Source organism: Pseudomonas sp. MF6755, from assembly GCF_016405635.1.
Classification (GTDB): domain Bacteria; phylum Pseudomonadota; class Gammaproteobacteria; order Pseudomonadales; family Pseudomonadaceae; genus Aquipseudomonas; species Aquipseudomonas haemolytica.
This window is the reverse complement of sequence record NZ_JAEKDA010000005.1, coordinates 1-57173: the sequence shown is the minus strand read 5'-3', so window position 1 is coordinate 57173 and position 57173 is coordinate 1. Positions and strand designations below refer to the sequence as shown.

Here is a 57173-nt window from a genome sequence, read left to right as displayed (position 1 = left end):
GACTGGGTACGCGCCTGGGCCCGCAGGCTGCCATCACGATAACCTGCACAGTTCACGCAGTTGCAGTTCCACTGCGGGAAACCACCGCCGGCGGCGGAACCTAGAATCTGGACAAACATGATCGCTCCATCAGGCAAAGCTCAAAACAAAAACGCCCCGGGCGAACCGAGGCGTTGTATTACTCAGCCAATCAACGGCTGGCGAAGTACATGGTGACTTCGAAACCGATACGCAGATCAGTGTAAGCAGGTTTGGACCAAGTCATATTCTTACTCCTATCAAGGGATGGGACGTTCACTACCAAGTAATACATATAGTCCACCTCCCATTGGAGATGTTCAGATATTGCTGCGGAATATTACGCAATTCTTTCCAAGTTAGCGCTGTCTCGACGGAAAAAGCCTGTTGCAGGGTTGGCAATGATCATTGCGCCGCATACCAGTCATGGTTGCTGCACGGCCCGTTCGCCACGCAGCGCCAGCCGCCTGTAGCGTTATTGAGTTGTTCAGCGGCGTGCTGCAAATCCTCGCGTGTACGGCTTTGAATCAGCTGTTGAAGTTGATCCAGATAACCCGACGAATGACCCGCCAGTTGCGCGTGCCAAAGCAAGTCGGCGGCTTGGCTGATGGGCAATGTCTGGGCCGCGAATTGCTGCGCCAGGGCCTGGTTGCCCAAGTCTGGGCTGCGCTCGATCAAGGACGGCAGTTGCCCCAGGAAGGCTTGCAGCTGCTCAGAGATCCCGTCCAGGGACATGCTGGGCGATTGCACGCCAAACAACAGGCCGGTTTGCCCGTTGATTTGTCGGATACCGCTGAACACGGCGTAGCCGATTTGCAGCTCGACTCGCAGGCGCTGATAGAACGGCCCCTGGAGCACATGCCCGAGCAATCGCCACGTGGCTTCATCGGCCAGGGATTGACTCGGAGCAGGACAAAAAAGCAGCAATGCAGCGTCGCTGGACTCGGTGTTGACCTCGTGCCAGAGATGCTGGCCGTTGAGAATTCGAGGCGTGTACGGGATGTTTGCCGGTTGCCCTGGCAATCGGGCAGCTGCGATTTTGATCGCCGCCTCACACGCGGCGGGCAAACCCGAACCCAGCCCTTGCCACTGCGCAGTGGACCACGATGCATGGGTTTCTCGGGGCCCAGGGTGAACACCGGCACAGCAAACGGGCAACGCCTTGAGCAATTCCCGAATGGCGATCATCGGCACCGGTGCGGGTGGCGATAGTTGTTCATCGTCACCGCTCAGACAACGCGTCAGCGCTTCGAGCACGGCCGGCATCGGTGCGTGAAGGCCGTGCATTTTTACCAGCCAGTCATTGGCGATGGTTTCGCAAGACAACTCGATGCCCGCCTGGCGCGCATGTTCGCGCAACGGCTGCAGCGCGTGTTCGAGCCCGGAGGGGGCGGCAGCGTCAAACCGCCAGTGCAGGTACAACGCGCCTTCGTCGGTGTCGTCCGCCAACGCTTGGCTGAATGTCAGTGCAGACAGCTCCCGTCGACCCCGTAAGCGATCCTGGGCAAAGGTACGCAAGCCACGGTGGGCGCTGGTTTGGCCGCGTATCAGGCCGGCGCGTTCCTCTTTGGCTGGCGGACGTAGCAAGGGGTTGTTCGGCGGGAGCTGCCAGTTGTGCTCAGCGGTGGGCAGGTGCAGTGCATCGAGCATCGCCTTGAGGGCTGCGACGCCCTGTTCCGACAGGTCTTCGGCGTCGTTGCGAGCCAATGCCAGGGCGCCTTGAACCTGCTGTTGACGAGCATTGAGCAAGGCGAACTCTTCGCGTAACGCTGTCCAATCGCTGTGTGCGAAAAAACTCAGCCAGTCGTACAACAGCGCTTCGATTTGCGTGGCCTGTTCGCGTTCGCTATCGAGGGTAAAGTCGATATCCAATACCGCCTGATCAGCGAAGTGATACAGCACGGATGCGTGCAGCGCGGTGGCCAGTTGCCGTGCTTTCAGTTCAGCGAGCAACCCGCCTGGCGCAGAGGCGTTAAGCCAGGTGCAGAGGAACGCCAGCGCTTCACGTGGGGCGTCACAGGTGATGACCTGATGCAGATGATGATTGGCAACGTGTTGATAGCTGTGTGCTGGGCCCTGCATCAAGGCGGGTGGGGCGGCTTGTGGATGCAGTGGCCCTGAGTTCAATTCGTCACTGAACTGCTGGGCCAAGGCTTGCAGTTCTGCCAACGGCTGTGGGCCGGCGAGGCTCAAGGTCATCTGCCCGCTTTGATAGAAATGCCCGTGGAACTCTCGCAAGGCTTGCTGAAAGGCGTCACTTTCAACCGGCAGGCTGTCGCGGTTGCCGGCATGAAAACCCCGCAGCGGATGATCCGCCGCCAACCCTTGCAGCAACGCCACTTGCTGTTGCGCCTTGGCATCCTGGGACCAGGCCACACATTCCGCGTCCAGCACTTCGCGTTCACGCCGTTGATCGTCGAGCGCCAGCCGTGGATGGGTCAGCATATCCGCCAACCGCGCCAGCCCACCTGCAAAGGCTGACGCCGGCAGTTCGAAGAAGAAGTCGGTGGTGCGTTCGCGGGTGCTGGCATTGACCTGCCCACCGTGACGCTGCACGTAAGCCATCAGCCCCTTGTCTGTCGGAAAACGCTCGGTACCGAGAAACAATAAATGCTCAAGAAAATGCGCCAGCCCCGGCCAGGCCAATGGCACGTCATGGCTGCCGGCAGCCACCTGTAAAACCGCGGCGCTACGTTTCAAGCGCGGCGCATGGCGCAGCGAAACCCGCAGCCCATTGGCCAGGGTCAGGTGAACGGGGTGAGGGTGAACCGGCGCAGGCATGGGCACTTCCGAGGCATGGGAAGCGCCTATGCTAGCAAACCCACCGGGTCAGGGCTTGTGCAGTGCGCCGTAAAGTTCGGGGCGACGGTCTTGCAGGTAGTGATTGGCGGCGCGTGCGTCGAGGATCGATTGACGCTCCAGCGTGCCGACGATCAAGGCTTCATCCAGGCCGGCCTGGGCGATTCGCTGGCCATCCGGTGCGGCAATGCTGCTTTGCCCGCAATAGTGAATATCGCCTTCATGCCCGCAGTAGTTGGCATAGGCCACGAAACATTGGTTCTCGAATGCGCGCGCACGCACGGTGACGTCGGCAACGAAGTCGAACGGCACCATATTGGCGGTAGGCACCAGGATCAGTTCGGCACCGGCCAGGGCCAGGCGCCGGGTGTTTTCCGGGAACTCCAAGTCGTAGCAAATCAGCAAGCCCAGCTTCCATCCGTTCAACTCCACCACGGGGAAATCATCCGGCCCGGCGCTGAACATCGAGTGATCGAGATCGCCAAACAGGTGGGTCTTGCGGTAGTTGCACAAGCGCTGGCCCTGGGCGTCGATCAACTGTACGGCGTTGTAGATCTGGCCATCCTCGGCCCGTTCCGGGTAACCGTACAGAATCGCCAGCCCGGCACTTTGCGCCAGTTCGGCAATCGCCTGTGCCGACGGCCCATCCTGAGCCTCGGCCAGCGCGCCAACGGCTTCGGCGCCAATGTTATAGCCGCTGAGGAACATCTCCGGCAGCACCAGCACATCGGCGCCGCACGCCTCATGGGCCAGTTGGTGCAGGCGCTTCAGGTTAGCGGCCACATCCAGCGGCAGCGGCGGGCATTGGTACAGGGCGATACGCATGCTCAACTCCTTACTCGGCGAGGGCGATTGGCCCGATTTCATCGAACACATCGCCCGGGCCCGGGTTCTCTGGGTGGGTGCTGCCACCGAAGTGGGTCATGATGCCCCATACCGCATTAAGCGAGGTTTGCACCGCGCCTTCCACCCAGGCTGGGGTCCAGGAAACATCATCGCCGGCGATAAAAATCCCACGTTGTTCGGCGGGCATGTCCTTCTGCATGAAGTGCGCATACATGCGCTGATTGTAACGATAGTGGCCGGGCAATGCGCCTTTGAAGGCCCCGAGGAAATGCGGGTCGGCTTCCCAGGATACGGTGATCGGGTCACCGATGATGCGCGCCTTGATATCAACCTTCGGGTAGATCTTATTCAGCGCGTCGAGTGCCAGCTTGACTCGTTTATCGATAGGCTGGGGCAGCATCTTCAGTGCATCGCTCATCCACGAGTAGGACAGGCAGATCACGCCCGGCTTATCGTCACCGTTATCGAACAGATAGGTGCCGCGGGTCAGGCGGTCGGTGAGGGTCATGCTCATCAGGTCGCGGCCGGTTTCCGGGTCTTTGTCTTTCCAGAACGGGCGGTCAACCATCACGAAGGTCTTCGATGACTGCATGTAGCGCGTGCGGTCCAGGGCCATCCACATTTTTTGCGAGAACAGGGTTTCGTCGCATTCGATCTGGGTGGTCAGCAGCCAGCTTTGGCAAGTGGTCAGCACTGCGGCGTATTCACGGGTGTCGCCGTAGTTGTCGGTAACGGCGAAACGGCCATCGGCGGCGTGGGCAATGCGCTTGACGCCTGCCCGAGGTGCGCCTCTATGCAGTGAGCTGAGGCTGGTGCCCGCTGGCCAGTGGGCGCAACGCTCCGGCACGTGGCGCCAGATGCCCATGGGCACTTGTGCCACGCCGCCGACGATCAGGTGTTGATGGTCATCGCAGTTGGTCATCACCACGCGGAAGATTTCCAGCATGGAATTGGGGAAATCCGAGTCCCAGCCGCCAGTGCCGAAGCCGACCTGGCCAAACACCTCGCGATGATGGAATGACAGCTTGGCAAAGGCCTTGGAGGTGGCGACGAAGTCGTAGAAGGTACGGTCATCCCACAGCGGCACCAGCTTGTTCCACAGTTCCTTGAGGCGGGGCACATCGCGATCGCGGATCGCCTGCTGGATATCACCGAACTGCGAGCCGGCTTCCAGGGCATCGGCCCAGGCATCGGCCACTTCCTGGAACAGTGCAGGCAGGTCGGAGAGTTTCTGTGCGTAGTGGGTCTGGCCTTCCAGATCGATGACGGTACTGCCGGACGCCGGGGTCAGCGGGTTGGGGAAGGGTTTTGTTTCCAGGCCCAGCTTGTCCACGTAATGGTAGAACGCGGTGGACGACACCGGGAACCGCATGCCGCCCAGCTCGGCGATGATACCTTCGGCACCTTCAAAGGCCTGTGAGCGCAAACGGCCACCCATCTTCGAGGCTTCATACACCACCGGTTTGAGGCCCAGCTTCATCAACTCGTAGGCCGCAACCAGGCCTGCGATACCAGCCCCCACGATTGCCACTTCGGCGCCATGGTTGGCGGCGGGAATACTGCCCAGCCCGGCGGGGTGTTCGATCCAGTCATCAAAGGCAAACGGGAAATCCGGACCGAAGATGGTGATGGGTTTCTTACCGTCTGCTGGGTGGCGATTGGTCTTGCTGATGGTGCTGGACGGAATGCTCATGGCTGACCTTACTGACGGCTCGGCGGGATATGGCCCGTTGAGTATAGGAAAAGATGGCAGCCAGTTTAGGGAGCGTTACGCTCGTTAATAAGACGCAATGTGTCGTCGGATTGAACTGGTTTTGGTCAATATGACGAAGTTGGTGATCAAACTGGTTGGCCGCGATCCAGTTTGTTGCTGAGGATGATCGAGGTGGTGGTTTTCTCCACACCGTCGACACTGCCGATCTGGTCGAGCAATTGGTCCAACTGCTCCGGCGAATCGGTGCGCAGCCAAGCCACGTAATCGAATTCTCCACTCACCGCACACAACTGTTGCACCTGAGCCATGGCACTCAGCCTGCGCAGCACCTCTTTGCCCGAACGCGGTTGTACGGTAATCCCCACATAAGCCTGCAACCCCCCATCCGCAACGCGTTGGCCAAGCCGCACGCCATAACCGGTGATCACCTGGGTTTTCTCCAGGCGCGCCAGGCGCGACGTCACCGTAGTGCGCGCAATACCTAACTGCCTGGCGAGCATGGCCACGCTTTCGCGAGCGTTGAGCTGAAGGGCGGCGATCAGTTGGCGGTCGATTTCGTCTAGGGCGGGCAAGGGGGGCTCCAGTGCGGACGGCAATGAGCAAGCATGGTACAGGCTTGGCCCAGCGGACAAAACCGCTACACCAGACACGCAAAAGCCGCGCAGTGCGCGGCTTTGAGTATGGTGGGCCCAGTAGGACTCGAACCTACGACCAAGGGATTATGAGTCCCCTGCTCTAACCAACTGAGCTATAGGCCCTCAGTAGGCCGCGGATTATAACGATGGTTTCTTCACTGTGCCATCCGAAAAATCCTCCAGCCTCGTACGAAGGAAGTTCGCGGCAAAAAGCACGGGCGGCAGCGGCAGGCTGACGATGTAGCCTTGCATCTGTTCACAGCCTTCGGCGGCGAGGAAGGCCTGCTGTGCGGCGTTCTCTACGCCTTCGGCGATGATGGTGAATTGCATGCTGTGGCCGAGGGCGATGATGGCGCGCACGATGGCGACATCGTGCGGATCGTCGGGCAGGCCGCGGACGAAGGATTGGTCGATCTTGAGGAAGTCCAGGGGCAGGCGCTTGAGGTAGCTGAGGGACGAATAGCCGGTGCCGAAATCATCAATCGCCAGTTGTACACCCAGCCGCTTGAGTTGGTGCAGCACTTCCAGCGCTTCTTCGGCCTGGCTCATGATGAAGTTTTCGGTGATCTCCAGCTGTAGGCAACCGGGTTCGAGACGGTAGTCGCGCAGCAGCTGTTCGATGCGTGACAGCAGGTTGGGGTGACGCAATTGTGCGCCTGCGAGGTTGACCGACAGTGGTCCGAAAGCGTCGAAAGCTCCTTGCCAGGCGTGCATTTGCCGGCAGGCCTGCTCCAGTACCCAGTCGCCAATCTGCAGGATCATGCCGTTCTCTTCGGCCAGGGCAATGAAGTGTTCGGGCGGGACATCGCCCAAGGTCGGGTGGTGCCAGCGGATCAAGGCTTCGGCGCCGATCAGCTCCTGAGTCACCAAATTGCGCTTGGGTTGGTAATACAGGCTCAATTCTTCACGTTCAATGGCGCGACGTAGTTCGTGCTCCAGTGCCACGCGCTCATTGGCCTGCGCCGTCAGGTCACGGGTATAGCTTTCGACCCGGTTGCGGCCCTTGGCTTTGGAGCGATACATCGCAGCGTCGGCGTTTTTTACCAAAGTGGCGACGTCAGTGCCGTCCTGTGGATACAGGCTGGTGCCGATACTGGCGCTGATAAAGAACTCGTGCTCGCCGGCCTGGAATGGCGGCGTAAAACAGTCAAGCAGCTTATTCGCCAGGTGCTGGGCATCGCTGGCCTGCTGCAAGCCGGGGAGCAGGATGATGAACTCATCGCCGCCGAGGCGAGCGACGGTATCCACGTCCCGCAGTTGCTCCTTGAGGCGTACGGCGATGTCTTTGAGCAACAGGTCGCCGACCGGGTGGCCGAGGCTGTCGTTGATGTGTTTGAAGCGGTCCAGGTCGAGAAACAATACCGCACCCTGTTTGCCGCTTTCCTGCTGGCCGTTGAGGGCGGCCTGCAGCCGATTCTCAAACAGGGTGCGGTTGGGCAGGCCGGTCAACGGGTCGTGGTGGGCCTGGTAGTCCAGGCGTGCCTGGGCCAGCTTGAGGCTGGAGATGTCGGCAAACACGGCAACGAAGTGCGTGATCAACTGGTCGCGGTTACGCACGGCGCTGATGGTCAACCAACTCGGATACACCTCGCCGTTCTTGCGCCGGTTGGAAATCTCACCTTGCCAGTGGCCGTGGGTCGTCAATTGGTGCCACATTGCCGCATAGAAAGCGCTGTCATGCAGGCCGGAGGCGAGCAGGCGTGGGGTATGGCCGAGGGCTTCGGTCTCGCTGTAGCCGGTAATCTCACTAAAGGCGCGATTGACGGCGCTGATGTTCTGTCGCGTGTCAGTGATCAACACGCCTTCAGCGGTGCTCTCGAATACGGTAGCGGCTTGCTGCAGTTTTTCCTGCATCAACTGGCGCTCGGTAATGTCCCGGGCGATGGTCAGCATGCAATCTTCGTCACCGATGGGCAGCGGGCGGCTGGACACTTCGCAGAGTCGAATCTGGCCGTCTGCGCGGCGGATATGGCAGATGAAGTCGCGGACAAAGCCGTCGCGTCGCATCAACTCCAACATGTGCTTGCGTTCGTTGAGGTCGACCCAGATGCCCAGGTCCAGGGTTGATTGGTCAAGGGACGTTGCGCTGGTGAAGCCGGTCAGGTGGCTGAAGCCTTCGTTCACCTCAACCAGCAGGCCATCACTTTGGCGGCTCAGCAGCAAGCCGTCGGGGGAGGCATGGAATGCCTTGGCAAACTTTTCTTCGGAGGTTTGCAATCGTTGTTGGGTTTCTTTGAGTTGGGTGATATCCCGTACCACAACCACCAGGGCTTCGGTGGTATCGAGTTGGAACGGCTCAGCCGAGATCAGCCCGGTAAACGCCTGACCATTGCTGCGCAGAAAGGGCATTTCCAGATTGCGAATACTGGTGGTCTGTACCCGTTGCAGCAAGTCCGGGCCAACGCCTTGAATGCCCCATATATTCAGCTCGGTGGCGGTTTTGCCCACGACGTCGTCGGCACTCAGGCCAATCTGGTCTTCGAATGCCTTGTTGACCTCCAGCAGGCAGCCATCGGACAGCCGGGCAATCACCAGGATGTCCGGGCATTGCTGGAACACTGAGGCAAACTTCTGCTCGGACAGTTGCAGGGCTTCTTCAGTGCGCTTGGCTTCGCTGATGTCGATCATCAGGCCGCGCAGCACCGGCTCATGGCCGTGTTCGATCAGGCTGACTATGTCGCGCACCCACAGGCAGCGGCCATCAGCCGTGATAACGCGGTAGTCGAGGCTATGATCGCGGTTGGCGCGGGTTTCTTGGTAGGAATACGCTTCGGCGCGGGTCAGGTCGGCGGGGTGAATGATATTGCGCCAGAAGCCGGGAATCAGCCAATGGGCGCGGGGATAGCCGAGCAGGTCTTCGGCATGGGGCGATACATAGCTGTAGGTGAAATCGCTGATGCTTGCTTCCCAGGCAATAGCAGACAAACTCTCCACCAAGCCGCGATAGTGGTATTCGCTGCTCCGCAGTTCTTGCTCGAGTGCGACCCGGCGGGAAATTTCCGAGCTGAGCCGGCGATTGATCCGAATCACCACGGCCAGCACGGTACTGAGCAATAACACCGCTGGCAGGCCGTACATCAGCAAGTCAGCCCAGAACGTGCGGTGATCGGTGAAGCTGCCGACCCAATGTTGCTGGATCGCATCGGTTTCGGTTGAACTGAGGTCGGCGAGGACTTTGTCCAGGATGCCCACCAGTATTTTTTCATCCCGTGGCACGCCCATCGCCAGTTGATAGCGGTAGGGCGTTTCACCGCTGACGTACAAACCATCGAGTTTGAGTTGGCGCAGGCTCCAGACGCTGGAGGCCAGGTCGCCGACTACCGCATCGACTTCATCGGTAGCCAGGGCTTGCAGGGTCGAGCTGACGTTGGGCATCGCCACCAGATTCAGGTCCGGATGGTGGGTGCGCAGCAATTCATGGGGTGCGTAGTTTTCCACCACGGCAACTTTCAGGCCGTACAAATCCTTGAGGTTGCGTGGTTTCGCGCCGCCTTCATGGGCAAGGATGACGATGGGAAAATCAAGATAAGGGCGTGTGAAGGCCAGGAAGCCTTGGCGCTCCGGGGTGGACATGATGCCGGGTAGCAGGTCGAGCTGATTGCTCCGGGCTTGTTCAAGCACAGCGGTCCAGTTGGCCGGCTCGATCAGCTTGATCGTGACGCCAAGGCGGTCCTGGATCAGGCGTACATAGTCGGCAGCCAGGCCCTGATAACGGCCATTTTCATCGCGGTATTCGAAGGGTGGCCAAGACGCGTCCACACCCAGGCGCAGCTCCTGATGGTCCGCCAACCAGCTACGCTCATCATCCGTAAGAGTCAACGCGCCAGCCGTTGCGGTCCAGGTCAGCAGCGACAGTAGTATCACGGTCGGCAATCTGGGCATAACGGTCTCGTTATGGCACGGGGAATGTTTCGAGTGTAGACGGGCATTTCGGGAGAGGGGGTGTTGCGAGGAGTTTTATCTATGCAAAACAAAACCCCCGGCCTGGGCCGGGGGTTCTGGTATCACTCGTCGAGGAAGGAGCGCAGATGCTCGCTTCGCGTCGGGTGGCGCAACTTGCGCAGCGCCTTGGCTTCGATCTGACGGATCCGCTCGCGGGTCACGTCAAACTGCTTACCGACTTCCTCAAGGGTGTGGTCGGTATTCATGTCGATGCCAAAACGCATGCGCAGTACCTTGGCTTCACGGGCAGTGAGGCCGGACAGTACGTCGCGAGTCGCTTCCTTGAGGCTCTCAACAGTGGCGACATCGATGGGCGACTGCATAGTCGAGTCTTCGATGAAGTCACCCAGATGGGAGTCTTCGTCATCACCAATCGGCGTTTCCATGGAGATCGGCTCTTTAGCGATCTTCAATACCTTGCGGATTTTATCCTCAGGCATTTCCATGCGTTCACCCAGCTCTTCCGGGGTCGGTTCGCGACCCATTTCCTGCAACATCTGCCGGGAAATGCGGTTGAGCTTGTTGATGGTCTCGATCATGTGCACCGGGATACGGATGGTGCGGGCCTGGTCGGCAATCGAGCGAGTGATCGCCTGACGGATCCACCAGGTGGCATAAGTCGAGAACTTGTAGCCGCGACGGTATTCGAACTTGTCCACAGCCTTCATCAAGCCGATGTTGCCTTCCTGGATCAGGTCGAGGAACTGCAGGCCACGGTTGGTGTACTTCTTGGCAATGGAGATCACCAGACGCAAGTTCGCTTCAACCATCTCTTTCTTCGCGCGGCGGGCCTTGGCCTCACCGATCGACATGCGACGGTTGATGTCCTTGATCTCGGCAATCGTCAGACCGGTTTCGGTCTGCAATGCAGTCAGCTTCTGCTGGCAACGGACAATGTCCGGCTGCAGGCGACCAATGGCTTCGGCGTACTTCGCCTTGCCCTTGGCCAGTGCGTCGGTCCAGCTTTCGTCAACTTCATTGCCCGGGAACTGGCGCAGGAAGTCAGTACGCGGCATACGCGCATCACGCACACAGAGCTGCATGATTGCACGCTCTTGAGCACGCAGACGCTCAAGGGCACTGCGAACGCGCTCAACCAGGCCTTCGAATTGCTTCGGCACCAGCTTGATTGGCATGAACAGCTCAGCCAGGGCCACCAGCTCGGCAATTGCCAGCTTGTTGCCACGACCGTGCTTCTTCAAGGCCTTGCGGGTGATTTCCATTTGATCGGAAACCGCACCGAAACGCTGGGCCGCAACAATTGGGTCCGGGCCGCTTTCGACTTCATCTTCGTCGTCGGTGCTGGCTTCAGCCTCGTCGTCGTCGGTGTCGTCATCCGCTTTCGCGGCCTTCGCATCGACTGGCGGCGGTATTTCGGCAGCAGGCGGCGCAATGCCGTCGTCCGGGTCGATATAACCGCTCAGGACGTCGGACAGGCGGCCACCTTCGGTGGTGACGCGGGTGTACTCGGAGAGAATGTGGTCAACCGTGCCAGGGAAGTGCGCGATTGCGCCCATCACTTCACGGATACCCTCTTCAATACGCTTGGCGATTTCAATTTCGCCTTCGCGTGTCAGCAACTCGACGGTACCCATTTCACGCATATACATGCGCACAGGGTCAGTCGTGCGACCGATGTCGGTCTCCACCGCGGCCAACGCTGCAGCGGCTTCTTCAGCGGCTGCCTCGTCGGTATCGGCGTCGGCCAACATAAGGGCATCCGCATCCGGAGCACTCTCGTGTACGGGGATCCCCATGTCATTAATCATGCGGATGATGTCTTCCACCTGCTCTGGATCTGAAATATCCTCAGGCAGGTGATCGTTGACCTCTGCGTAAGTCAGATACTTCTGCTCACGACCAAGGGTGATCAACTCTTTGATACGAGACTGCTGTTGCGCTTTTCCGGACATAACACCCTATCCACTGAAGGTCTTGGCGGGCAAAAAACAAGCCGAGGATTATACCCGAGCTATGACCTCACACGCCAGCTGAGGTCGGGTTTGATGCGGAAACATTCTGTTTTAAGAGGTCACGCATCTGTTTTGCTATCTGAATTTGCTCTTCAGCCGATAATCCCGGCTGCCTTGCTCTCTTGATAAGTTCATCGAGGGTCTGTGTGTGCTGACCCGCGGATAACCTATTAATGGTGTCTAAAAACTGTTGTTCAAGGTTATCGCCGTCAATTAGCCACTCCTTTTCCGCAAGGGCTTTCAATAACCGCCCCTGTTCCGTGCCATGCCAACGAGCCATGAGCTGAATTGAGTTTAGCTTAGGATTTTTCTGCACCGCCTCGATCAGGGCAATCAGCACCTGTGCATAGGTATTGCTCTCATTGGCAAAATGGTCAGCGCTTTCAACTTTGCCGGCCAGTTGCGGGTGGTGAATCAAGGTGCGCAACGCAATCAGTGTCGGCGCTTCTACTGCCACGGGCGTGCGCGGGGCATAGGCTTCATCGCGATCACCGCGCTTGCCGTTCTTGCTCCATGGCTTCTTGTCCCATTTCTTGCCGCCAGCACCGGATTTCTTCGGTGTCCACTCCTGCTGGGGCGCAAAGGCCTCCTGGGGTTGGTGGAAGTCGGCATAGTCCGGCATGGCGTCGTAATCCATGCCGGGGTCGTAGGCTGGTGGTGCATCCTGCGGTGCGCTGTGCACCAGCTGGCTCACGGCTTCGCCGCTCAAGCCGGTGATCTCCAGCAAGCGCTGGCGCATCAGGGTGCGCAAGTTGGCACCCGGGACCTTGTCGATCAGCGGCGCTGCGAGGGTGGCCATATGGGCCTTGCCTTCGAGCGAGCGCGGGTCGGCTTCTTCGGTCAGTTGCTGGAAAAAATAATCTGCCAGCGGTTGCGCATGTTGATTGATGCGCGCACGAAACGCGTCGGTGCCTTCCGAGCGGACCAGCGTGTCCGGGTCTTCGCCTTCGGGCAGGAACAGGAAGCGTGCGCGGCGCCCGTCCTGCAGGCTCGAGAGCGTGGCCTCGAGCGCGCGCCAGGCAGCGTTGCGGCCAGCCTGGTCGCCGTCGAAGCAAAACAGCACGCTGGGCACGACGCGAAACAGGCGTTTCAAGTGTTCTTCGCTGGTGGCGGTGCCGAGTGTGGCGACTGCATTACGCAGGCCTTGCTGGGCCAGGGCGATGACGTCCATATAGCCTTCAACCACGATAATCTCATCGAGGTTGCGGTTGTTCTTGCGTGCTTCGAACAGGCCGTAGAGTTCTTGGCCCTTGTGGAACACCGGTGTTTCCGGGGAGTTCAGGTACTTGGGCTTGTCGTCCCCGAGTACGCGGCCGCCAAAGGCGATGATACGACCACGGCTGTCGCGGATCGGGAACATTACGCGGTCGCGGAAGCGGTCATAGCGCTTGCCGGTTTCGGCGTTCTCCACCAGCAAGCCGGCATCGATCATGGCTTTTTGCTGGAGGGTATCGCTGCTCAGGTGCTTGTACAGATTGTCCCAGCCGGGCGGGGCGAATCCGAGGCCGAAGTCGCGGGCGATTTCGCCGGTCAGGCCGCGGCCCTTGAGGTAATCGACAGCGGCCTTGCGCTGCGGATGGCTCTTGAGTGACTGGCGGTAAAAATCGGCAGCGGCGGTCAGCAGCGGATACAGCGGCGAATCGGTGGGTTGCCTGGGTTTGTGTGGGCGGCCGCTTTCTTCGCGAGGAATTTCCATGCCCGCAGCTTTTGCCAGGTCCTCGACGGCCTGGGGGAAATCCAGGTTGTCGTGGTCCATCAGGAAGCCGAGGGCGTTACCGCCGGCGCCGCAACCGAAGCAGTAGTAGAACTGTTTGTCGGGGCTGACGCTGAAGGATGGGGTTTTTTCTTTATGGAACGGGCAGCAGGCGGTGTAGTTTTTGCCGGCTTTTTTCAGTTGTACGCGTGAGCTGACAACATCGACGATGTCGGTGCGGTTCAGAAGGTCGTCAATAAAGCTCTGGGGAATCAGCCCGGCCATGGCGTTCTCGTCATCACTGCGTGTAAATGAGGGCCCGTGAAGTGTTCAAGCGCACGCACTAGTGCCCGATCATCATCGTTTGCATGGGTTGTCAGGAAGTGTATCTGCCGAACGTTCACTGACGGTAGTTTCTGATCAGTCGTCGGCATGGACATGTTGCCCGGGCGTCCGGTGTTGGCCAATGGAGGCCTCGGAAGCGCATCGATGGGCACAGCCGATACAGTTGATCGTCTGCTTGAAGAATAGGTGTGCTCGTCAGTAGCCTTGTTAGGCTCGTCAGAAGAGACGTGCACCGCTGGCAAAAGAGCCAGCCCTGACGTGTGAAGCGGTGTCTCGGTCGCATGTGCGGCGTCGACGGTGAAGCATCAAGCGATATCCGCAAATGCCAACAGCCCGGCTGAGGGCCGGGCTTGGCAGAAGCTTGCTACGAGCGTCTGTGTATTAGTACAGACGAACGGCGCGGCGCTGTTCGCGCTGAACTTTCTTGGCGTGACGCTTAACAGCGGCTGCTGCTTTACGCTTACGCTCAGAAGTTGGCTTCTCATAAAATTCGCGGCTACGAACTTCAGCCAGAACACCGGCTTTTTCGCAGGAGCGCTTGAAACGACGCAGAGCTACGTCGAAGGGTTCGTTCTCTTTTACTTTGACGGCTGGCATCCAGAGCTACCTTCTTTCATTACCGGGAATCAACGTTCTCGTCGCAAAAAATTCGCGGCTGAGGTCGTCGGTTTTTAAGGGTTGCGGATGTTAACCCCTCATTGCCCGGAATGCAAAGCCTCTGATCGAAAACCGCTAGTCGGGAGGGGGAGCGGGGACTATTATGCGCGCCTTCGAATTCAGCCTCTACAAGGCGCAAACCCATGCTAGTACTGGGACTTGAAACCTCCTGCGACGAAACCGGTGTCGCACTCTACGACAGTGAACGCGGGCTTTTGGCCGATGCACTGTTCAGTCAGATCGACCTGCACCGCGCCTATGGTGGCGTGGTGCCGGAGCTTGCCAGCCGCGATCACGTCAAGCGCATGCTGCCGTTGATTCGCCAGGTGCTGGACGAGGCCGGCTGTGTACCGACCGAGATCGATGCCATTGCCTACACCGCAGGCCCGGGATTGGTCGGAGCCCTGCTGGTTGGGGCCTCTTGCGCCCAGGCGCTGGCTTTCGCCTGGGGTATTCCTGCCCTTGGCGTGCACCATATGGAAGGCCATTTACTGGCACCCATGCTGGAAAAAACACCCCCCGAGTTCCCGTTCGTCGCTTTGTTGGTTTCGGGTGGCCATACGCAGCTGGTTCAGGTCGATGGCATCGGCCAATACACGTTATTAGGCGAGTCCCTCGATGACGCCGCCGGCGAAGCATTCGACAAAACCGCGAAGATGATGGGGCTTAACTATCCCGGTGGCCCGGAAATCGCCCGGCTTGCTGAGAAAGGCGTTGCTGGTCGCTACATTTTCCCGCGCCCGATGTGTGATCGTCCTGGCCTGATGTTCAGTTTCAGCGGTTTGAAAACCTCCGCGTTGAACACTTGGCAGCAAAGCGTCAGCGCCGGGGACGACGGTCAGCAAGCCCGTTGCGACATCGCACTGGCGTTCCAGCAGGCCGTGGTAGAGACTTTGACCATCAAGTGCAAGCGCGCCCTGAAACAGGCGGGCATGAAGCGTCTGGTAATCGCAGGCGGCGTCAGCGCCAACAAGGCCTTGCGCAGTTCGCTGGAAAAAATGCTAGGCGACATGAATGGCAATGTGTTCTACGCCCGCCCGGAGTTCTGCACCGACAACGGCGCGATGATCGCCTATGCAGGTTGCCAGCGCTTGCAGGCCGGGCAACACGAAAGCCTGGCGATCAGCGTGCAGGCGCGCTGGCCGATGGAGCAACTGCCGCCGTTGTAGGGCTCAACGTGAGCCTGGTTCATCTGGGGTATTTAAAAATGCCGTTCGCGCCCGGCAAACAGGTCGCGTAGATTGCCGCGGTGGCGCCAGACGATCAGCAGGGTGAGCACGCTCATTGGCACCAACGCTTGCGGTGCCTGCCAGGCCAGCAACGGTAGGGTCAGTGGAGTGGCAATCAGCGCGGCCAGTGAGCTGGTGCGAGTCAGGTAGAACGTCAGCAGCCAGGCGAGCAGGGCCAGTAAAGCCGCCGGTGGGTAGATTCCCAGCAGCATCCCGGCCGCCGTGGCAACACCCTTGCCCCCGCGAAAGCGGAAGTACAACGGAAACAGATGGCCCAGGACGGCGCATACGCCAACCCAGGCCTGCTGTTGCAAGGTAAGGCCGACGAGGCTGGCGATCAGCACGGGCAGCAGGCCCTTGCATACGTCGCCCAGCAGGGTCAGGACGGCGAGTTTCTTGCCGGCCAGGCGCAACATATTGGTGGCGCCGGCATTGCCTGAGCCACTCATTCGCGGGTCGGGATTTCCCGTCAGGCGGCTGAGCAAAATGGCGAAGGACAGCGAGCCGAGCAGGTAGGCGAGAATCGCCAGTGACCAAAACATGCTAACTATTCCGGGCGAGGACGCCCTGATTCTAACGGGGCATCGCGCCCTTGTCGTGCTGCGGAGAAGAGTGCTTGGACAGAGTGTTTATCGAAGGCCTGGAAGTCGACACCGTGATCGGGGCCTACGACTGGGAGCGCGGAATCCGGCAATGTCTGCGCCTGGACTTGAGTTTTGCCTGGGATAATCGTCCAGCCGCTGCCGGTGATGACCTGACCCTGGCGCTGGATTACGCCAGCGTGTCTGCACGTATCCAGGCTTTTGCCGAGCAGTCCCAGTATCAATTGGTGGAAACCTTTGCCGAGCGCTTGGCCGAAGTGCTGATGAGTGAATTCCAGATTCCCTGGCTGCACCTCAAGTTGACCAAGCCAGGCGCGGTGCCGGCTGCCAGGGGCGTGGGTGTGGAGATCGAGCGCGGATGTCGTTGACTCAGATTTACCTTGGGCTTGGCAGCAATATCGAGCGCGAGCGCCGTCTATGCGGCGGTCTGGATGCGCTAGCGAGTTTCTTGAGGGATATGCGCTGTTCGGCGGTGTTCGAAAGCCAGCCGGTGGGGATCAAGAGCGGGCCGTTTTTCAACCTGGTGGTATCGGCCTACACTGACCTGCCGTTGATGGAGCTGGATCGCCGACTCAAATCCATTGAAGCCGATAACGGCCGCTACGCGCCGGACCGCAAAGGGTTGCCGCTGGATATCGATGTGCTGCTGTACGGCGATTGGGTCGGTGATTTTGATGGTCTGGTGTTGCCGCGTGCAGAGATCCTGAAAAACGCGTTTGTGTTGTGGCCGCTGTCGTTGATGGCACCAGATCGTGTGCACCCCGAGACGGGCAAGACAATGGCCGAGTTGTGGCGCGATGCGCAGATCGATCAGGTACTGGAGCCTGTCCGCTTCGAATGGCAGGGTCAACAGCTAACGCCCGATGTCCTTCTGTAGGCACGAGCTTGTTGTGGCGAAGGAGCTTGCTCCCTCGCCACAAAGGCCATCTCCTACGTTGAGGTGTGATCCTTGTAGGCTTTCAACGCTTTGAGCCGTTCGCGCTTGAGCGCTTCGCCCAGCTCCGGGCCTTTGAAACCTTTCTCCAGCAGTGGCGCCACTGCGACCGTGCGGGCCACCGTTGCCGCGCCGCGCAAATAATCCGCCTGTGGATAACTGCGCAGCTCAAAACCCTTGCGGCCGCGGGCGTCCATTTCGCAGGCCGCTACAAACTCTTCGAAACGCTGCGGCCGGCGATACACATCAAAACTCTGCAGTAACTCCAGCAATGTCGAGGCTTTGAGCTCGAGTGCACGGTGACCATGGGTGTGATACTGGCCCACCAACATTGCCAGTTCCTGGCAATCCTTCGGGACCTTGAAGCGCTCATTCACCGCCTTGATCAGCTTCAAACCTCGGTGTTCATGGGCAATGTGCTGCGGCAACTTATCCACAGGTGTCAGGCCTTTGCCCAGATCGTGCAGCAAGCAGGCCCAGCGCACGGTCAGCGGTTGGTTGTGCAAGGCAGCTTGTTCCAGCACGCTCAAGGTGTGCACACCGGTATCGATTTCCGGGTGATGGGCCGCGGGTTGCGGCACGCCGAACAGTGCATCTACCTCCGGCATCAGGGTTTTCAGTGCATCGCAGTCGCGCAGCACTTGGATAAATACCTGGGGCTGATCTTCCATCAGCGCTCGTGAGATTTCTTTCCAGCTGCGTTCGGGGGTGAGGGCCTCCAGTTCGCCGGACTCACTGAGTTGGCGCATCAATTCCAGTGTTTCAGGTGCAACCGTGAAACCCAGGTGCGCATAACGTGCGGCAAAGCGGGCAACACGCAGTACACGGAGGGGATCCTCGGCGAACGCGGGGGAAACGTGACGCAAGATACGCGCTTGAAGATCGCGTTGGCCGTGGTAAGGATCGGTCAGGTTGCCATCGTCGTCTTCTGCCATGGCATTGATGGTCAGGTCGCGACGGATCAGGTCTTCTTCCAGGGTGACGTCGGGGCTCGCGTGAAACACAAAGCCGCCGTAGCCCCGGCCGCTCTTGCGTTCGGTGCGGGCGAGGGCGTATTCATCACCATTTTTCGGGTCGAGAAATACCGGGAAATCAGCCCCTACCGGCTTATAACCGTTGGCGAGCATCTCTTCAGTGGTTGCGCCGACGACGACGCGGTCGATATCGGTGACCTTGATGCCCAGAAGGCGATCACGCACGGCGCCGCCGACTTTGTAGATTTTCATGAAAAAGCCTCCATTAGCGCCACAGGATAACGCCTGTACTGCGCCAATGGAGGCTTTGCTGTTTCAGAGATGAACGACGGCCAGGTCCAGGCGGCCGTAGTCGCTATCGTTATGATCAGTGCGCGGTGGCACATGGTGGGTTTTCATCACCTGATCGCCCTGCAGGGTTTCCAGGTGGATGTCGAAACCCCACAGCCGGTGCAGGTGCTTGAGCACTTCCTCGGTGGATTCGCCCAAGGGTTTGCGGTCGTGTTGCTGGTGACGCAGGGTCAGCGAACGGTCACCGCGCACATCGATGCTGTAGATCTGCACGTTAGGCTCGCGATTGCCCAGGTTGTACTGGGCGGCCAGGGTTTCGCGAATGATCCGGTAGCCAGGTTCGTCGTGAATGGCCGGGACCACCAGGTCGTCTTTCAGGTCGTCATCCAGGATGCTGAACAGCTTGAGGTCGCGAATTACCTGGGGCGACAGGTACTGCAGGATAAAACTCTCATCCTTGAAGCTGCTCATGGCGAACTTGATGGTCGATAACCAGTCGCTGCCAGCGATTTCCGGGAACCAGCGGCGATCCTCCTCCGTGGGGTGCTCGCACATACGGCGGATATCGCGGTACATCGCAAAGCCCAGGGCATAGGGGTTGATGCCGTTGTAATAGGGGCTGTCGAAGCCGGGCTGGAATACCACGCTGGTGTGCGAGGTAAGGAACTCCATCATGAAGCCGTCAGTGACCAGGCCTTCGTCGTACAGATCGTTCATCAGGGTGTAATGCCAGAATGTTGCCCAGCCTTCGTTCATCACCTGGGTCTGGCGCTGAGGGTAAAAGTATTGGGCGATCTTGCGCACGATGCGCACGATTTCCCGTTGCCAAGGCTCCAGCAGTGGTGCGTGTTTTTCCAGGAAATACAGGATGTTTTCCTGGGGTTCGGCGGGGAAGCGTGCATTGTCCTTGTCGTTGTTTTTGCCGGCGCGCTTTGGAATGGTGCGCCACAGGTCGTTGATCTGTTTCTGCAGGTGCTCCTCGCGCTCCTTCTGGCGCAGGCGCTCTTCCTCAGCCGAAATCGGATAGGGGCGCTTGTAGCGGTCGACCCCGTAATTCATCAGTGCATGGCAGGAGTCCAGCAGGTCTTCCACTGCATCGATGCCGTGGCGCTCTTCACATTGCATGATGTACTGCTTGGCGAACACCAGGTAGTCGATGATGGAACTGGCGTCGGTCCATGTGCGAAACAGGTAGTTACCCTTGAAGAAACTGTTATGCCCATAGCAGGCATGGGCCACCACCAGCGCCTGCATGCAGATGGTGTTTTCTTCCATCAGGTAGGCGATGCACGGGTCGGAGTTGATCACGATCTCGTAGGCCAGGCCCATCTGGCCTCGAGTGTAGGACTTCTCGGTGCTGAGAAAGTGTTTGCCATAGGACCAATGGTGGTAGCCCAGTGGCATGCCCACTGAGGCATAGGCATCCATCATTTGTTCGGCGGTGATCACTTCAATCTGATTGGGATAAGTATCCAGGGCATAACCTGCCGCGATACGGCTGATTTCCCGGTCATAGGCCTGGATCAGTTCAAAGGTCCACTCGGAACCGGTGGAAATGGGTTGACGCTTGTTCTCTTTTTTGGCGGTCATGTCACTAACCTGCGCTGGAAGAGTTCACGGAAGACCGGGTAGATATCGCCGGCCGAGACCAGTTGCTGCTGGGCGAACGTATCGGCAAAGGCTTCTCCGATGCGTTCGTATTCGAACCACAGTGCCTGATGCTCACGAGGGGTAATTTCGACGTAGGTGTAGTACTGCACGAAGGGCATGATCTGGTTGATCAAGATGTCGCGGCAGATCGGCGAGTCGTCGTTCCAGTTATCGCCGTCGGAAGCTTGGGCGGCGTAGATATTCCAGTCGTTGGCGGGGTAGCGCTCGGCCATGATCTCCTGCATCAGCTTCAATGCGCTGGAAACGATGGTGCCGCCGGTTTCCCGCGAGTAGAAGAACTCTTCTTCGTCCACTTCCCGAGCGCTGGTGTGGTGGCGGATGAAGACGACGTCGATTTTGTCGTAGTTCCGTTTCAGGAACAGGTACAGCAGGATGAAAAAGCGCTTGGCGATGTCCTTGGTGGCCTGCGTCATGGAGCCGGATACGTCCATCAAGCAGAACATGACGGCCTTGGAACTGGGGTTGGGTTGTTTGACGAGCAGGTTGTATTTCAGGTCAAAGGTATCGAGGAACGGCACACGGTGAATGCGCGCGCTGAGTTTCTCTATTTCTGCTTCTATTTCTTGGATATCGCCGAAGTTATCCGGTTCTTCACGCTTCAAGCGTGCCAACTCTTCTTTTGCCTGCTTTAGTTTGGCGCGGCTGCTGCCAGAGAGGGCGATGCGCCGTGCATGGGCTGAGCGCAAGGTGCGGATGATGTTGATGCGCGAAGGGTTGCCCTCGTTGCTGATGCCGGCGCGAACGGTCTTGAACGTATCGGTACCGGTCAGGTTGCGCTTGACCAGGTTGGGCAGTTCCAGGTCTTCGAACATGAACTCCAGGAATTCTTCCTGGGTGATCTGGAACACGAATTCATCCATGCCTTCACCGGAATTGCCGGCCTTGCCCGGGCCTTTACCGCCACCACCACCTTGAGGGCGCTGGATGTGTTCGCCGGTGGTGAATTCCTTGTTGCCGGGGTGCACGACGGTCTGTTTGCCGCCGCGGCCGTGATGCAGCACCGGTTCGTCAATGTCCCGGCCCGGGATACTGATTTGTTCGCCATGCTCCATGTCGGTGATGGAGCGGCGGCTGACGGCCTCTTCGACGGCCTTTTTGATGTGGTCACGGTAACGCCGCAGGAAACGCTGGCGGTTTACCGTGCTTTTGTTCTTGCCATTGAGGCGTCGGTCGATCACATAGCTCATAGGGAGCCCTCCGGGCAGCTTCACGTTACAAGCTTCAAGTCGCGAGCTGGAAGCTTAGAGACAAGCGGTCAACTGCCAGGCGGGATGCCTGGCAGCGCACGCTTGTCGCTGCCTTACTGCGATTTACGCACCCGCAGGTACCACTCGGAGAGCAGCCGTACCTGTTTGTCGGTGTAGCCGCGCTCGACCATTCGTGTGACGAAGTCGTTGTGTTTTTGCTGATCCTCCTTGCTGGCCTTGGCGTTGAAGCTGATGACCGGCAGCAGGTCCTCGGTGTTGGAGAACATTTTCTTCTCGATGACCACCCGCAGCTTCTCGTAGCTGAGCCAGGTGGGGTTCTTGCCGTTGTTGTTGGCCCGGGCGCGCAGTACGAAGTTGACGATTTCGTTGCGGAAATCCTTCGGATTGCTGATACCAGCCGGTTTCTCGATCTTTTCCAGTTCTTCGTTGAGGGCCACGCGGTTGAGGATTTCGCCGGTTTCCGGATCGCGGTATTCCTGGTCCTGAATCCAGAAGTCGGCGTACAGCACGTAGCGGTCGAAGATGTTCTGGCCGTACTCGCTGTAGGACTCCAGGTATGCGGTCTGGATTTCCTTGCCGATAAACTCGATGTAGCGCGGTGCCAGGTACTCCTTGAGGAAGCGCAGGTAGCGTTCACGGGTTTCGGCCTGGAATTGCTCCTGCTCGATCTGCTGTTCCAGTACATAGAGCAGGTGTACCGGGTTGGCGGCAATTTCGTGGGGGTCAAAGTTGAAGACTTTCGACAGGATCTTGAATGCAAAGCGCGTCGACAGGCCGTTCATGCCCTCGTCCACGCCGGCTGTGTCGCGGTATTCCTGGATCGACTTGGCCTTGGGATCGGTGTCCTTGAGGTTTTCACCGTCGTATACACGCATCTTCGAATAGATATTCGAGTTCTCCGGTTCCTTGAGGCGCGACAGCACGGTGAACTGGGCGAGCATCTTCAGGGTGTCTGGCGCGCAATGGGCCTTGGCCAGGGAGCTGTTGAACAGCAGCTTGTCGTAGATCTTGATTTCATCGCTGACCCGCAGGCAGTACGGCACCTTGACGATATAGATCCGGTCGATGAAGGCTTCGTTGTTCTTGTTGTTGCGGAAGGTGTGCCATTCCGATTCGTTGGAGTGGGCCAGCAGGATCCCGGTGAACGGAATCGCGCCCAGGCCTTCGGTACTGTTGTAGTTGCCTTCCTGGGTGGCGGTGAGCAGTGGGTGCAGTACCTTGATCGGCGCCTTGAACATCTCCACGAATTCCATCAGGCCCTGGTTGGCCCGGCACAGTGCGCCCGAGTAGCTGTAGGCGTCGGCGTCGTTCTGCGGGAATTCTTCCAGTTTACGGATATCGACCTTGCCCACCAGCGCCGAGATGTCCTGGTTGTTTTCATCGCCCGGTTCGGTCTTGGCGACGCCGATCTGGTTGAGGATCGACGGGTAGAGTTTCACCACCCGGAATTGGCTGATATCACCGCCGAATTCGGCCAGGCGCTTGGTGGCCCAGGGCGACATGATGGTGTTGAGGTAGCGCCGTGGGATGCCGAAGTCTTCTTCGAGGATCGCGCCATCTTCCGTGGCGTTGAACAGGCCCAGGGGCGACTCGAAGACAGGTGAGCCCTTGATCGCGTAGAAGGGCACCTTCTCGATCAGTTGCTTGAGTTTCTCGGCCAGGGACGACTTGCCGCCGCCGACGGGGCCGAGCAGGTAGAGGATCTGTTTCTTCTCTTCCAGGCCTTGGGCGGCATGGCGGAAGTAGGAGACGATCTGGTCGATGCATTCTTCCATGCCATGGAAGTCTTCAAAGGCCGGGTAGCGGCGGATCACCTTGTTGGAGAATATTCGCGACAGGCGCGAATTGTTGGCGGTTTCCACCAGCTCCGGCTCGCCGATCGCCAATAGCAGGCGCTCGGCGGCAGATGCGTAGGTGCTGCGGTCCTGCTTGCACAGCTCGAGATACTCTTGAAGTGTGAGTTCTTCCTGCTGCGTGGACGCGAAGCGTTGTTGGAAGTGGCTGAAAATACTCATGACGTCGTCACCTCGCTCGATACGTGGAGCCGACGCCGGATCAATCAGTCGATGCTGGCAGTCATTGACGGACGCCAATGGCTGTTTTCCCCCCAGAACACCCTGAAACGCTACCGATGACCCGTACGCCGGTGTACCGGCTCTCCCCTGATTCGGATGGCCTGCGCTTAAGGATAGTTCGGAATCCGGGAGGTCAAGGCACGATACGCAATTAGTTTGCCTGCGCCGTTCGTCAGAAACGGCGCGAGCCCAAGCATCACGCGGGGTAGCGGGGTGTGAAAAAAATTATTGCGAATTGCCGGAGGAAATTTCTGCAGGATAGGTCGTACGCCACAGCTCAAAGCCGCCGTCCAGGCTGTAGACGTCGGAGAAGCCCTGGCTGACCAGATAGGCGGCCGCGCTCTGACTGGAATTGCCGTGGTAGCAGGCAACGATCAGGGGTGCATCAAGGTCGGCGGCGCGGATGAAGTCGGCGATGTTGACGTTGTCCAGGTGCTGGGCGCCGGTGATATGGGCGGCGGCGTAAGTGGGTTGATCGCGGATATCAACCACTACGGCACCTTGCTCACGCAGGGCCTGGGCTTGTTCTGGGGGGATACGCTTGAATTCGCTCATGGCGGGCTCCTATGACTTGGCGGCGGCCGGCTGGGTAATGGAAAGGGGTGGTTCACACTGGCAGTCAAGGCGCTCGCCAGTGTCGATGTTCATCAGGGTCATGGCGCCGCCCCACACGCAACCGGTGTCGAGGGCGAACACGCCGGGCTCGTCGCACCGGCCTTCCAGGGCGGCCCAGTGACCGAAGATGATCCTGGTATCACTGGTCTTGCGTTCCTTGTGGGCGAACCAGGGCTTATAACCCGGTAGCGCCGTGTCGACGCCTTCCTTGCTTTTGAGGTCCAGCTTGCCTTCGGCGGTGCAGAAACGCATGCGGGTGAAGTAGTTGGTGACCACGCGCAGGCGGGGCACGCCGGTGAGGTCGTTGTCCCACTTCACTGGTTCGTTACCGTACATGCCGTCGAGGTAGGCGGTGTACAGGTTGTCGTCGGCCAGCGCACTTTCAACTTCTGCGGCGCATTTAAGGGCTTTTTTCAGCGTCCACTGTGGCGGGATGCCTGCATGCACCAAGGCCATGTTGCGGCGTTCGTCGTAATGCATGAGCTTTTGTCGGCGCAGCCAGTCGAGCAATTCAGCGCGATCCGGTGCTTCGAGAATTTCCCGCAGGGTGTCGCCTTTTTTCAGGCGTTCGATGTTACTGCCGGCCGCGAGCAGGTGCAGGTCATGGTTACCGAGCACACACACCAGGGAGTCTCGCAGGCTATAGAGGTAGCGCAGGGTTTCCAGGGACTGAGGGCCGCGGTTGACCAGGTCGCCCACCAGCCACAGGCGATCATTTGCCGGGTCGAAGGCTACACGCTCCAGCAGGCGCTTGAGAGGCTCCAGGCAGCCTTGCAGGTCGCCGACCGCGTACGTCGCCATCAGTGCAGGGCTCCGGGCACAGCGAGGCGAAAGGGCGCGATGACGGCGTCGAACAGTTTGCCGTCGGTGGCCTTCATCTGATACGAGCCTTGCATGGTGCCGACCTTGGAGGTCATCACCGTGCCGCTGCTGTAGGTGTGGCTGGCGCCGCTGTCGATCAAGGGTTGCTGACCAACAACGCCAGCACCACGCACTTCCTCGACCTGGCCGTCACCGTCGGTGATAACCCAGTGGCGCGACAGCAGCTTGGCCGGTACCAGCCCGTTGTTTTTCACCGTGACGGTGTAGGCAAAGGCGAAGCGGTTCTGTTCAGGTTGCGATTGTTCCGCCAGGAAGCGGGTGACGACGCTGACGTCGATCTTATAGCGAGGATCGGACATGCAAGAGGCCTTAAAAGCGGAGGACAGCAGATGCGGGTCAGTCTAGGCCATGAGGAGGGCACTAGGCCAGACATGCTGTCTGGCCATACACCGCAGGCTTCAGTCCGCGGCGGGTGCCGGCTGAATGGCCAGTTGATCGGCCAGGCGTACAAATGCGGCCAGGTCCAACTGCTCGGGGCGCAGGCTGCCATCGACGCCGGCGGCTTCGATTTCAGCGGTGCTCAGCAGGGCCTTGAGTGTGTTGCGCAGGGTCTTGCGACGTTGGTTGAACGCTTCGCGTACCACACGCTCCAGCAATTTATGGTCCTTGGCTGGGTGCGGCAGCACGGCGTGAGGTACCAGGCGCACGATGGCTGAATCGACTTTAGGCGGCGGGTTGAACGCGCCAGGCCCAACGTTGAACAGGTGCTCCACGCGGCAGTGGTACTGGACCATGATCGACAAACGACCCCAATCGCCGCCGCCAGGGCCGGCAGCGAGGCGTTCCACCACTTCTTTTTGCAGCATGAAGTGCATGTCGCGGATGATCCCGGCGTTGTTCAGCAGGTGAAAAATCAGCGGCGTGGAAATGTTGTACGGCAGGTTACCCACCACCCGCAGGCTGTTGGGCGCGGCGTTGAGGCTGTTGAAGTCGAACTTCAGCGCGTCGCCCTGGTGCAGGTTGAAGTTGGGCTTGCCGGCGAACTGCTGGTTGAGGATCGGGATCAGGTCCTTGTCCAGTTCCACCACATCCAGTTGCCCACCACTGGCCAGCAGGCCCTGGGTCAGCGCGCCCTGGCCCGGGCCGATTTCCAGCAGGCGGTCTTCGGGCTTGGCATGGATGGAACGCAGGATACGGTCGATTACGCCAGCGTCGTGCAGGAAGTTTTGCCCGAAGCGCTTGCGCGCCCGGTGTTGGTATTGCTCAGTCATATACGGGTCTCGGCCATCTGATAGGCGGTTTCCAGGGCCACGTGCAGGCTGCCGGTATCGATCTTGCCGCTGCCTGCCAAGTCCAGGGCTGTGCCATGGTCGACGGAGGTGCGGATGATCGGCAGGCCCAGTGTCACGTTGACTGCAGCGCCGAAGCCTTTGTATTTCAGCACGGGCAGCCCTTGGTCATGGTACATCGCCAGCACTGCGTCGCAGTGCTCCAGATATTTGGGGGTAAACAGAGTGTCTGCAGGCAATGGGCCACGCAGGTCCATGCCTTCTTGGCGCAGGCGCTCTAATGTCGGTTCAATGATATCGATTTCTTCATGGCCCAGGTGGCCACCTTCACCGGCGTGGGGGTTGAGCCCGCAGACCAGGATACGCGGTTGGGCAATGCCGAACTTCTGTTGCAGGTCGGCATGCAGGATGCGCGTGACACGCTCCACGCGCTCGGCGGTAATGGCATCGGCGACTTCACGCAGCGGCAAGTGCGTGGTCACCAGGGCCACGCGCAGGCCACGGGTGGCGAGCATCATCACGACTTGAGCGGTGTGGGTCAGTTCAGCGAGGAATTCGGTATGGCCGGAAAAGGCGATGCCGGATTCGTTGATCACACCTTTGTGCACAGGGGCGGTGATCATGCCGGCGAAGTCGCCGTCGATACAGCCTTGGCCTGCACGGGTCAGGGTTTGCAGTACAAACGCCGCATTGGCCTTGTCCAGTTGCCCGGCAACGACCTTGGCGTGCAGTGGGGTATCCCATACGTATAGGCTGCCTGCGGGTGCCGGCAGGTCGGGCCAGTTGCTTGGTGCCACGTCCAGCAGGTTGACGGCCACACCCAGTTGCGCGGCCCGCTCAAGGAGCAGGTCGCGGCTGGTAATGGCGATCAGGGGGTGTGGCTGGGGTTGCGAGGCGAGCAGCAGGCACAGGTCTGGACCAATGCCGGCCGGCTCGCCGGGTGTCACGGCGAAACGCTGGGGTTTCACTGGGCGGCCTGGTCGGTGCCTGTTTGCTCGGCGCCTGGCAGCTTGTTCTCTACATAAGCTTCGTCACGGATCTGACGCAACCAGGTTTGCAGTTCTTCGTCGTATTTGCGGTTACGCAGTACAGTCAGGGCTTGCTGCTCGCGGGCCTGGGTGGTGTTGTCAGTGGCACGACGGCCAAGGACTTCAAGCACATGCCAGCCGTATTGAGTCTTGAACGGTTTGGACAAAACGCCTTGCGGAGTATCGGCCATGACCTGCTGGAACTCCGGCACCAGGGCTTTCGGGTCGATCCAGTTCAAGTCGCCGCCGTTGAGGGCAGAACCTGGGTCTTCCGAGAAGCTTTTGGCCAGGGTAGCGAAGTCTTCGCCGCTTTCGATGCGGTCGTAGATCTTCTGGGCCAGTTCCTTGGTTTGTGCCTCGGTGCGGATTTCGCTTGGTTTGACCAGGATGTGACGAACGTGTACTTCGTCTTTCAGCGAGGTCTCGCCGCCGCGCTTGCCCAGCAGCTTGAGGATGATGAAACCGCCTGGCGTACGTGCCGGTTGGGTAATCTCACCCACGTTCATGGCGCTCAACTCACGGTCGAACGGCGGTGGCAGTTGTGCGGCTTTACGCCAGCCCATGTCACCACCGTCCAGCGCGTTATCGCTGCCGGAGACGGCAATCGCGGTCTGGGCAAAGTCAGCCCCGGCCTTCAGGCGGTCGTAAACCGCTTGAGTCTTGGCGGCTGCGGCATTCAATTGCTCGGCGCTGGCGCTGTCTGGCGTTGGGATCAGGATATTGGCCAGGTGCAGTTCTTCGGAGAGCTGCATCTTGCCAAGGTCCGAAGCCAGGAAGTTCTTCACTTCCTGCTCGGATACCTGGACCCGCTCGGCCACACGGCGCTGACGCACACGGCTGATGATCATCTCGCGCTTGATCTGGTCACGAGCGTCCTCATAGGACAAACCATCGTGAGCCAGGGCGGCGCGGAACTGATCAATGCTCATGTTGTTGCGTTGAGCGATGGTACCAACGGCCTGGTTCAGTTCTTCGTCCGAAATACGGATGCCGGAGCGTTCGCCGATCTGCAGTTGCAGGTTTTCGACGATCAGGCGCTCCAGCACCTGCGGTTCCAGGACGCTGGTAGGTGGCACGCCACCGCCACGCTTGGCGATGGTTTGCTGAACTTCCTTGACCCGTTGGTCCAGCTGGCTTTGCATGATCACGTCGTTGTCGACGATGGCCGCCACTTTATCCAGCTGTTGGACCGCGGCGTGTGCCGATACGGTGCCCAGGAACAGCGCGCCCAGTACTAGCGGGCGCAAGCGATCAGAAAGCTTTGTCTTCACGTTCACGATAACCTTCAATGCCTTTGTCGAGGAAGCTCTCTACCTTGGCGCCGGTCAGGCCGCCGAGTCCTTTAAGGACGATCTGGAGGAAGAGCCCGTGGTCACCCTTTTCGTTCTGCGGGGCGATCTGGCTGTATTCGTCGTTGGAAACCCAGTAGCGGTTGATGACGCGCAGTTTCCAGCAGCAGTTGTCGTACTCGAAACCACCGAAGGCTTCCAGGGTACGGTTGCGGGCATAGTCATACTGCCAGCGGGTGATCAGGTTCCACTGCGGAACGATCGGCCACATCATCGAGAAGTCGTGTTGCTGGATTTTGTAGTAATCCTTCACGAAGCCAGGATCGCCTTCTTTGCCGAAGTCACCACCGAACTGCCACTTGCCGGTCAACTGGTTGTAGACGATCTGATCGTTCCGATAGCGGTAGCCGAGGTTGACCACCTTGTTCGGGTTATCTTCCGGCTGGTAGTGGAACATTGCGCTGCCCGAACGTGGGGTGTGGTTTTCAGTGTCCCAGTTATAGTCGGCCGTCGCACGCCAGTCACGGTTGAAGCGGAACTCATATTCCAGGGCGATCGGCGATACATCACTCTGGGCGTCTGCACGGTCGGCGGCCAAAACGCCTGGCAGTTGAACTTCACGATCCTTGAAGTACAAGGCCTGACCGACGCTCACACGTTGGCGTTCGAAACCGTTTTCTTCGATCCAGCGGCTGGTTACGCCTAGGGACAGCTTGTTCTCATCACCGATCCGATCATTACCGACGAAGCGGTTGTCACGGAACAGCGACGCGTAGCTGAACGAGTATTCACCCGAGTCGAAAACCGGGATATCGCTCTGGTCTTTATTGGGAACATAAAGGTAGAACGCGCGCGGCTCGAGGGTCTGGCGATAGTCTTTGCCGAACCAGTTGGTATTGCGATCAAAGAAGAGACCACTGTCGATGCTGGCAATGGGTACTGCACGATCTTGCGAGCTTTTGAACACACCGCCCGCGTAAGGAGCTGCACCAGGCACCGTGGCGGCCAATTGCCCGTCGGCGATGTCCTGCTTACCTTTGCTATCCAGGTCAAGGTCATACTTGGTGTAGACGTATTTGAGCCTTGGCGTAATAAAACCGTAGCTCGAGGTCATCGGGTACTCGATGGCCGGCGCTACGTTCAAGCGCGTACCGTTTGCACGGGTCAGGCCGTTGACGTAGTTATCCAGGCGTCGCTCGCCAATAGTGCCATCGGCGTTAAATGGCCCGCCATCTTCGTTAACCACATTACCGCTTCTGAGGTTGCGGTCGAATCTTACGGCTTCTGTCTCATAGGACAGATTGACCCCACCCGGATGGTACGGCAGCAGGCCATTAAAGGTGATCTGCGGGAGCCGATCATACGGCGTGATTTGTGAAATCGTGGCCAACTGCATCGACTGGACATTCAGGCGAGCCTGATAGGAGTCCCCGCGATAGGTCAAAGCACCTTGCTGGTTCAGGAAGTCCTGGCTCTGAACGCCTTCCTGATAGGCCTTCAAATCCTGGAAGTAGAACGGATCACTGATCTTGGTGTAGTCAACCAGTGTCGACAGGCGCGAATCCAGACCACCCCTATGCTGCCAATTGAGCATGTAGCGAGTTTTTTCGTAATCGGTCTGTTTCTTGCGCTCGTCGCTATCATCATTCAGATACGCCCCACCAAACTGCCCTTCGCTGGACTTGGTCAGGTAGCGGAATTCGCCTTCCATCAACAAGCCACGCTTGGTCATGTACTGCGGGTACAACGTGGCGTCGTAGTTCGGTGCCAGGTTGAAGTAGTACGGCGTCACCAGGGTGAAGCCCGTCTCGCTGCCGGTGCTGAAGCTTGGCGGCAGGAAGCCCGATTGACGACGGTCGTCGATCGGGAAGTAGATGTAAGGGGTGTACAGGATCGGGATGTTCTTGACCCGCAACGTCGCGTTGGTAGCCGTACCGAAACCGGTGGCCGGGTTCAACGTGATGTTGTTGCCTTTGAGCTGCCAGGCATTGCTGTCGGGCTCGCAGGTCGTGTACGTACCGTCCTTGAGACGGATGATCGCGTTCTCGGCACGCTTGGCGTACAGCGCGTTACCGCGGATGCGTGACTTGTGCATCACGTATTCGGCGTTGTCGATCTGGGCGGCGCCGGTGTCGAGCTGAACCTGGGCATGGTCGCCCACGATCAGGGCGCCGTTGTCGCGCAGACGCACCTTGCCGTTCAGCTCGCCACGGTTCTCGGCCTGGTACAGGCTGGCTTCGTCCGCTTCCAGCTGCATGCTGCCCTGGCGCATGACCACGTCACCGGCCAGGGTTGCGACCTGCTGTTCCTGCTCGTAACGAGAGGCCTTGGCACCGATGAAGGTCGGCGCATCGCTCTTGTTCGTCTTGTCATTCATGCCAGGACGAACCGGCTCGATGTAGGCGCCGCTGCAGTAAGGGCCGGTTTCAGCCAACTGCGCTGCAGTCAGTTTCTCACGAGGCACCCAGTCCAGGTGGCTGTAGTCGGCGCTGCGCGAACGCAGGCCACGGCCCTTGGCTTCGGTGACCAGCATGGTCTTCGGCTCGGCGTCGACGCTGCCTTCAGCCTTGCCTTGCGGCGTGCTGTTGGCCGAGCTGACGGCAGAGCCGTCATGCACCGGGCGCGGTGGCAATGGGGCGGCGGCGGTTTTCGGCGCGCAATCCCAGGCACCCGAAGCAGAGACTGAGCAGTCATACTGTTCCGCGGCGACCACGAATGAGGTGGCGAAAGGTTGCAAGGCCAGCAGACTGCCGGTTACCAGCAACGGAAATTTTCTACGAAACGCGGGGGATTTCAATGCCATCTTATTAGTCCGGGCTTCCTGCGTGCCATCTGCCCGCGGTTTGGGCCGCACGCCTCTCGATGGTCTGAAAAAGATGCGTGATAATAAAGCATGCCCCGCTTGACGGCTAGCGCCGTCGGAGACCCTTGTAATGCCCGAGCAAGATCTACGTTTACAACAGCTGGAAGTCTGGCTGGATGAGCAGTTGCCAATTCTTTTCAACGCTCAGGACTGGGGCCCCGTACCCCCGGCCACATTGACCGCGGCCAGCAGCGACGCGAGTTTCAGGCGTTACTTCCGTTGGGAGGGCGGTGCGCATACGTTCGTCGTAATGGACGCGCCACCCCCCCAGGAAAACTGCAAACCTTTCGTCGATATCGCGGATTTGCTCGCGAAATCGGGAATAAATGTGCCAAAAATTTATGCAGAAGACTTGCCCCGAGGTTTTCTTTTGCTCAATGACCTGGGCAGAAAAACCTATCTGGACGTGATTGACGGTGAAAACGCCGATCAATTATTTGCCGATGCCATCGACGCTTTGCTCGCGTTCCAGCAATTGCCGATGGACGCACCGCTGCCAAGCTACGACGTGGCCTTGTTGCGTCGCGAGCTGGAATTGTTCCCGGAATGGTACGTACGCCGTCACTTGGGGATCGACTTTGACGCTGAGCAACAGGCTCTCTGGCAGCGTGTCAGCGAGCAGTTGATCGACAGTGCCCTGGCGCAACCCAAGGTGCTGGTGCATCGCGACTATATGCCGCGCAACCTGATGATCAGCGAGCCTAACCCTGGCGTACTGGATTTCCAGGATGCGGTCTACGGCCCAGTGACCTACGACATCACTTGCCTGTTCAAGGACGCCTTCCTCAGTTGGCCCCAGGCCCGCGTGCGAGACTGGCAGCACGGCTACTGGCAGCGCGCGGGGCAGTTGGGAATTGCGGTGCAGGACGATTTTGAAGACTTCCTGCGCGCCAGCGACCTGATGGGCGTGCAGCGTCACCTCAAGGTCATCGGCATTTTTTCGCGCATTTGCCACCGCGACGGCAAGCCACGCTACCTGGCCGACGTGCCGCGCTTCTTAGCTTATATAGATGCGGTGATCGCCGAACGACCTGAACTGAGCGAACTGGGCGAACTACTCGCCAGCCTGCACCAACCCGCCGAGGCCAGCGTATGAAGGCGATGATCCTGGCCGCGGGCAAAGGTGAGCGCATGCGTCCGCTCACGTTGCATACGCCCAAACCGCTGGTGCAAGCGGGCGGTAAACGGCTTATCGAATATCACCTCGAAGCGCTGGCGAAAGCCGGCTTCACCGAGATCGTGATCAACCACGCCTGGCTTGGCCAGCAGATTGAAAGCTACCTGGGCGACGGTTCGCAGTTTGGCCTGCGCATCCAGTATTCAGCCGAAGGTGAGCCGCTGGAAACCGGCGGCGGAATCTACCAGGCATTGCCGTTGCTGGGAGACGAGCCCTTTCTGGTGATCAATGGTGATATCTGGACCGATTACGACTTCAGCCAATTGAAACGGCCGCTCCAGGGCCTGGCCCACCTGGTGATGGTCGACAACCCGGCACATCACCCCTCGGGAGGGGATTTTTACCTGGACCAGGGTTTGCTTCATGATGCCGCGCCCGGTGCCGATAACCTGACCTTCAGTGGCATTTCAGTGCTTGACCCTCAATTGTTCGCGGGTTGCAGCGCCGGTGCCTTCAAGCTGGCCCCGCTGTTGCGGGCGGCCATGGCCAAAGGTCGGGTAACGGGGGAGCATATGACGGGACGCTGGGTGGATGTGGGGACGCTGGAGCGACTGGCGCAGGTCGAAACTTTGCTGACAACGGGGCAGTAGGATGTTGTGGCCAGGGACGCTGATCGGCGCCGGGGCTGGCTTTGCCATTGCCAGTATTCCGGGGGCCTTGTTGGGTGCATTGCTGGGGCAGGCGCTGGATCGCCGCCTGCAATTGCACAGTTGGGCGCAGTTGCGCGAACGCTTGGGCGGGCGCCCGGTATTGCGCAACGACGAACTGTTGTTTGTGCTGCTGGGGCGACTGGCCAAGAGTAATGGCCGGATTGTGGATGGGCATATCCAGCAGGCTCGTCAGGAAATGCGTTCATTGGACATGTCCGAGCCGGCTCAGCGCCGCGCCATCACGGCATTCAACCGAGGTAAGTCCGGCACCGATCGAGTGCGCAGTTACCTGCGTGTGCTCAAGGCGCAGCCTCATGCGGCGGAAGGCGTATTGCGCGCTTGTTGGCGCATGGCCTGGGCGGACGGCCGGGCGGATGATGCCGAGCGCGACCTGATCGACCTGTGGGGCAAGTGGCTGGGGTGGACGCCGCAACAACTTCAGGCGTTGGCAGCCGATTACGCGCCGCAGCGTAAGCCGGTGGTGAGTCGTAGCGGGGGCTATCAGGAGGCGCTGAGGATTCTGGGGGTGACGGCAACCACTGAACCCTCGGTGATCAAACGCGCCTATCGTCGCCTGCTCAGCCGTCACCACCCGGACAAGATCGCCGGCAGCGGTGCCAGCCCCGCGCAAGTGCGAGAGGCGACCGAGCGCACTCGTGAGCTGCATAGCGCCTATGCGTTGATTCGCGAGCGGCGGGATTTTCGCTGAGGCTATTGGCCTGAAAACCCAATCCAATGTGGGAGGGGGCTTGCTCCCGATAGCTGGGTGCCAGTCAGCACATGTGTCAGCTGATGCACCGCCTTCGGGAGCAAGCCCCCTCCCACATTGGTTCTACATTGCGTTCAAATTTGTGATCAGTCGGCACCGGGCTGCGGGCTCAACCATCCACGGACCCGCCGATACAACTGTTCCTGCTCCGCTGCGCTATTGCCGGGCAACGCCGTGAGCGAAACCTGCTTATAGCCTGCATTCTTCGAACGCTTGGCCGCCTGGATACGTTCCTGAGCGTCTTTGCGCTCCTGGGCACCGTCTTGATAGAACACATCCGCCGTAGGCACCTTCAAGCTCGGCGCCAGTTGCTGCAGGTCCGGGTGTCGAGCCGCGGGCGTCTTCCCGGCCACCATGACCAACTTCTGCACCTGGGCGGGTTGTTTCTCGCTCAAGTACCGTGCGGCCCACCAGGCGCCGGTGCCATGGCCGAGCAATACCACGCTGCGCGCGCTCTGGGTCTGGGCAAAGGCGACTGCTGCGTCGATACGATCGAAGATGCGCTTGGCGTCGGTCTTGTCCTGTTCATCGGCGCCCGGCACCACCGCCGGGTCAGTACCTTCGGCCTCGGCGCTGGCGGTCTGTTCGACGGGCTTGGCCACCGTGCTGCCGTCCTTGCTGCTGGTGTCGACGGCCGCCTTGGGCGGTTCGATGACGCGTGGCGGCAGGGTGTCCATATTCATGTCCGGCAATGACAGGCTGAGGGTGCCCCAGGCGGCGTCGGGCAATTTGCGCCGCAAGGGGGCGATTGCCTGCGGCCAGTCAGCGTTCTCCCCAGCTCCCGGTACGATGATCACCACGCCTTCAGCTTCAGCGCTGTTGGCGGGTTTCCATAGTGCCAGGAACGAATCGCTGCCAGCTTGCAGCTGTTGTTGTTCCTGTGGCGGAATCTGCCGTTCGAGACCGCTGGTTTCTGCCTGGCTACGCTCGGGCAGGGGTTGGCGTTCAGCCGGCTTTTCGGTGGCGGGCGCTGGCGCATCGGCGGCCTGAACAGTCATGGCGCTGGTAAATAGTAGCGACAGGCACAATGCTGGCAGTGCCGAACGGTGGAGAAAGAGCATCGTTAATTCCCGGCCAGAAGTGATTCCAGCAGCCTAATGGGTTGGTCAGTATTTGTCAGTGCTGTGACGCGTGGTTTTCGCTAACTGCCGGTTATCGGCTGTTTGTACTTTGCCTTGAAGAGTGGGGCGGCGTCTGGGCTCTATGACTATTCAACCAATGAATGGCAGACAACACGCCATGGGCAGCTATTCTTGTGCCAGCCCAACATTAATAAGAGGCCGCGCACATGAGTACTTCCTCATTCAAGATCGCCCATAAACTCCTGACCGGCGCGGGCGCCATCGAACAACTGGCGTCTGAGCTCACGCGCCTGGATGTGGATAACCCGCTGATCGTCACCGACGCCGCGCTGGTCAAGTCCGGCACGGTGGCGCTGGCCCTGGAGCATCTGGGTGAGCGCGCCTACGAAATCTTCGATCGTGTGCTGCCCGACCCGGAAGTCGCCATTGTCGAAGACTGCATGCGTGTGTACCGCGAAGGCGGGCATGACGGCCTGATTGGTGTGGGCGGCGGCAGCGCCATCGATATCGCCAAGAGCGTGGCGGCCTATGCCGGCTACCACGGCGCGCTGGCGGACTTATTCGGTGTAGACCAGGTGCCGCGCAAGGGCCCGCCGCTGATCGCCATCCCGACCACGGCCGGCACCGGCTCGGAGGTGACCAATGTGGCGATCCTCTCCGACAAGGCCGCACAGCTGAAAAAAGGCATCGTCAGCGACTATTTGCTGCCGGATGTCGCGCTGATCAGCCCGCAAATGACCCTGACCTGCCCGCGCAGTGTCACCGCAGCCAGTGGTGTGGACGCCTTGGTGCATGCCATCGAATCCTACCTGTCGCTGAATGCCTCGCCGATCACCGACGCCCTGGCCATCGGTGCGATCAAGCTGATTGCCAACGCATTGCCCAAGGCTTATTCCAACCCCGCCAACTTGCAGGCCCGTGACGACATGGCCACCGCCAGCCTCATGGCGGGCATGGCATTCGGAAATGCCGGAGTCGGTGCCGTGCATGCGCTGGCGTACCCGCTGGGTGGGCGCTTCAATATCGCCCATGGTGTGAGCAACGCGCTGTTACTGCCCTATGTAATGCATTGGAACAAATTGGCGTGCGTTGAACGAATGCAAGATATTGCTCAGGCCATGGGAGTGAATATCACGGGGCTGAGTGTCAATGATGCCGCCGACCAAGCCGTCGAGGCGATGACGCGACTGTGTGCCGCAGTGGAAATACCGGAGGGACTGCGCAGCTTCGGGGTGCCTGAGGATGCCATTGCGTCCATGGCCACGGAGGCGGCAGGTATCGAACGCCTGATGCGCAATAATCCGCGTCAGCTCAGCGCAGTCGATATCGAGAAAATCTACCGGGCGGCTTACTGACCATTGAGGTAGGTCACGGTGCGCGCAGCAAAGCATGAGGTATACAATGCGCGCCATCGTGATTTAGCTCAAAAAAGGTGCGTCATGCAGCCCTTCGTCATTGCTCCATCGATTCTCTCCGCCGACTTCGCCCGCCTGGGTGAGGAAGTGGACAAGGTGTTGGCCGCCGGCGCCGACTTCGTGCACTTCGATGTCATGGACAACCACTACGTACCCAACCTGACCATCGGCCCGATGGTGTGTGCGGCGTTGCGCAAATATGGCATTACCGCGCCGATCGATGCGCACCTGATGGTCAGCCCGGTGGACCGTATCGTTGGTGACTTCATCGAGGCCGGTGCGACTTACATCACCTTCCATCCGGAAGCGACCCTGCACGTCGACCGCACACTGCAACTGATCCGCGAAGGCGGCTGCAAGGCGGGCCTGGTGTTCAACCCGGCCACCCCGCTGAGCGTGCTTGAGTACGTGATGGACAAGGTCGACATGGTCTTGCTGATGAGCGTCAACCCGGGCTTCGGCGGGCAGAAGTTTATCCCTGGCACGCTGAACAAGCTGCGCGAAGCCCGCGCATTGATCGATGCGTCCGGCCGCGATATCCGCCTGGAAATCGACGGCGGGGTCAACGTCAACAATATCCGTGAGATCGCTGCTGCTGGCGCTGACACCTTTGTGGCCGGCTCGGCGATCTTCAATGCCCCGGACTACCAGGAAGTCATCGACAAGATGCGTGCCGAACTGGCGCTGGCGCGTCCATGAGCGGTTTTGAGCAGCTGTTCCCTGGCAAGCTGCCACGGCTGGTGATGTTCGACCTGGACGGTACCTTGATCGATTCGGTGCCCGACCTGGCGGCGGCGGTGGATGAGATGCTGCTCAAGCTTGGGCGCAAGCCGGCGGGAATCGAGTCGGTGCGCGAATGGGTGGGGAACGGCGTGCAGATGCTGGTGCGTCGAGCCCTGGCCAATCATATTGACGCCGAAGGCGTGGATGACGTCGAGGCCGAACACGCCCTGGAGTTGTTCAATGTGGCCTATGAAAATGGCCACGAGCTCACCGTGGTGTACCCCGGCGTACGTGACACCCTCAAATGGCTGAGCAAGCAGGGTGTGGAAATGGCCTTGATCACCAACAAGCCGGAGCGCTTCGTCGCGCCGCTGTTGGACCAGATGAAGATCGGCCGTTATTTCCGCTGGATCATCGGTGGCGATACCTTGCCGCAGAAAAAGCCTGACCCGGCGGCACTGTTCTTCGTGATGAAAATGGCCAATATCCCTGCATCCCAATCGTTGTTTGTGGGTGATTCGCGCAGTGATGTGCTGGCGGCCAAAGCGGCCGGGGTGAAGTGCGTGGCGTTGAGCTACGGCTACAACCATGGGCGGCCGATTGCAGAAGAATCGCCGGCACTTGTAATTGACGACCTGCGACTGCTAATCCCCGGTTGCCTGGGAGCGGGCGCTGAGATAACGTTGCCTGACATTGATCCGTCCCCTTCTGGAAACTCCATCGTGGTGGTCACTCGCAAACTCTGGATGAAAGTCATCAAGGCCCTGGCCCGCTGGCGTTGGCGCGCCTGACTGATCCTTGCCGCGCTGCGGCACGTTTGCCTACCTGACCGTTTGACCCTCAAGCCACGAGGCACCCCATGATCCGTGAAGAATTCCTGCGTTTGGCCGCTGCCGGCTATAACCGTATTCCCCTGGCCTGCGAGACTCTGGCCGACTTCGATACGCCGCTGTCGATCTACCTGAAACTGGCCGACGAGCCCAACTCGTACCTGCTCGAGTCGGTACAGGGCGGCGAGAAGTGGGGCCGTTACTCGATCATCGGCCTGCCGTGCCGAACGGTGCTGCGGGTGCACGACCATCATGTGAGCATCACCCATGATGGCGTCGAGATCGAAAGCCACGACGTAGAAGACCCGCTGGCCTTCGTCGAAACCTTCAAGGCGCGCTACAACGTTCCGACCATCCCTGGCCTGCCGCGCTTCAACGGTGGCCTGGTGGGGTATTTCGGCTACGACTGCGTGCGGTATGTGGAAAAGCGTCTTGGCAAGTGCCCGAACCCGGACCCATTGGGTGTGCCGGACATTTTGCTGATGGTCTCCGACGCCGTGGTTGTGTTCGACAACCTTGCCGGCAAGATGCATGCGATTGTCCTCGCCGACCCCGCCCAAGGGGATGCCTTCGAGCAAGGCCAGGCCAGCCTTGAAGCGTTGCTGGAAAAACTGCGCCAGCCGATTACCCCGCGTCGCGGCCTGGACCTCAGCCGCCCACCCGCGGCCGACCCGGTGTTCCGTTCCAGCTTTACCCAGGATGACTACGAGCGCGCGGTCGATACCATCAAGGAATACATCCTTGCCGGTGACTGCATGCAAGTGGTGCCGTCGCAACGGATGTCCATCGACTTCAAGGCTGCGCCGATTGACCTGTACCGTGCGCTGCGTTGCTTCAACCCGACGCCGTATATGTACTTCTTCAACTTTGGCGACTTCCACGTCGTGGGCAGTTCGCCGGAAGTGCTGGTGCGTGTCGAAGACAACTTGATCACCGTGCGCCCGATTGCCGGCACTCGCCCGCGTGGTGCGACCGAAGAAGCGGATGTGGCGCTGGAAGAGGACCTGCTCAGCGACGACAAGGAAATCGCCGAGCACCTGATGCTGATCGACCTGGGGCGTAACGATACCGGGCGTGTCTCGGAAATCGGTTCGGTGAAACTTACCGAGAAAATGGTCATCGAGCGCTATTCCAACGTGATGCATATCGTGTCCAACGTTACCGGCGAATTGAAGGCAGGGCTGACGGCGATGGATGCGTTGCGGGCGATTTTGCCGGCGGGCACCTTGTCGGGCGCCCCTAAGATCCGAGCGATGGAAATCATCGACGAACTGGAGCCGGTCAAGCGGGGTGTCTATGGCGGTGCTGTAGGGTATTTCGCCTGGAACGGCAATATGGACACTGCGATTGCGATCCGCACCGCGGTGATCAAGGACGGCGAACTGCATGTGCAGGCCGGTGGCGGGATTGTGGCTGACTCGGTGCCGGCCCTTGAATGGGAAGAAACCTTGAACAAGCGCCGGGCGATGTTTCGTGCCGTGGCGCTGGCAGAGCAAACCCCACAGGACTAACGGCTAACGCCGATCAAAAATGTGGGAGCGAGCAAGCCCGCTCCCACATCAGATTTTCGCTAGTCTTAAGACCTCATCAGAAATCCAGGCTCACCCCGACACTGACCCCTTGCTGGGTCAAATTGTCATCCTTCCTGACGTTATACGCCGCCCGCAACGCCAGCTCCTGAGTCAGTTTGTGGCTGACCCCAAGACTCAATCGGTCGGAATTGCTACGTGGCGTGTAGCCGTCCAGCTTGAAGTCGATCCCCTGCACGCTGTTAAGCGAAATATTCACCTTCTGGGTGTCATTTTCGAACTCGTGCTCGTGGGCAACTTCACCAAACACCTGGGTTTGCGGCGTGATGCGGTAGCTGCCCTGCAGGCCGACACCCAGGCGTTTGGAGTCGCGTTGTTGATCATCAAAGGTGAGTGCGGTGGAGCGACTGTTTTTCTCCGAGTAGCCATTCACTTCGACGCGTGCGTAATCGGCGCTGATGAACGGTGACAGGTGCCAGTCGCTGCCCGGCGCAGCAAGGTCATAACCCACCCGACCGCTCAAGGCCCAGAGCCAGCCATCGGTGTCGCCTTTTTCGGACGCTTCGCTGACGCCCAGGGCGAACTTGCGCTTGAGATTGTCGAAGTCCAGCTTGCCGCCGGTCAATGCGGCATCGGCCCACCAGTGATTTTGCTGATATTGCGCGAATGCCGTACCCATGTAGCTGTTGAGCTTGTAGTCCGAGTCGTTGGCCCCGGCTTCGAGTGTCTGCCGATACAGGCCAGCGGCAACACCTACGCGCCAATTTTCATCGAGCCGGTAGCTGCCGCCGATATTCAGGTTGTAGCCACTGCCGTCGCCACTGGCCGAACTGCTCTGGTCATCGAAATCCAGATGCTGACCGCCACCGGCTACGATTGCACGCCATTGGCCGATGGCTTGCCAGTTGCCGTTGTCTGCTTGCCATTGATTGCGCAGCTCGTCTTGGTGGGCGCGCAATGTGCCTTGGGCCATTTCCGGCAGCAAGGTCAGCTCCCAGGGCGCCGCAAGCAGCGAATAGGCGTAGTCGGCGATCAACTGTTGCCCCGCCACCGTGGGGTGGACCGAGTCGTTGTAGATCAGCTTCGTCGGGTCCGGGTGGGTGCCGCCGATGCCATAGGTTGGGTTGGCGGTGCAGCTGTTGCCGCTGAAGCAAGTACCGGTCAGGTTCTGGCCTGTGGCAAGGCCGAAGCGCGCAGGATCAGCGAAGGCTTCCTTCAGCAGCAACGGGATATTCAACGGGATAACCTGGGCGTCGACGTACGACAGGCGCTGAACCAATGACTGATTGAATATATTGCTCAGGGCCGAGGTTGCTGCCTGTTGCGGGGTGCCATTGATGGCCGGCGTCAGCCCGAGATCAGGCAACATCCACACCATGATGTAACGCGCACCGGCTTGTTGCAGGGCCTGGGCGCTGTCAGCCAGGCGCCCGCCAGCGGCGACCGCTTGTTCGGGGCTGAGTACGCGCCCTTGAAGGAAGTCATTGCCGCCGCCGGAGAGGAAATACAGTGCATTGGGGTCGGCCCGCCCGCCGTTGGCTGGCAGATAGCCTTGGCGACTGCGCAAAACTGTACCCCCTCCCGGGTTGCCGGGCGGTATCGCGGCATCGGAGACTGAGGTGATCGAGTCGAGGATATTGTCGGTACGGTAGCCCCCGACCGCCCAGTTGTTACCGTCTGGCAAGCCTTGTGCGGCGCGAACCGGTGAGGTCGAGGCGTTCAAGTCGTTGGCAGCTACCCCCAGTTTAGCGCCCAGCAGGGTCGACGAAACCAGGCCGTACTCACCCTGGAACGTCGGGCCTGTACGGTTGGTAAACCGTAGCGTGGAGCCATTCGAGCCATCGGGGAACTGGCCCGCATCGGCCAGGCTGTCACCGAAAACCACCATCGTCGAATAAGGTGACGGGGCTGCAAACGCCTGGGCGCAGGCCAGTGACAAAAGACAGCCGGCAAGGGGGGCGAATGACGCTGGTCTGAACATACGAGATTCCATTTGGTTGTTTTTGTGTCGGAAGTCAAACACTAGCAAAAAATCTGGCATTTTCTGTAGGGATATGCGGAATCTGCCTACGCACCTCCCCGTATTTGCTGCTCCATATTGCACCGTTGGCGAGGCTACGTTACTGTGCCTGAACGTATGAACGAGACCCTCCCCGTGTTGATCATCAGCAAACTCTTGATGCGAGTAGTCAAGGCACACGCCCGTTGGCGTTGGCGCGCCTGACATTTTTCTCTGCCGGCCTGGCCGGACCTGTACCGATTTGCCTTCTTCACCCGTTGTTTTGCGCCCCTTGCCGACTAACCCTGGCAACCGGAACGTGCGTCTGGCAGCGGGTCATTCTCTTGGAAGGCAGGCATTTGAAATCAGTGAATTCAAGAGGTTTGAACCCACATGTTGCTGATGATTGATAACTACGACTCCTTTACCTACAACGTTGTGCAGTACCTGGGCGAGCTGGGTGCCGAGGTCAAGGTGGTGCGCAACGATGAACTGACTGTCGCCGAAATCGCCGCCCTGAACCCGGAGCGCATCGTAGTTTCGCCTGGCCCTTGCACGCCGACCGAGGCAGGTATTTCCCTCGAAGCCATCAAGTATTTCGCCGGCAAGCTACCGATCCTGGGCGTGTGCCTGGGGCACCAGTCCATCGGCCAGGCTTTTGGCGGGGACGTGGTGCGTGCGCGCCAGGTGATGCATGGCAAGACCAGCCCGGTGTTTCATAAAGACCTGGGTGTGTTCCATGGCCTCAACCTGCCGGTGACGGTGACCCGTTACCACTCGCTGGTGGTCAAGCGCGACACCTTGCCTGAATGCCTTGAGCTGACCGCCTGGACCCAGCTGGAGGACGGCTCAGTCGACGAGATCATGGGCCTGCGTCACAAGACACTGAACATCGAAGGGGTGCAGTTTCACCCTGAATCAATCCTGACCGAGCAGGGCTACGAGCTGTTCGCTAACTTTCTCAAGCAGAGCGGCGGCACGCGCTAAGGACTTTTCATGGATATCAAGACTGCCCTGAGCCGTATCGTCGGCCATCTGGACCTGAGCACCGCCGAAATGAGCGATGTGATGCGCGAGATCATGACCGGTCAATGCACCGACGCGCAGATCGGCGCTTTTATGATGGCCATGCGCATGAAGAGCGAAAGCATCGACGAAATCGTCGGCGCGGTGTCGGTGATGCGTGAGCTGGCGGACAAGGTCGAACTCAAGACCCTCGACGGTGTGGTCGACGTGGTCGGCACCGGCGGCGATGGCGCCAATATTTTCAACGTGTCGACAGCCTCATCCTTTGTCGTGGCTGCCGCTGGCTGCACCGTTGCCAAGCACGGTAACCGTGCGGTGTCCGGCAAGAGCGGCAGTGCCGACTTGCTGGAAGCGGCCGGCATCTACCTGAACCTCACGCCGGTGCAGGTAGCGCGCTGCATTGACAGCGTGGGCATCGGCTTCATGTTTGCCCAATCCCATCACGGCGCGATGAAGCACGCTGCCGGCCCACGCAAGGACCTTGGTCTGCGTACCCTGTTCAACATGCTCGGCCCGCTTACGAATCCGGCCGGTGTGAAGCACCAGGTGGTAGGTGTGTTCAGCCAGGCGTTGTGCCGGCCACTGGCCGAAGTCTTGCAACGCCTGGGCAGCAAGCATGTGCTGGTAGTGCATTCCAAAGATGGCCTGGACGAATTCAGCCTGGCGGCGCCGACCTTCGTGGCGGAGCTGAAGAACGGCGAAGTCATTGAGTATTGGGTCGAGCCCGAAGACCTGGGCATGAAGAGCCAGAGCTTGCACGGCCTGGCGGTGGAAAGCCCGGCGGCTTCATTGGAGCTGATTCGTGATGCCCTGGGGCGCCGTAAGACCGAAAACGGTCAGAAGGCTGCGGAAATGATTGTTCTGAATGCTGGCGCGGCACTTTACGCAGCCGACCACGCCTATAGTCTTAAGGAAGGTGTCGCCTTGGCTCACGATGCGCTGCACACCGGTCTGGCTCGTGAGAAGCTCGAAGAGCTGGGAGCATTCACTGCCGTATTCAAGATGGAGAATGAAGGATGAGTGTGCCGACCGTTCTGGAAAAGATCCTGGCCCGCAAGGCTGAAGAAGTGGCGCAACGTCGTGCATACGTCAGCCTCCGCGAGTTGGAGGATGCAGCAAAAAGCGTCGATGCGCCGCGTGGTTTTGCCAATGCCTTGATCGCCCAGGCCAAGCTCAAGCAGCCCGCCGTGATCGCCGAAATCAAGAAGGCCTCGCCGAGCAAAGGCGTCATCCGTGAACACTTTGTACCGGCTGAAATCGCCGTCAGCTATGAGAAGGGCGGCGCGACGTGTCTGTCGGTATTGACCGATGTCGACTTCTTCCAAGGGGACGACCTGTACCTGATGCAGGCCCGCGAGGCATGTAAATTGCCGGTGATCCGCAAGGACTTCATGATCGATCCCTATCAGATCGTTGAAGCTCGCGTTTTGGGCGCCGACTGTGTGTTGCTGATCGTTTCCGCATTGGATGACGTGAAGATGGCCGAGCTGGCCGCCGTGGCCAAAAGCGTCGGTCTCGATGTGCTGGTTGAAGTACACGACGGCGACGAGTTGGAGCGCGCATTGAAAACCCTCGACACGCCGTTGGTGGGGGTCAACAACCGTAACCTGCATACTTTCGAAGTCAGCCTGGAAAATACCCTCGACCTGTTGCCGCGTATTCCCCGTGATCGCTTGGTGATTACCGAGAGTGGCATCGTCAATCGCGCCGACGTGGAGTTGATGGAAATCAGCGGCGTGTACTCGTTCCTGGTGGGTGAGACGTTTATGCGCGCCGAGAACCCGGGAGCGGAACTGCAACGCCTGTTCTTCCCGGAACGCGGTGTGGCGGTGAGTGGTTCGACATTAGACTGACTGACAATGCGGCTTGTAGTTGAAATGCAGTAAAAATGTGGGAGGGAGCTTGCGACCTCCCACATTTGGTTTTGTGTCCCTTTAGAGAGGCAGGTGTTCGATGACTCAGCCCATGATGATGACTGTCGAAGCAGGCCTTACTGCCGAGCAAGACCTCTTGGCAGCCGTTTGTGCGGGTGAGCAGGAATTCGGGCTGCTGTTCTGGCAGCCCAGCGATCAAGCGTTGGTCATGCCGCGCCGGTTGAGTCGATTGCCAGCATTTGATGCTGCCAGCCGTGTATCGGCCGAGGCCGGTTGGCCGGTGTTGCTGCGGGAAACCGGCGGCGAACCCGTGCCGCAGTCCGCTGCCACGGTCAATATCGCCTTGGTGTACGCGCCGCCGCGCAGTGAAGGTGACCAGGGCCGTATCGAAACCGGTTACCAGCGCTTGTGCCAGCCGATCTGTGATTTTCTGATCGAATTGGGTGGTGATGCTTCCGTCGGCGAAATCGACGGGGCTTTTTGCGACGGTCGCTACAACGTCAATCTCAATGGCCGCAAGATGGTTGGCACCGCCCAGCGTTGGCGGCAAAGTGGTGGGCGCCCGGTGGGCTTGATCCACGGCGCTTTGTTGCTGGATAACGATCGTGAGGAGTTGATTGGCGCGGTCAACCGCTTCAATCAAGCCTGTGGCCTTGAGCAGCGGGTTCGCGCCGAGAGCCATATCGCACTGCATGAAGTGTTTCCCGCACCGGATGCGATCAGTCGGCTCCACACGTTATACCGTCAGATGCTGGCCAGCTTCCTGCCGGTTTAGCGGGTGCCGAACACCACCATCGTCTTGCCTTTGACGTGCACCAGGTTGCGCTCTTCCAAGTCCTTGAGTACGCGGCCGACCATCTCCCGTGAACAACCGACAATGCGCCCGATCTCCTGGCGGGTGATCTTGATCTGCATGCCATCGGGATGGGTCATGGCGTCGGGTTGCTTGCATAACTCCAGCAGGCAGCGCGCTACACGACCGGTGACATCGAAGAACGCCAGGTCGCCGACCTTGCGCGTGGTGTCGCGCAGGCGCTGGGCGATCTGACCGCTCAGGGCATACAAGATATCCGGATCATGCTGGGCCAGTTCGCGAAACTTCGTATAACTGATCTCGGCCACTTCGCATTCAACTTTGGCTCGCACCCAGGCGCTGCGCTCTTGCTCTTTGCCTGCTTGTTCAAAGAGCCCCAACTCCCCGAAGAAATCTCCGGTGTTCAGGTAGGCAATGATCATCTCGCGGCCGTCTTCATCCTCGATCAGGATGGTGACCGAGCCCTTGATGATGAAAAACAGGGTTTCTGAGCGCTCGCCGGCGCAGATGATGTTGTGCTTGGCCGGATGGCGGCGACGCTGGCAATGCATCAACAGCTTGTCGAGGTTCTTGATCTTGGGTGTGGGAGTAAGAGCAACCATGGTTGTATCCCGAAAAGACTGCGCGGTGTAGTTGGCGTTGTTTTTATCCAGCGGCATCGATATTGATGCTCGCCGTACAAAGCATGGCAATGCGCCATTGATTTGGCGCCAGCTTACCAGACACATTCTACCTCGATTAGCCAATTTACCCGGCAAACACAGTCATTCAACGATTTTGTTCCGGACGCTGCTGTTTCAAGGCCCTGTGCTAAGCTGGCGACCCTTTTTTAGCAGTGGAGTCTGGGCGATGAAGGCACGCATCCAATGGGCGGGCGAAGCCATGTTCCTCGGTGAGTCGGGCAGTGGCCATGTAGTGGTCATGGACGGCCCGCCGGAAGCCGGTGGCCGTAACCTGGGTGTACGCCCGATGGAAATGTTGCTGCTGGGTGTTGGCGGCTGCAGCAATTTCGATGTGGTCAGCATCTTGAAGAAGTCGCGACAGGCCGTGGAAAGCTGCGAAGCCTTCCTGGAAGCTGAGCGCGCTACTGAAGATCCCAAGGTATTTACCAAGATCCACATGCATTTCGTGGTCAAGGGCCGGGCGCTGAAGGAGGCCCAGGTCAAGCGTGCCATTGAGCTGTCTGCTGAAAAATACTGCTCGGCCTCGATCATGCTGGGTGCTGCGGGTGTAGCCATCACTCACGATTACGAAATCATCGAGTTGGGTTGATTGCGGAAATCGCAGGCAAAAGAAAGGGCGCTTCGAGCGCCCTTTCTTTCGGTTTGGATTTGATGCGATTTCAGATTCTATAAGTACTCTTGGTCATAACCTTGGCCAAAAGGCTCATGCCGAATCTCACCGGTGCCGGAAAGCGGAAGCCGCCCGCGTCTAGAGCGCTTTCTGCATGGTGTTCTTCGTCAATGCGCATCTGCTCCAGAATGGCCCGGGACTTTTCGTCTTCGGCCGGCAGTTGCTCAAGATGTTCATCCAGGTGCTTGCAGACCTGATGTTCCGTCGCGGCGACAAATCCTAGGCTGACTTTGTCGCTGATCAACCCGGCGGCAGCGCCGATACCAAACGACAAACCATAAAACAGTGGGTTCAGCACGCTTGGGTGGCTGCCCAACTGGCGGATACGTTGTTCGCACCAGGCCAGGTGGTCGATCTCTTCCTCGGCCGCATGCTCCATCGCTGCACGTACCTGCGGCAACTTGGCGGTCAGCGCCTGGCCCTGGTACAGCGCCTGCGCGCAGACTTCACCGGTGTGGTTGATGCGCATCAGGCCGGCGACGTGGCGGGTGTCCGTTTCGCTCATCTGCGCATCGGGCTGCACGATGGCGGGCGATGGGCGGTACGGTTGACCGCTGAATGGCAACAGCGTGCGCATGGCCATGTCGGCTTGCAGCAACAGACGATCAATCGGCGAGTAGTGACGTTGGGTAGTCATGCTGACCTCCGGGAAGAATCTCGGCGGCCAGTTTACCGCAAGAGAGGGCGTAGCGTTTGCGCTGAGTCAATTTGACCCTGGCCCCTCAGCCTGGCGGCCAGTTCATCTGGCGCTGACCGAGCACGTGCATGTGGATGTGATAAACGGTCTGGCCGCCGTCTTCGTTGCAGTTCATCACCACGCGGAAACCTTTCTCGCAGCCTTGTTCCACGGCCAGTCGCTGGGCAGTGAACAAAATATGGCCGGCCAGGGCTTTGTCTTCCTCGGTCAGGTCATTGAGGGTGCGAATAGGTTTTTTCGGGATAACCAGAAAATGTACCGGCGCCTGCGGGGCGATATCGTGGAAGGCGAGGACTTGATCATCTTCGTAGATGATCTTCGCGGGTATTTCTCTGTTGATGATCTTGGTGAACAGAGTATCCACAGCTGTTTCTCCATTATGAAAGTGCAGGGTGAGTGTACCCAGGCGATCAACGCGGGCAATAGGCCTTGTTGATGGCGCCGGCAATCTTGCGGGTCAGCCAGCGCGGGCTGAGGCGCGGGCTGAGAGCCAGCCAGCGGTTGCGGCGCCCGGGAATGATGATGGCTTTGTTCTTCTCCAGCGCACGCACGGTGTAGAGCGCGACTTCTTCCGGGCTCATCAGTTGTTGGCTGCGGTCGAGTTTCGCCGTATCCATCTGTGCGGTGCCGAAGAAGGCCGTGCGCGTGGGGCCGGGGCAAAGTACCGAGACCTTGATGCCACACGTCTTCAATTCTTCGCGCAAGCCCTCGGAGAAGTGCAGTACATAGGCTTTGCTGGCGTAGTAGCTGCTCATCCACGGCCCAGGCTGAAAGGCGGCAACCGAGGCAACGTTGAGTATCTGCCCGCCACCGTGCAGCGCCATGGCATTGCCAAGGGCATGGCACATGCGGGTCAAGGCCAGGATGTTGACTTCGATCAGGTCCTGCTCGGTCATCCAGTCCTGGGCCAGGAACGGCCCGCTGGTGCCGATGCCAGCACAGTTGACTAGCAGATCAATCTGCCGCTCACCCTCTTCGAGCTCCAGCAAAAAACCGGATAAGCGCAATGGCTCGCCCAAGTCACAGGCTCGAAACAGCACCTCGACGCCAAAGCGTTGAGTCAATTCCAATGCAATGCTTTCCAACTGATCACGCTGGCGGGCCACCAGAATCAAGCTGCGGCCACGCCGAGCCAGGGCTTCGGCCAAAGCCAGGCCAATGCCGCTGGAGGCGCCGGTGATCAGAGCGTAACGGGTCATGCCTTTCTCCATCGCAACGCCGCTGCCCTGTGACAGAGGCGTCACAGGCGGCGGGCGTTTCTTCACTGTTCTGGAGAGTCTACAGGTTCGGCCGCGTCCTCAGCACTTTGCGCTGCGGCTTCATCAACGATGACGCTTTGATCGGCGTCTTCATCGGAGGTGATGGAGCTGCTTTCGTAGCTGCTGTCCATATTGGCTTCAAGTTGGTCCAGGTAGCCGTTCATGCCCAGGGTTACGACGATGATGAGCATCAATGGAATAAACGCCAGCCACAACGAGGCCAGGACTTTTACCGCCGTGGAGTTGCGCGGAGGGGGCGCTCCGTATTGGTTGGCGCCCGAGTTGCCTGGCAATACCAGCAACAGGATAGGGAAAACGCTATTCACTAGCGGAACCAGGTTGAGCAAGTACAACCAGCCCGACCATCCCAGGTCGTGCAGGCGCTGCACGCCGATTTGTACGCTCACGACGACCAGTGCAACAAACAGCGCGAAGCCCAACAGCGAACCGAGAATGACGGCTATCGTTGGCGAGGCAGTCGCTACTGCGAAGCCCACTGTACTGATGATACCTGCGGCCACCAGCATCGCGACGGTCAGCGCCAGCGTCCAGGCCAGGTACCGCAGACGGCCGATGCGCCCTTGAGTGGTGAATACATTGAGTGTGGCGAACTCCGGCAAGTCATCGCCAACCGCGGCGCGTGGCGGTGCATAAGGTGAAGCGGCGGGCCTTGAGAAGTCGGAGCCAGAGGAGTCTGTCTCGTGGGCTTCGGCAAGGCTGAACGCCACGGGTTGTTCTGCTTCGATGCGTGCATCGACCCCGGCGTTGTGCAATGCCGTGAGGTAGGTTTCAGCATCAGAGCGGGAGAGGTCGCGTTTGAGTGCCACTGGGCGGCCAGTGAAGAGCTTTTCGACCGCTTCGACCTCGCTCTTGAATAGTTCTGCCAGGTTCAGCTTGGCGGTGGTGCTTTCGACACCCGGGCGCAAGGCTCCGTCAAACACAATCTTGAAACGGCTGTCGCTCATGCGGGCATCCTTGTCACTTAATCAGGGAGAGTATGCAGGCCTGCCCAATCGGCAGGCCTTGCAGTGGGTCAGCGTGGCCAGCGCAGTTGCGCGGCATGCTCACGTGCTTTGCGGTATTCGGCATCCAGGCGGGCGACGAGTTCATCGACGCTGGGTAAATCATCAATCTCACCGACGCCTTGGCCGGCCGACCACACAGTTTTCCATGCTTTGGCCTCATCGCTCAATGGCTTGAGCTTGGAACCGAAGTTGACTTCACCTTTGCCTTGAAGCGCGGTGAGATCAAAACCGGCATTTTCCAGGCTCTGGCGCATGAAGCTTGCAGGTACGCCGGAGACCGCAGGAGTGTGCACGATGTCGGCAGCGCGCGATGTGAGCAGCATCTCTTTGTAGGCATCTGGCGCGTGGCTTTCGGTGGTGCCGATAAAGCGCGTGCCGAAATACGCCAGGTCGGCACCAAGCAATTGGGCCGCGAGAATCTCATGTCCATGATTAAGGCAGCCGGCCAGCAGCAGGGTTTTGTCGAAGAACTGGCGAATCTCGGCAATCAGCGCGAAGGGGCTCCAAGTGCCTGCATGACCACCGGCACCAGCGGCTACGGCAATCAGGCCATCAACGCCCGCTTCAGCGGCTTTCTCGGCATGGCGTCGGGTAGTGACGTCATGAAACACCAAGCCGCCGTAGCTGTGGACGGCATCGACCACTTCCTTCACCGCACCGAGGCTGGTGATGACGATCGGAACCTTGTGCTCGACGCAGATCGCCAGGTCCGCTTCAAGCCGCGGGTTGCTGTTGTGCACGATCAGGTTCACGGCATAGGGAGCAGGGTTGTCCAACTGCGCCAGGCCCGCTTCGATTTCTTCCAGCCAAGCCTTGAAACCACTGCTTTCACGTTGGTTGAGCGCCGGGAAACTCCCGATCACCCCATTGCGACAGCAGGCCAGGACCAGTTGCGGGTTGGAGATCAGAAACATCGGCGCAGCCACGACGGGCAGGCGCAGACGTTGTTCCAGCAAAGCGGGCAGCGACATTGGAGGTTCCCCGAGTAATTGAAGTTAAAACGGTTTGACCACGACCAAAATTACGATAGCCAGCAATATCAGAACCGGCACTTCATTGAACCAGCGATAAAAGACATGGCTGCGGGTGTTTTCGCCACGGGCGAAGCGTTTCACCTGCGCGCCGCACATATGGTGGTAGCCGATAAGTATTACGACCAGGGTCAGCTTGGCGTGGATCCACGCGCCCGACTGGAAAATACCGGGGTTGAGCGCCAGCATCCAGATGCCGAAGACCAGTGTGGCAACCATCGCCGGGCCCATGATGCCCCGGTACAACTTGCGCTCCATGATGCTGAAGCGTTCTTTGCTGACCGTATCTTCGCTTTGGGCGTGGTAGACGAACAGGCGTGGCAGGTAGAACAGCCCGGCAAACCAGCAGACGATGCTGACGATATGGAAGGCTTTGACCCATAGATAGAGCATTTTAGTTATTCCCAGGTTCACGGTAGCCAAGATAGTAGTGGCTCATGCGCTCGTACGTCACGTTGACGGTTGTCGCAGGACGATACGGCCCCTATTATCGACGGCTTTCCAGTGGGTTCGTTGAGGGCAGGTTTATGGTCAAGGTCGGTATCGTCGGCGGCACGGGTTACACCGGTGTCGAATTGCTGCGTCTGTTGGCTCAGCATCCGCAAGCTGAGGTGGTGGTCATCACTTCCCGATCCGAGGCTGGGCTGGCCGTGGCCGATATGTACCCGAACCTGCGAGGCCACTATGACGGCCTGGCGTTCAGCGTGCCGGATATCAAGACCCTGGGCGCCTGCGACGTGGTGTTCTTTGCCACGCCGCACGGTGTTGCCCATGCGTTGGCCGGCGAGTTGTTGGCGGCCGGTACAAAGGTCATCGACTTGTCGGCGGACTTCCGCCTGCAGGATGCCGATGAATGGGCCAAGTGGTACGGCCAACCCCATGGTGCGCCGCAGTTGCTGGAAGAAGCGGTTTACGGCCTGCCGGAAGTCAATCGAGAGCAGATCAAGCAAGCACGCCTGATTGCGGTGCCGGGCTGCTATCCGACCGCGACGCAACTGGGTTTCTTGCCACTGTTGGAAGCTGGCTTGGCGGATACTTCGCGCCTGATTGCCGACTGCAAGTCGGGCGTCAGCGGAGCCGGGCGCGGTGCGGCAGTCGGTTCGCTGTACTCCGAAACGTCGGAAAGCATGAAGGCCTATGCGGTAAAAGGGCATCGTCACTTGCCAGAAATCCGCCAAGGGTTGCGTCGCGCTGCCGGCAAGGACGTGGGCCTGACCTTCGTGCCGCACCTGACGCCGATGATCCGTGGGATTCACTCCACGCTGTATGCGACCGTCACTGACCGCTCGGTAGACCTGCAGGCGTTGTTTGAAAAGCGTTATGCCAGTGAGCCGTTCGTCGATGTGATGCCCGGGGGCAGCCATCCGGAGACCCGCAGTGTGCGTGGCGCCAATGTGTGCCGTATTGCAGTGCATCGTCCGCAGGATGGTGACTTGGTAGTGGTGCTTTCGGTGATCGACAACCTGGTCAAGGGCGCGTCGGGCCAGGCGGTGCAGAACATGAACATCCTGTTTGGCCTGGATGAGAAGCTGGGCCTGTCCCACGCCGGCATGTTGCCTTAGCGCTGCTTGGTCGTTAAGCAAAAGGCCCGTTGATCGGGCCTTTTGCGTTTTTTATGGCAGCTGCGCAGATTGATATACCGTAACAATAGTTGACCGCTTTTCTAGGAGAAGCGGATAATGCCGGCCATTACGCATATGGCGGCGCTACGCCGGGAGATTATCAGCATGAGCGTTGAATCCTTCACCCCCACGGCTTTGCAATTCACCCACGGTGCTGCGCACAAGGTGAAGAGCCTGGTCGATGAAGAGGGTAATGATCGTTTGAAGCTGCGCGTATTTGTTACAGGCGGCGGTTGTTCAGGGTTTCAGTACGGTTTTACCTTCGATGAAGATGTGGCCGATGACGACACTATCGTCGAGCGCGAGGGCGTCAGCCTGGTCGTGGACCCGATGAGCTTCCAATACCTGGCAGGCGCCGAGGTGGATTACCAGGAAGGTCTGGAAGGCTCGCGTTTCGTGATCAAGAACCCTAATGCCACCACCACCTGTGGTTGCGGGTCTTCGTTCTCGATCTGATCGGTAGCCTCGTTTGCTACAAAAGAACGCCGCTTGGCTTTAATAAGCCAAGCGGCGTTTTGCTGTCTGGGGTTTCAGGCGGGGTAAATCGCACCGAGTACCCGAAGTCCGCGAGCGCCGGTTACGCTGGGGCGATTGGCGGCGATGCCTTCCAGGCAGCAATGGGCCAGCCAGGCGAATGCCATGGCTTCGACCCAGTCAGGGTCTACGCCGTATGTGGTTGTACTGCTGACTTGGGTTGAAGGTAGCAGTGCTGTCAGTCGATTCATCAGCGTCGCGTTATGGGCGCCGCCGCCGCAGATCAGCAAGGTCTCGGTGCTCGGTTGTGCGCTTTGCAGGGACTCGACGATGGTGAGGGCTGTGAGTTCCAGCAGGGTGGCTTGTACGTCTTGGGGTTCAAAGGCGGGCAAGCGACCAAGTTGCTGTTGCAGCCAGGCCAGGTTGAACACTTCGCGCCCCGTGCTTTTTGGGCCTTTGGTCAAGAAGAATGGGTCGCTGAGCAATGTGTTGAGTAGCTGAGGCTGGACCTTGCCGCTGGCAGCCCATTGCCCGCCGTGATCAAAGTGTTCGCCGCGCTGCAGGTAAATCCAGGCGTCCAGGAGGACGTTCCCCGGGCCGCAGTCGAAACCGGCTACAGGCTTGTTCGTCTCGATCAGACTGAGGTTGCTGAACCCGCCGACATTCAACACCGCGCGGTTGCCGGCGTGTTCGCCGAACAAGGCTTCATGAAACGCAGGAACCAAGGGGGCACCCTGGCCGCCGGCGGCGACGTCACGGCTGCGGAAGTCGCTGACTACCGTGATACCTGTCAACTCGGTGAGCAGGGCAGGGTTGCCGATCTGTACGGTAAAGCCACGGGCGGGTTCATGGCGAATCGTCTGGCCATGGCTGCCAATTGCGCGAATGTCCTCAGGCTTGAGGTTGTGTTGATCCAGCAAGCCGAGGATGCCTTGCGCGGCGAGCGTTACCCATTGTTGCTGGGCAATTGCGGATCGGGCGATTTCGTCCGGGCCGCTGGCGCACAGGCTCAGTAGCTCAGTGCGCAAGGTGTCGGGCATGGGGATGTAGAGGGTGGCAATCAGATTGATCGCCGTGTCTTGTTCAATGAGGGCGATATCCAGGCCGTCGAGGCTGGTCCCGGACATCACGCCTATATAGAGCGGCATACCTTAACGCTTCGCCGAAGCCAGCAAGGTGGAGCGCTCTTGATCCATCCGCGCCATCAGCGGCTGGCTCTGTTGCATGAAGCGCGCGCGTTCGGCCTTGGCGATCGGGTCGGCCATTGGCAACTTCTGCCCCAAAGGGTCAACGTGTACGCCGTTGACCTGGAACTCATAGTGCAAGTGCGGCCCGGTGGACAAGCCGGTAGTGCCGATGTATCCGATCACTTGGCCCTGTTTCACATTGCCACCAGTCTTGACGCCCTTGGCGAACCCTTGCATGTGGCCATACAGCGTACGGTAGGTGTTGCCGTGCTGGATGATCACCGTATTGCCGTAACCGCCGCGACGTCCGGCCAACAGTACCTTACCGTCGCCAGCCGCCTTGATTGGCGTACCACGCGGAGCGGCATAGTCGACGCCCTTGTGTGCGCGGATTTTGTTCAGAATTGGGTGCTTGCGACCCATGGAGAAACGCGAGCTAATACGGGCGAAGTCCACTGGCGTGCGGATGAAGGCCTTGCGCATGCTGTTGCCATCAGCTGTGTAATAGCTGCTATTGCCTTGTTTATTCGTGTAGCGCACGGCGGTATAGGTTTTGCCGCGGTTGGTGAAGCGAGCAGAGAGAATGTTGCCAGTGCCCACCACTTTGCCGTTCGCCACTTTCTGCTCATAGATTACGTCGAATTCGTCACCCTGGCGGATGTCCTGTGCGAAGTCGATGTCGTAGCCAAACACGCTGGCCATGTCCATGGTCATGCTGTGTGACAGGCCAGCCCGGGCAGCCGATTGTGACAGGGAGCTGTTGATCACGCCGTGTACGTAGGCGGAGCGCATAACTGGCTTGGTGGTGATGCGGTTGAAGGCAAAACCTTTGGCGCCTTTGCTAAGGCTGATGCTTTCCAGGTCGCTGAGACGGGTGTGCAGGTTGTTCAACTGGCCGTCGGGCGTCAGTTCGAACTCAAGCTTTTGACCGTGTTTGAGCTGGGTGAACTGCTTGGCTTGCTTATCGCTGGCCAGCACTTCATTAACGGCGGCGGCAGGTAGTCCGACCTTTTCGAACAGGGTTGATAGTGTGTCGCCCCTGCTTACGATGACTTCGCGATGCTGGGGGCTCTTGGCCGCGGCTACCACAGGTTGTTCCTGGGCGGCTTGTTGGGTGTCCTCAGGAGTGCTTTCGATCTGTGCGAAAGGTGACTCGGTCGGAGTATTTGTGGCTTGTTGAGCGTCGGAAGCGTCTTGATCTTGTGTCAGTTGTTCAACTGGGCTTTCCAGGTCAAGGCTCAGGGATGTTCGTTTGGCTTCTACGTCACTGGAAGGGAATACCAGGAGTGCCAGGCTGAGAAGGGCGGCGATACCACTTGCGGCAAGCAGGTGGGTCTTCGGGTAAAGCGGCGGCGCTTTAGACGGTTCAGTGGTCATAGGTAATTTTGACTTTGAAGATGAAATGGAAAAGATGAATGACATGATGAAGATGAAATAACTGTATAAAATATAACCAAATCATCTGTGGCGCAAGCTCGCGAATGCTGGGCTTGCTGAACGGTGTCCGTGCGCAGGGCAAAACTTGTAATTAGTCCCTGATCTTGTATGGTTGGTTCCCTTTTGAATCTGAGCCTTGCGGGTCTGTTATGAAGTCGGTTGAAGAGCAGCTAGCGCTGATAAAACGTGGTGCGGAAGAACTGTTGGTCGAGGCTGAGCTGATCGAGAAGCTCAAGCGTGGCCAGCCCCTGCGTATCAAGGCTGGCTTTGATCCGACTGCGCCGGATCTGCACCTGGGTCATACCGTGCTTATTAATAAGCTGCGTCAGTTTCAGGATCTGGGTCACCAAGTCATCTTCCTTATAGGTGACTTCACCGGGATGATCGGTGATCCGAGCGGCAAGAGCACTACGCGCCCGCCGCTGACTCGCGAGCAGGTTCTCGATAATGCTGAGACCTATAAGACGCAGGTGTTCAAGATTCTTGATCCGGCAAAGACCGAGGTGGCGTTCAACTCCACCTGGATGGACAAGATGGGGCCGGCAGATTTCATTCGCCTGACTTCCCAGTACACCGTGGCGCGCATGCTTGAGCGCGATGACTTCGACAAGCGCTACTCCACCAATCAGCCGATTGCGATCCATGAGTTTCTTTACCCTCTGGTTCAGGGGTATGACTCGGTGGCGTTGCGGGCGGATGTTGAGTTGGGTGGCACCGATCAGAAATTCAACCTGTTGATGGGGCGTGAGCTGCAGCGTGCATATGGCCAGGAAGCTCAGTGCATTCTGACCATGCCGTTGCTGGAGGGGTTGGACGGTGTCAAGAAGATGTCCAAGTCATTAGGCAACTACGTCGGCATCCAGGAGGCGCCGGGTGTGATGTACGGCAAGCTGGTTTCCATTCCGGATGCGCTAATGTGGCGTTACTTCGAGCTGTTGAGCTTCCGCTCGATGGACGAAATTAACGCGCTGCGTGCGGATGTGGAGGCGGGCGCCAATCCTCGCGATGTGAAGATCAAGCTGGCAGAAGAGATCGTAGCGCGCTTCCATGGTGAGGAGGCTGCGGCCAGTGCTCACCGAGCCGCGGGTAATCGTATGAAGGATGGTGAGCTGCCTGACGATCTGCCAGAGATTGAGTTGGCGGCTGTTGAAGCGATGCCGATTGCGGCTGTTCTTAATAAGGCGGGCCTGGTGAAGAACTCGGCGGTTGCTCGTGATCTCTTGAGTTCGGGCGGTGTGCGTATAGATGGTGAGGTGGTTGATCGCACCTTTATATACGAGCTGGGCGCTACCCATGTTTGCCAGGCAGGGAAGAAGGCATTTGCGCGTATTACGCTCAAATCCGAATAAGTCTGAAATTAGGTGTTGACGGCGAATTATATCTGTCTATAATTCGCCCCACTTCCGGCGCAGTCGAAACGGAAAACTCCTTGGTAAACAATGAGTTATGAGGTTTTCGGCAGCAAGTGCTTCAGTTCATCGAAGCCGAAAGGAAGTTGAAAAAGAGGTGTTGACAGCAGCGTGTAACGCTGTAGAATTCGCCTCCCGCTGATGAGAGATCAGAAGCGCAAGTGGTTGAAGTTGTTGAAGAAATCTTCGAAAGCTTCTGAAAATAATCACTTGACAGCAAATGAGGCTGCTGTAGAATGCGCGCCTCGGTTGAGACGAAAGATCTTAACCAACCGCTCT

51 protein-coding genes and 1 tRNA gene (1 of these 52 running past the window's edge) are annotated in these 57173 nt (G+C 59.2%); 18 read left to right on the top strand and 34 right to left on the bottom strand.

What is annotated here, in order from left to right:
- From pqqB to rpsU, 11 genes are all read right to left on the bottom strand, one after another.
- On the bottom strand, positions 1-119 hold the beginning of the coding sequence (gene pqqB, locus JFT66_RS07435) for a pyrroloquinoline quinone biosynthesis protein PqqB (protein WP_034116095.1). It extends 793 nt beyond the left edge of the window; only the first 119 of its 912 coding nucleotides appear in the window; the start codon lies at positions 117-119; the stop codon falls past the left edge of the window.
- Positions 120-190: 71 nt separating this feature from the next.
- Positions 191-265 carry a pyrroloquinoline quinone precursor peptide PqqA gene (gene pqqA / locus JFT66_RS07430; RefSeq protein ID WP_003194766.1) on the bottom strand — a complete coding sequence of 25 codons (75 nt, stop codon included), beginning with the start codon at positions 263-265 and terminating at the stop codon, positions 191-193.
- A gap of 158 nt (positions 266-423) precedes the next feature.
- Positions 424-2799, bottom strand: a complete 2376-nt coding sequence (gene pqqF, locus JFT66_RS07425; protein WP_198859046.1) for a pyrroloquinoline quinone biosynthesis protein PqqF — start codon at positions 2797-2799, stop codon at positions 424-426.
- 48 nt (positions 2800-2847) lie between these two features.
- The gene (locus JFT66_RS07420; RefSeq protein WP_034116094.1) at positions 2848-3642 is read right to left on the bottom strand and encodes a carbon-nitrogen hydrolase family protein; all 795 of its coding nucleotides are present in this window, start codon (positions 3640-3642) and stop codon (positions 2848-2850) included.
- A gap of 10 nt (positions 3643-3652) precedes the next feature.
- Complete coding sequence (locus tag JFT66_RS07415) at positions 3653-5335, bottom strand: flavin monoamine oxidase family protein (RefSeq protein WP_034116684.1); 1683 nt, start codon at positions 5333-5335, stop codon at positions 3653-3655.
- A gap of 167 nt (positions 5336-5502) precedes the next feature.
- Positions 5503-5949 carry an Lrp/AsnC family transcriptional regulator gene (locus JFT66_RS07410; RefSeq protein ID WP_034116093.1) on the bottom strand — a complete coding sequence of 149 codons (447 nt, stop codon included), beginning with the start codon at positions 5947-5949 and terminating at the stop codon, positions 5503-5505.
- A gap of 109 nt (positions 5950-6058) precedes the next feature.
- Positions 6059-6135: transfer RNA gene (locus tag JFT66_RS07405), tRNA-Ile, on the bottom strand.
- Between the two features lie 15 nt (positions 6136-6150).
- Positions 6151-9894 carry a bifunctional diguanylate cyclase/phosphodiesterase gene (locus tag JFT66_RS07400; protein ID WP_034116092.1) on the bottom strand — a complete coding sequence of 1248 codons (3744 nt, stop codon included), beginning with the start codon at positions 9892-9894 and terminating at the stop codon, positions 6151-6153.
- Between the two features lie 122 nt (positions 9895-10016).
- A complete protein-coding gene (rpoD, locus tag JFT66_RS07395; RefSeq protein ID WP_034116091.1) occupies positions 10017-11867 on the bottom strand; it encodes an RNA polymerase sigma factor RpoD in 1851 nt (616 codons plus the stop codon).
- 67 nt (positions 11868-11934) lie between these two features.
- Positions 11935-13905: a DNA primase gene (gene dnaG / locus JFT66_RS07390; protein WP_034116090.1), complete on the bottom strand. Its 1971-nt coding sequence runs from the start codon at positions 13903-13905 to the stop codon at positions 11935-11937.
- A 441-nt stretch (positions 13906-14346) separates the two neighbouring features.
- Positions 14347-14562, bottom strand: a complete 216-nt coding sequence (rpsU, locus tag JFT66_RS07385) for a 30S ribosomal protein S21 (RefSeq protein WP_002551877.1) — start codon at positions 14560-14562, stop codon at positions 14347-14349.
- Positions 14563-14765: 203 nt separating this feature from the next.
- Between rpsU and tsaD the strand changes: the two genes are divergently transcribed.
- Complete coding sequence (tsaD, locus tag JFT66_RS07380; RefSeq protein WP_153837537.1) at positions 14766-15791, top strand: tRNA (adenosine(37)-N6)-threonylcarbamoyltransferase complex transferase subunit TsaD; 1026 nt, start codon at positions 14766-14768, stop codon at positions 15789-15791.
- 32 nt (positions 15792-15823) lie between these two features.
- On the opposite strand, the gene plsY is transcribed toward tsaD, so the two are convergent.
- Positions 15824-16393 carry a glycerol-3-phosphate 1-O-acyltransferase PlsY gene (gene plsY, locus JFT66_RS07375; protein WP_034116088.1) on the bottom strand — a complete coding sequence of 190 codons (570 nt, stop codon included), beginning with the start codon at positions 16391-16393 and terminating at the stop codon, positions 15824-15826.
- Positions 16394-16467: 74 nt separating this feature from the next.
- On the opposite strand from plsY, the gene folB reads away from it, so the two are divergent.
- Entirely contained in the window at positions 16468-16821 is a 354-nt protein-coding gene (gene folB, locus JFT66_RS07370; protein ID WP_034116087.1) for a dihydroneopterin aldolase, read from the top strand.
- The gene (gene folK / locus JFT66_RS07365; RefSeq protein ID WP_034116086.1) at positions 16812-17330 is read left to right on the top strand and encodes a 2-amino-4-hydroxy-6-hydroxymethyldihydropteridine diphosphokinase; all 519 of its coding nucleotides are present in this window, start codon (positions 16812-16814) and stop codon (positions 17328-17330) included. Before folB ends, folK begins: the two co-directional genes overlap by 10 nt.
- Before the next feature lie 53 nt (positions 17331-17383).
- Here the strand turns inward: folK and JFT66_RS07360 are convergent, their stop codons facing one another.
- From JFT66_RS07360 to JFT66_RS07310, 11 genes are all read right to left on the bottom strand, one after another.
- Positions 17384-18613: a multifunctional CCA addition/repair protein gene (locus JFT66_RS07360; RefSeq protein ID WP_034116085.1), complete on the bottom strand. Its 1230-nt coding sequence runs from the start codon at positions 18611-18613 to the stop codon at positions 17384-17386.
- 63 nt (positions 18614-18676) lie between these two features.
- On the bottom strand, positions 18677-20242 hold the full coding sequence (locus JFT66_RS07355; RefSeq protein WP_034116084.1) for a SpoVR family protein: 1566 nt from the start codon (positions 20240-20242) through the stop codon (positions 18677-18679).
- Complete coding sequence (locus tag JFT66_RS07350) at positions 20239-21510, bottom strand: YeaH/YhbH family protein (RefSeq protein WP_034116083.1); 1272 nt, start codon at positions 21508-21510, stop codon at positions 20239-20241. The genes JFT66_RS07355 and JFT66_RS07350 overlap by 4 nt, the downstream gene beginning before the upstream one ends.
- A 113-nt stretch (positions 21511-21623) precedes the next feature.
- On the bottom strand, positions 21624-23546 hold the full coding sequence (locus tag JFT66_RS07345; protein ID WP_003194732.1) for a PrkA family serine protein kinase: 1923 nt from the start codon (positions 23544-23546) through the stop codon (positions 21624-21626).
- Positions 23547-23831: 285 nt separating this feature from the next.
- On the bottom strand, positions 23832-24161 hold the full coding sequence (glpE, locus tag JFT66_RS07340; RefSeq protein WP_034116082.1) for a thiosulfate sulfurtransferase GlpE: 330 nt from the start codon (positions 24159-24161) through the stop codon (positions 23832-23834).
- Positions 24162-24170: 9 nt separating this feature from the next.
- Positions 24171-25022, bottom strand: coding sequence for a symmetrical bis(5'-nucleosyl)-tetraphosphatase (locus tag JFT66_RS07335; RefSeq protein WP_198859045.1), 852 nt, complete (start codon positions 25020-25022; stop codon positions 24171-24173).
- On the bottom strand, positions 25022-25402 hold the full coding sequence (gene apaG, locus JFT66_RS07330; RefSeq protein ID WP_034116080.1) for a Co2+/Mg2+ efflux protein ApaG: 381 nt from the start codon (positions 25400-25402) through the stop codon (positions 25022-25024). The genes JFT66_RS07335 and apaG overlap by 1 nt, the downstream gene beginning before the upstream one ends.
- Positions 25403-25501: 99 nt before the next feature.
- Positions 25502-26314: a 16S rRNA (adenine(1518)-N(6)/adenine(1519)-N(6))-dimethyltransferase RsmA gene (rsmA, locus tag JFT66_RS07325; protein WP_034116079.1), complete on the bottom strand. Its 813-nt coding sequence runs from the start codon at positions 26312-26314 to the stop codon at positions 25502-25504.
- Entirely contained in the window at positions 26311-27300 is a 990-nt protein-coding gene (pdxA, locus tag JFT66_RS07320) for a 4-hydroxythreonine-4-phosphate dehydrogenase PdxA (RefSeq protein ID WP_162524804.1), read from the bottom strand. The genes rsmA and pdxA overlap by 4 nt, the downstream gene beginning before the upstream one ends.
- On the bottom strand, positions 27297-28631 hold the full coding sequence (locus JFT66_RS07315; RefSeq protein ID WP_152612287.1) for a peptidylprolyl isomerase: 1335 nt from the start codon (positions 28629-28631) through the stop codon (positions 27297-27299). Before JFT66_RS07315 ends, pdxA begins: the two co-directional genes overlap by 4 nt.
- Positions 28612-31452 carry an LPS-assembly protein LptD gene (locus JFT66_RS07310; RefSeq protein WP_034116076.1) on the bottom strand — a complete coding sequence of 947 codons (2841 nt, stop codon included), beginning with the start codon at positions 31450-31452 and terminating at the stop codon, positions 28612-28614. Before JFT66_RS07310 ends, JFT66_RS07315 begins: the two co-directional genes overlap by 20 nt.
- 130 nt (positions 31453-31582) lie before the next feature.
- On the opposite strand from JFT66_RS07310, the gene JFT66_RS07305 reads away from it, so the two are divergent.
- The 3 genes from JFT66_RS07305 to JFT66_RS07295 are packed head-to-tail and all read left to right on the top strand — an operon-like array spanning position 31583 to position 34048.
- Positions 31583-32608 (top strand): aminoglycoside phosphotransferase family protein, encoded by a 1026-nt coding sequence (locus JFT66_RS07305; protein ID WP_198859044.1) that lies wholly within the window; start codon positions 31583-31585, stop codon positions 32606-32608.
- A complete protein-coding gene (murU, locus tag JFT66_RS07300; protein WP_034116074.1) occupies positions 32605-33279 on the top strand; it encodes an N-acetylmuramate alpha-1-phosphate uridylyltransferase MurU in 675 nt (224 codons plus the stop codon). Before JFT66_RS07305 ends, murU begins: the two co-directional genes overlap by 4 nt.
- A gap of 1 nt (position 33280) precedes the next feature.
- Positions 33281-34048 (top strand): TerB family tellurite resistance protein, encoded by a 768-nt coding sequence (locus JFT66_RS07295; protein ID WP_153837545.1) that lies wholly within the window; start codon positions 33281-33283, stop codon positions 34046-34048.
- A gap of 146 nt (positions 34049-34194) precedes the next feature.
- On the opposite strand, the gene JFT66_RS07290 is transcribed toward JFT66_RS07295, so the two are convergent.
- Positions 34195-35169 carry an alpha/beta hydrolase family protein gene (locus JFT66_RS07290; protein ID WP_198859043.1) on the bottom strand — a complete coding sequence of 325 codons (975 nt, stop codon included), beginning with the start codon at positions 35167-35169 and terminating at the stop codon, positions 34195-34197.
- A gap of 227 nt (positions 35170-35396) precedes the next feature.
- Here JFT66_RS07290 and JFT66_RS07285 point away from each other — a divergent pair, with 227 nt between their 5' ends.
- From JFT66_RS07285 to trpE, 4 genes are all read left to right on the top strand, one after another.
- Positions 35397-36545 carry an iron-containing alcohol dehydrogenase gene (locus JFT66_RS07285; protein ID WP_198859042.1) on the top strand — a complete coding sequence of 383 codons (1149 nt, stop codon included), beginning with the start codon at positions 35397-35399 and terminating at the stop codon, positions 36543-36545.
- An 84-nt stretch (positions 36546-36629) separates the two neighbouring features.
- Complete coding sequence (rpe, locus tag JFT66_RS07280; protein WP_034116070.1) at positions 36630-37304, top strand: ribulose-phosphate 3-epimerase; 675 nt, start codon at positions 36630-36632, stop codon at positions 37302-37304.
- Positions 37301-38119 carry a phosphoglycolate phosphatase gene (locus JFT66_RS07275; protein WP_034116069.1) on the top strand — a complete coding sequence of 273 codons (819 nt, stop codon included), beginning with the start codon at positions 37301-37303 and terminating at the stop codon, positions 38117-38119. Before rpe ends, JFT66_RS07275 begins: the two co-directional genes overlap by 4 nt.
- Before the next feature lie 68 nt (positions 38120-38187).
- Complete coding sequence (gene trpE / locus JFT66_RS07270) at positions 38188-39669, top strand: anthranilate synthase component I (RefSeq protein ID WP_198859041.1); 1482 nt, start codon at positions 38188-38190, stop codon at positions 39667-39669.
- 76 nt (positions 39670-39745) lie between these two features.
- Here trpE and estP read toward each other — a convergent pair whose 3' ends face one another.
- Positions 39746-41668 (bottom strand): esterase EstP, encoded by a 1923-nt coding sequence (gene estP / locus JFT66_RS07265; protein WP_198859040.1) that lies wholly within the window; start codon positions 41666-41668, stop codon positions 39746-39748.
- 411 nt (positions 41669-42079) lie between these two features.
- On the opposite strand from estP, the gene JFT66_RS07260 reads away from it, so the two are divergent.
- The 4 genes from JFT66_RS07260 to JFT66_RS07245 all read left to right on the top strand — a co-directional run bounded on the left by JFT66_RS07260 (position 42080) and on the right by JFT66_RS07245 (position 45361).
- Positions 42080-42673, top strand: a complete 594-nt coding sequence (locus JFT66_RS07260) for an aminodeoxychorismate/anthranilate synthase component II (RefSeq protein ID WP_034116066.1) — start codon at positions 42080-42082, stop codon at positions 42671-42673.
- 9 nt (positions 42674-42682) lie between these two features.
- Positions 42683-43732: an anthranilate phosphoribosyltransferase gene (trpD, locus tag JFT66_RS07255; RefSeq protein ID WP_198859039.1), complete on the top strand. Its 1050-nt coding sequence runs from the start codon at positions 42683-42685 to the stop codon at positions 43730-43732.
- Entirely contained in the window at positions 43729-44565 is an 837-nt protein-coding gene (trpC, locus tag JFT66_RS07250; protein ID WP_034116064.1) for an indole-3-glycerol phosphate synthase TrpC, read from the top strand. The genes trpD and trpC overlap by 4 nt, the downstream gene beginning before the upstream one ends.
- Before the next feature lie 100 nt (positions 44566-44665).
- Positions 44666-45361, top strand: coding sequence for a lipoate--protein ligase family protein (locus JFT66_RS07245; protein WP_198859038.1), 696 nt, complete (start codon positions 44666-44668; stop codon positions 45359-45361).
- Here JFT66_RS07245 and crp read toward each other — a convergent pair.
- Positions 45358-46002 (bottom strand): cAMP-activated global transcriptional regulator CRP, encoded by a 645-nt coding sequence (crp, locus tag JFT66_RS07240; RefSeq protein WP_034116682.1) that lies wholly within the window; start codon positions 46000-46002, stop codon positions 45358-45360. The two genes, JFT66_RS07245 and crp, sit on opposite strands and share 4 nt — an antisense overlap.
- A 247-nt stretch (positions 46003-46249) precedes the next feature.
- On the opposite strand from crp, the gene JFT66_RS07235 reads away from it, so the two are divergent.
- Entirely contained in the window at positions 46250-46672 is a 423-nt protein-coding gene (locus JFT66_RS07235) for an OsmC family protein (protein ID WP_005792019.1), read from the top strand.
- A gap of 70 nt (positions 46673-46742) precedes the next feature.
- On the opposite strand, the gene coq7 is transcribed toward JFT66_RS07235, so the two are convergent.
- From coq7 to hemJ, 6 genes are all read right to left on the bottom strand, one after another.
- Positions 46743-47390: a 2-polyprenyl-3-methyl-6-methoxy-1,4-benzoquinone monooxygenase gene (gene coq7 / locus JFT66_RS07230; RefSeq protein WP_017739622.1), complete on the bottom strand. Its 648-nt coding sequence runs from the start codon at positions 47388-47390 to the stop codon at positions 46743-46745.
- Positions 47391-47475: 85 nt separating this feature from the next.
- A complete protein-coding gene (locus JFT66_RS07225; RefSeq protein WP_005792015.1) occupies positions 47476-47814 on the bottom strand; it encodes a histidine triad nucleotide-binding protein in 339 nt (112 codons plus the stop codon).
- A gap of 46 nt (positions 47815-47860) precedes the next feature.
- Complete coding sequence (locus JFT66_RS07220; protein ID WP_034116062.1) at positions 47861-48649, bottom strand: SDR family NAD(P)-dependent oxidoreductase; 789 nt, start codon at positions 48647-48649, stop codon at positions 47861-47863.
- Between the two features lie 62 nt (positions 48650-48711).
- Entirely contained in the window at positions 48712-49674 is a 963-nt protein-coding gene (locus tag JFT66_RS07215; protein ID WP_034116061.1) for a DUF805 domain-containing protein, read from the bottom strand.
- A gap of 68 nt (positions 49675-49742) precedes the next feature.
- The gene (locus JFT66_RS07210; protein ID WP_034116060.1) at positions 49743-50705 is read right to left on the bottom strand and encodes an NAD(P)H-dependent flavin oxidoreductase; all 963 of its coding nucleotides are present in this window, start codon (positions 50703-50705) and stop codon (positions 49743-49745) included.
- A 24-nt stretch (positions 50706-50729) separates the two neighbouring features.
- Positions 50730-51158 (bottom strand): protoporphyrinogen oxidase HemJ, encoded by a 429-nt coding sequence (gene hemJ / locus JFT66_RS07205; RefSeq protein ID WP_034116059.1) that lies wholly within the window; start codon positions 51156-51158, stop codon positions 50730-50732.
- 134 nt (positions 51159-51292) lie between these two features.
- Between hemJ and argC the strand changes: the two genes are divergently transcribed.
- Both argC and erpA read left to right on the top strand, forming a co-directional pair.
- Positions 51293-52327 (top strand): N-acetyl-gamma-glutamyl-phosphate reductase, encoded by a 1035-nt coding sequence (argC, locus tag JFT66_RS07200; RefSeq protein ID WP_034116058.1) that lies wholly within the window; start codon positions 51293-51295, stop codon positions 52325-52327.
- A gap of 165 nt (positions 52328-52492) precedes the next feature.
- Positions 52493-52843 (top strand): iron-sulfur cluster insertion protein ErpA, encoded by a 351-nt coding sequence (gene erpA / locus JFT66_RS07195; RefSeq protein ID WP_003176443.1) that lies wholly within the window; start codon positions 52493-52495, stop codon positions 52841-52843.
- Between the two features lie 74 nt (positions 52844-52917).
- Here the strand turns inward: erpA and JFT66_RS07190 are convergent, their stop codons facing one another.
- Entirely contained in the window at positions 52918-54009 is a 1092-nt protein-coding gene (locus JFT66_RS07190; protein WP_198859037.1) for an anhydro-N-acetylmuramic acid kinase, read from the bottom strand.
- A gap of 3 nt (positions 54010-54012) precedes the next feature.
- Positions 54013-55425, bottom strand: coding sequence for a peptidoglycan DD-metalloendopeptidase family protein (locus JFT66_RS07185; protein ID WP_034116056.1), 1413 nt, complete (start codon positions 55423-55425; stop codon positions 54013-54015).
- Positions 55426-55634: 209 nt separating this feature from the next.
- On the opposite strand from JFT66_RS07185, the gene tyrS reads away from it, so the two are divergent.
- The gene (gene tyrS / locus JFT66_RS07180; RefSeq protein WP_034116055.1) at positions 55635-56834 is read left to right on the top strand and encodes a tyrosine--tRNA ligase; all 1200 of its coding nucleotides are present in this window, start codon (positions 55635-55637) and stop codon (positions 56832-56834) included.
- The last annotated feature ends 339 nt before the right edge of the window (positions 56835-57173 follow it).

What these genes read in the sequence shown, in the direction of transcription:
- pqqF (WP_198859046.1), bottom strand. Translation starts at nt 2,799, where the DNA reads ATGCCTGCGCCGGTTCACCCTCACCCCGTTCACCTGACCCTGGCCAAT.
- JFT66_RS07420 (WP_034116094.1), bottom strand. Translation starts at nt 3,642, where the DNA reads ATGCGTATCGCCCTGTACCAATGCCCGCCGCTGCCGCTGGATGTGGCC.
- JFT66_RS07400 (WP_034116092.1), bottom strand. Translation starts at nt 9,894, where the DNA reads ATGCCCAGATTGCCGACCGTGATACTACTGTCGCTGCTGACCTGGACC.
- rpoD (WP_034116091.1), bottom strand. Translation starts at nt 11,867, where the DNA reads ATGTCCGGAAAAGCGCAACAGCAGTCTCGTATCAAAGAGTTGATCACC.
- dnaG (WP_034116090.1), bottom strand. Translation starts at nt 13,905, where the DNA reads ATGGCCGGGCTGATTCCCCAGAGCTTTATTGACGACCTTCTGAACCGC.
- rpsU (WP_002551877.1), bottom strand. Translation starts at nt 14,562, where the DNA reads ATGCCAGCCGTCAAAGTAAAAGAGAACGAACCCTTCGACGTAGCTCTG.
- tsaD (WP_153837537.1), top strand. Translation starts at nt 14,766, where the DNA reads ATGCTAGTACTGGGACTTGAAACCTCCTGCGACGAAACCGGTGTCGCA.
- plsY (WP_034116088.1), bottom strand. Translation starts at nt 16,393, where the DNA reads ATGTTTTGGTCACTGGCGATTCTCGCCTACCTGCTCGGCTCGCTGTCC.
- folK (WP_034116086.1), top strand. Translation starts at nt 16,812, where the DNA reads ATGTCGTTGACTCAGATTTACCTTGGGCTTGGCAGCAATATCGAGCGC.
- JFT66_RS07360 (WP_034116085.1), bottom strand. Translation starts at nt 18,613, where the DNA reads ATGAAAATCTACAAAGTCGGCGGCGCCGTGCGTGATCGCCTTCTGGGC.
- JFT66_RS07355 (WP_034116084.1), bottom strand. Translation starts at nt 20,242, where the DNA reads ATGACCGCCAAAAAAGAGAACAAGCGTCAACCCATTTCCACCGGTTCC.
- JFT66_RS07350 (WP_034116083.1), bottom strand. Translation starts at nt 21,510, where the DNA reads ATGAGCTATGTGATCGACCGACGCCTCAATGGCAAGAACAAAAGCACG.
- JFT66_RS07345 (WP_003194732.1), bottom strand. Translation starts at nt 23,546, where the DNA reads ATGAGTATTTTCAGCCACTTCCAACAACGCTTCGCGTCCACGCAGCAG.
- glpE (WP_034116082.1), bottom strand. Translation starts at nt 24,161, where the DNA reads ATGAGCGAATTCAAGCGTATCCCCCCAGAACAAGCCCAGGCCCTGCGT.
- JFT66_RS07335 (WP_198859045.1), bottom strand. Translation starts at nt 25,022, where the DNA reads ATGGCGACGTACGCGGTCGGCGACCTGCAAGGCTGCCTGGAGCCTCTC.
- apaG (WP_034116080.1), bottom strand. Translation starts at nt 25,402, where the DNA reads ATGTCCGATCCTCGCTATAAGATCGACGTCAGCGTCGTCACCCGCTTC.
- rsmA (WP_034116079.1), bottom strand. Translation starts at nt 26,314, where the DNA reads ATGACTGAGCAATACCAACACCGGGCGCGCAAGCGCTTCGGGCAAAAC.
- JFT66_RS07310 (WP_034116076.1), bottom strand. Translation starts at nt 31,452, where the DNA reads ATGGCATTGAAATCCCCCGCGTTTCGTAGAAAATTTCCGTTGCTGGTA.
- JFT66_RS07305 (WP_198859044.1), top strand. Translation starts at nt 31,583, where the DNA reads ATGCCCGAGCAAGATCTACGTTTACAACAGCTGGAAGTCTGGCTGGAT.
- murU (WP_034116074.1), top strand. Translation starts at nt 32,605, where the DNA reads ATGAAGGCGATGATCCTGGCCGCGGGCAAAGGTGAGCGCATGCGTCCG.
- JFT66_RS07295 (WP_153837545.1), top strand. Translation starts at nt 33,281, where the DNA reads ATGTTGTGGCCAGGGACGCTGATCGGCGCCGGGGCTGGCTTTGCCATT.
- JFT66_RS07290 (WP_198859043.1), bottom strand. Translation starts at nt 35,169, where the DNA reads ATGCTCTTTCTCCACCGTTCGGCACTGCCAGCATTGTGCCTGTCGCTA.
- JFT66_RS07285 (WP_198859042.1), top strand. Translation starts at nt 35,397, where the DNA reads ATGAGTACTTCCTCATTCAAGATCGCCCATAAACTCCTGACCGGCGCG.
- rpe (WP_034116070.1), top strand. Translation starts at nt 36,630, where the DNA reads ATGCAGCCCTTCGTCATTGCTCCATCGATTCTCTCCGCCGACTTCGCC.
- JFT66_RS07275 (WP_034116069.1), top strand. Translation starts at nt 37,301, where the DNA reads ATGAGCGGTTTTGAGCAGCTGTTCCCTGGCAAGCTGCCACGGCTGGTG.
- trpE (WP_198859041.1), top strand. Translation starts at nt 38,188, where the DNA reads ATGATCCGTGAAGAATTCCTGCGTTTGGCCGCTGCCGGCTATAACCGT.
- estP (WP_198859040.1), bottom strand. Translation starts at nt 41,668, where the DNA reads ATGTTCAGACCAGCGTCATTCGCCCCCCTTGCCGGCTGTCTTTTGTCA.
- JFT66_RS07260 (WP_034116066.1), top strand. Translation starts at nt 42,080, where the DNA reads ATGTTGCTGATGATTGATAACTACGACTCCTTTACCTACAACGTTGTG.
- trpD (WP_198859039.1), top strand. Translation starts at nt 42,683, where the DNA reads ATGGATATCAAGACTGCCCTGAGCCGTATCGTCGGCCATCTGGACCTG.
- trpC (WP_034116064.1), top strand. Translation starts at nt 43,729, where the DNA reads ATGAGTGTGCCGACCGTTCTGGAAAAGATCCTGGCCCGCAAGGCTGAA.
- JFT66_RS07245 (WP_198859038.1), top strand. Translation starts at nt 44,666, where the DNA reads ATGACTCAGCCCATGATGATGACTGTCGAAGCAGGCCTTACTGCCGAG.
- crp (WP_034116682.1), bottom strand. Translation starts at nt 46,002, where the DNA reads ATGGTTGCTCTTACTCCCACACCCAAGATCAAGAACCTCGACAAGCTG.
- JFT66_RS07235 (WP_005792019.1), top strand. Translation starts at nt 46,250, where the DNA reads ATGAAGGCACGCATCCAATGGGCGGGCGAAGCCATGTTCCTCGGTGAG.
- coq7 (WP_017739622.1), bottom strand. Translation starts at nt 47,390, where the DNA reads ATGACTACCCAACGTCACTACTCGCCGATTGATCGTCTGTTGCTGCAA.
- JFT66_RS07220 (WP_034116062.1), bottom strand. Translation starts at nt 48,649, where the DNA reads ATGACCCGTTACGCTCTGATCACCGGCGCCTCCAGCGGCATTGGCCTG.
- JFT66_RS07215 (WP_034116061.1), bottom strand. Translation starts at nt 49,674, where the DNA reads ATGAGCGACAGCCGTTTCAAGATTGTGTTTGACGGAGCCTTGCGCCCG.
- JFT66_RS07210 (WP_034116060.1), bottom strand. Translation starts at nt 50,705, where the DNA reads ATGTCGCTGCCCGCTTTGCTGGAACAACGTCTGCGCCTGCCCGTCGTG.
- hemJ (WP_034116059.1), bottom strand. Translation starts at nt 51,158, where the DNA reads ATGCTCTATCTATGGGTCAAAGCCTTCCATATCGTCAGCATCGTCTGC.
- argC (WP_034116058.1), top strand. Translation starts at nt 51,293, where the DNA reads ATGGTCAAGGTCGGTATCGTCGGCGGCACGGGTTACACCGGTGTCGAA.
- erpA (WP_003176443.1), top strand. Translation starts at nt 52,493, where the DNA reads ATGAGCGTTGAATCCTTCACCCCCACGGCTTTGCAATTCACCCACGGT.
- JFT66_RS07190 (WP_198859037.1), bottom strand. Translation starts at nt 54,009, where the DNA reads ATGCCGCTCTATATAGGCGTGATGTCCGGGACCAGCCTCGACGGCCTG.
- JFT66_RS07185 (WP_034116056.1), bottom strand. Translation starts at nt 55,425, where the DNA reads ATGACCACTGAACCGTCTAAAGCGCCGCCGCTTTACCCGAAGACCCAC.
- tyrS (WP_034116055.1), top strand. Translation starts at nt 55,635, where the DNA reads ATGAAGTCGGTTGAAGAGCAGCTAGCGCTGATAAAACGTGGTGCGGAA.